This is a genomic window from Candidatus Brocadiaceae bacterium (assembly GCA_012728835.1).
In the GTDB taxonomy this organism is placed as follows: domain Bacteria; phylum Planctomycetota; class Brocadiia; order SM23-32; family SM23-32; genus JAAYEJ01.
Window position 1 is genome coordinate 1 of the sequence record JAAYEJ010000051.1, and the last position, 57,671, is coordinate 57,671.

The 57,671-nt window shown below is 70.4% G+C and carries 47 protein-coding genes, 3 tRNA genes and 1 pseudogene (1 of these 51 running past the window's edge); 23 read left to right on the top strand and 28 right to left on the bottom strand.

Translation table 11 applies throughout. From position 1 onward, the window contains the following. Positions 1-175: 175 nt before the first annotated feature. Positions 176-385 (top strand): hypothetical protein, encoded by a 210-nt coding sequence (locus GXY85_07820; GenBank protein NLW50739.1) that lies wholly within the window; start codon positions 176-178, stop codon positions 383-385. After that, positions 343-480, top strand: coding sequence for a hypothetical protein (locus GXY85_07825; protein NLW50740.1), 138 nt, complete (start codon positions 343-345; stop codon positions 478-480). Before GXY85_07820 ends, GXY85_07825 begins: the two co-directional genes overlap by 43 nt. 4 nt (positions 481-484) lie before the next feature. On the opposite strand, the gene GXY85_07830 is transcribed toward GXY85_07825, so the two are convergent. Continuing rightward, a complete protein-coding gene (locus tag GXY85_07830; GenBank protein ID NLW50741.1) occupies positions 485-2,185 on the bottom strand; it encodes a glutamine--tRNA ligase/YqeY domain fusion protein in 1,701 nt (566 codons plus the stop codon). Positions 2,186-2,373: 188 nt separating this feature from the next. On the opposite strand from GXY85_07830, the gene cysK reads away from it, so the two are divergent. Then, entirely contained in the window at positions 2,374-3,264 is an 891-nt protein-coding gene (cysK, locus tag GXY85_07835) for a cysteine synthase A (GenBank protein ID NLW50742.1), read from the top strand. A gap of 116 nt (positions 3,265-3,380) precedes the next feature. On the opposite strand, the gene GXY85_07840 is transcribed toward cysK, so the two are convergent. The 4 genes from GXY85_07840 to GXY85_07855 all read right to left on the bottom strand — a co-directional run bounded on the left by GXY85_07840 (position 3,381) and on the right by GXY85_07855 (position 7,252). Further along, a tRNA-His gene (locus GXY85_07840) sits at positions 3,381-3,457 on the bottom strand. A gap of 198 nt (positions 3,458-3,655) precedes the next feature. Beyond that, positions 3,656-4,432 (bottom strand): nucleotidyltransferase family protein, encoded by a 777-nt coding sequence (locus GXY85_07845; GenBank protein ID NLW50743.1) that lies wholly within the window; start codon positions 4,430-4,432, stop codon positions 3,656-3,658. Further along, positions 4,429-5,292, bottom strand: a complete 864-nt coding sequence (gene mazG, locus GXY85_07850; GenBank protein ID NLW50744.1) for a nucleoside triphosphate pyrophosphohydrolase — start codon at positions 5,290-5,292, stop codon at positions 4,429-4,431. The genes GXY85_07845 and mazG overlap by 4 nt, the downstream gene beginning before the upstream one ends. Then, a complete protein-coding gene (locus GXY85_07855; GenBank protein NLW50745.1) occupies positions 5,267-7,252 on the bottom strand; it encodes a beta-galactosidase in 1,986 nt (661 codons plus the stop codon). The genes mazG and GXY85_07855 overlap by 26 nt, the downstream gene beginning before the upstream one ends. Positions 7,253-7,537: 285 nt before the next feature. Between GXY85_07855 and GXY85_07860 the strand changes: the two genes are divergently transcribed. From GXY85_07860 to GXY85_07885, 6 genes are all read left to right on the top strand, one after another. Further along, positions 7,538-8,512: a MoxR family ATPase gene (locus GXY85_07860; protein NLW50746.1), complete on the top strand. Its 975-nt coding sequence runs from the start codon at positions 7,538-7,540 to the stop codon at positions 8,510-8,512. Positions 8,513-8,579: 67 nt separating this feature from the next. Next, on the top strand, positions 8,580-9,926 hold the full coding sequence (locus tag GXY85_07865; GenBank protein NLW50747.1) for a DUF58 domain-containing protein: 1,347 nt from the start codon (positions 8,580-8,582) through the stop codon (positions 9,924-9,926). Continuing rightward, positions 9,907-12,210 carry a DUF3488 domain-containing transglutaminase family protein gene (locus tag GXY85_07870; GenBank protein ID NLW50748.1) on the top strand — a complete coding sequence of 768 codons (2,304 nt, stop codon included), beginning with the start codon at positions 9,907-9,909 and terminating at the stop codon, positions 12,208-12,210. The genes GXY85_07865 and GXY85_07870 overlap by 20 nt, the downstream gene beginning before the upstream one ends. Positions 12,211-12,309: 99 nt before the next feature. Next, positions 12,310-14,298: a pilus assembly protein PilM gene (locus GXY85_07875; protein ID NLW50749.1), complete on the top strand. Its 1,989-nt coding sequence runs from the start codon at positions 12,310-12,312 to the stop codon at positions 14,296-14,298. After that, complete coding sequence (locus tag GXY85_07880; protein ID NLW50750.1) at positions 14,295-15,116, top strand: hypothetical protein; 822 nt, start codon at positions 14,295-14,297, stop codon at positions 15,114-15,116. The genes GXY85_07875 and GXY85_07880 overlap by 4 nt, the downstream gene beginning before the upstream one ends. A gap of 12 nt (positions 15,117-15,128) precedes the next feature. Continuing rightward, positions 15,129-15,443 (top strand): hypothetical protein, encoded by a 315-nt coding sequence (locus tag GXY85_07885; protein ID NLW50751.1) that lies wholly within the window; start codon positions 15,129-15,131, stop codon positions 15,441-15,443. 34 nt (positions 15,444-15,477) lie between these two features. Here the strand turns inward: GXY85_07885 and GXY85_07890 are convergent, their stop codons facing one another. The 3 genes from GXY85_07890 to tsaD form a co-directional block, all read right to left on the bottom strand. Further along, a complete protein-coding gene (locus GXY85_07890) occupies positions 15,478-16,401 on the bottom strand; it encodes an NAD(P)H-hydrate dehydratase (GenBank protein ID NLW50752.1) in 924 nt (307 codons plus the stop codon). A 20-nt stretch (positions 16,402-16,421) separates the two neighbouring features. After that, positions 16,422-17,111, bottom strand: coding sequence for a nickel pincer cofactor biosynthesis protein LarB (gene larB / locus GXY85_07895; protein ID NLW50753.1), 690 nt, complete (start codon positions 17,109-17,111; stop codon positions 16,422-16,424). A gap of 94 nt (positions 17,112-17,205) precedes the next feature. Beyond that, positions 17,206-18,219, bottom strand: coding sequence for a tRNA (adenosine(37)-N6)-threonylcarbamoyltransferase complex transferase subunit TsaD (gene tsaD, locus GXY85_07900; GenBank protein ID NLW50754.1), 1,014 nt, complete (start codon positions 18,217-18,219; stop codon positions 17,206-17,208). Positions 18,220-18,372: 153 nt separating this feature from the next. Here tsaD and hisH point away from each other — a divergent pair, with 153 nt between their 5' ends. The 4 genes from hisH (at position 18,373) to GXY85_07920 (ending at position 23,030) form a co-directional block, all read left to right on the top strand. Next, positions 18,373-18,990, top strand: a complete 618-nt coding sequence (gene hisH, locus GXY85_07905) for an imidazole glycerol phosphate synthase subunit HisH (protein NLW50755.1) — start codon at positions 18,373-18,375, stop codon at positions 18,988-18,990. Between the two features lies 1 nt (position 18,991). Beyond that, positions 18,992-19,792: an imidazole glycerol phosphate synthase subunit HisF gene (gene hisF, locus GXY85_07910; protein ID NLW50756.1), complete on the top strand. Its 801-nt coding sequence runs from the start codon at positions 18,992-18,994 to the stop codon at positions 19,790-19,792. Next, on the top strand, positions 19,789-21,306 hold the full coding sequence (locus GXY85_07915; protein ID NLW50757.1) for a DUF1846 domain-containing protein: 1,518 nt from the start codon (positions 19,789-19,791) through the stop codon (positions 21,304-21,306). The genes hisF and GXY85_07915 overlap by 4 nt, the downstream gene beginning before the upstream one ends. 86 nt (positions 21,307-21,392) lie before the next feature. Continuing rightward, on the top strand, positions 21,393-23,030 hold the full coding sequence (locus GXY85_07920) for a CTP synthase (GenBank protein ID NLW50758.1): 1,638 nt from the start codon (positions 21,393-21,395) through the stop codon (positions 23,028-23,030). Here the strand turns inward: GXY85_07920 and GXY85_07925 are convergent. The 3 genes from GXY85_07925 to GXY85_07935 form a co-directional block, all read right to left on the bottom strand. Beyond that, on the bottom strand, positions 23,006-24,472 hold the full coding sequence (locus GXY85_07925) for an aminotransferase class V-fold PLP-dependent enzyme (protein ID NLW50759.1): 1,467 nt from the start codon (positions 24,470-24,472) through the stop codon (positions 23,006-23,008). The two genes, GXY85_07920 and GXY85_07925, sit on opposite strands and share 25 nt — an antisense overlap. A gap of 36 nt (positions 24,473-24,508) precedes the next feature. After that, positions 24,509-25,060 (bottom strand): hypothetical protein, encoded by a 552-nt coding sequence (locus GXY85_07930; protein ID NLW50760.1) that lies wholly within the window; start codon positions 25,058-25,060, stop codon positions 24,509-24,511. Between the two features lie 141 nt (positions 25,061-25,201). Then, a tRNA-Arg gene (locus GXY85_07935) sits at positions 25,202-25,278 on the bottom strand. Positions 25,279-25,493: 215 nt separating this feature from the next. Here GXY85_07935 and GXY85_07940 point away from each other — a divergent pair. Further along, entirely contained in the window at positions 25,494-26,492 is a 999-nt protein-coding gene (locus tag GXY85_07940; GenBank protein ID NLW50761.1) for a Gfo/Idh/MocA family oxidoreductase, read from the top strand. A 10-nt stretch (positions 26,493-26,502) separates the two neighbouring features. Here the strand turns inward: GXY85_07940 and GXY85_07945 are convergent, their stop codons facing one another. The 7 genes from GXY85_07945 to GXY85_07975 all read right to left on the bottom strand — a co-directional run bounded on the left by GXY85_07945 (position 26,503) and on the right by GXY85_07975 (position 35,486). Next, on the bottom strand, positions 26,503-27,735 hold the full coding sequence (locus GXY85_07945; GenBank protein NLW50762.1) for an FAD-dependent oxidoreductase: 1,233 nt from the start codon (positions 27,733-27,735) through the stop codon (positions 26,503-26,505). Between the two features lie 47 nt (positions 27,736-27,782). Beyond that, entirely contained in the window at positions 27,783-30,236 is a 2,454-nt protein-coding gene (lon, locus tag GXY85_07950; GenBank protein NLW50763.1) for an endopeptidase La, read from the bottom strand. Positions 30,237-30,288: 52 nt separating this feature from the next. After that, entirely contained in the window at positions 30,289-30,738 is a 450-nt protein-coding gene (locus GXY85_07955; protein NLW50764.1) for an Hsp20/alpha crystallin family protein, read from the bottom strand. Positions 30,739-30,795: 57 nt separating this feature from the next. Further along, positions 30,796-31,905, bottom strand: a complete 1,110-nt coding sequence (gene dnaJ, locus GXY85_07960) for a molecular chaperone DnaJ (protein ID NLW50765.1) — start codon at positions 31,903-31,905, stop codon at positions 30,796-30,798. A 117-nt stretch (positions 31,906-32,022) separates the two neighbouring features. After that, complete coding sequence (locus GXY85_07965) at positions 32,023-33,417, bottom strand: Trk family potassium uptake protein (GenBank protein NLW50766.1); 1,395 nt, start codon at positions 33,415-33,417, stop codon at positions 32,023-32,025. A 28-nt stretch (positions 33,418-33,445) separates the two neighbouring features. Continuing rightward, positions 33,446-34,498: a peptide chain release factor 2 gene (locus GXY85_07970; protein ID NLW50767.1), complete on the bottom strand. Its 1,053-nt coding sequence runs from the start codon at positions 34,496-34,498 to the stop codon at positions 33,446-33,448. 154 nt (positions 34,499-34,652) lie between these two features. Further along, the gene (locus GXY85_07975) at positions 34,653-35,486 is read right to left on the bottom strand and encodes an RNA methyltransferase (GenBank protein ID NLW50768.1); all 834 of its coding nucleotides are present in this window, start codon (positions 35,484-35,486) and stop codon (positions 34,653-34,655) included. 186 nt (positions 35,487-35,672) lie between these two features. On the opposite strand from GXY85_07975, the gene GXY85_07980 reads away from it, so the two are divergent. The 4 genes from GXY85_07980 (at position 35,673) to GXY85_07995 (ending at position 38,796) form a co-directional block, all read left to right on the top strand. Then, positions 35,673-35,748 (top strand) — tRNA-Arg (locus GXY85_07980). Between the two features lie 29 nt (positions 35,749-35,777). Then, complete coding sequence (locus GXY85_07985) at positions 35,778-36,917, top strand: hypothetical protein (protein ID NLW50769.1); 1,140 nt, start codon at positions 35,778-35,780, stop codon at positions 36,915-36,917. Positions 36,918-37,002: 85 nt separating this feature from the next. Continuing rightward, positions 37,003-38,160: a GNAT family N-acetyltransferase gene (locus tag GXY85_07990; protein NLW50770.1), complete on the top strand. Its 1,158-nt coding sequence runs from the start codon at positions 37,003-37,005 to the stop codon at positions 38,158-38,160. 147 nt (positions 38,161-38,307) lie between these two features. Next, positions 38,308-38,796 (top strand): hypothetical protein, encoded by a 489-nt coding sequence (locus GXY85_07995; protein NLW50771.1) that lies wholly within the window; start codon positions 38,308-38,310, stop codon positions 38,794-38,796. Positions 38,797-38,831: 35 nt separating this feature from the next. On the opposite strand, the gene GXY85_08000 is transcribed toward GXY85_07995, so the two are convergent. Next, positions 38,832-39,389, bottom strand: a complete 558-nt coding sequence (locus GXY85_08000; protein NLW50772.1) for a hypothetical protein — start codon at positions 39,387-39,389, stop codon at positions 38,832-38,834. Positions 39,390-39,604: 215 nt separating this feature from the next. Between GXY85_08000 and GXY85_08005 the strand changes: the two genes are divergently transcribed. The 4 genes from GXY85_08005 to GXY85_08020 all read left to right on the top strand — a co-directional run bounded on the left by GXY85_08005 (position 39,605) and on the right by GXY85_08020 (position 43,573). After that, positions 39,605-40,507 carry a hypothetical protein gene (locus tag GXY85_08005; GenBank protein ID NLW50773.1) on the top strand — a complete coding sequence of 301 codons (903 nt, stop codon included), beginning with the start codon at positions 39,605-39,607 and terminating at the stop codon, positions 40,505-40,507. Positions 40,508-40,628: 121 nt separating this feature from the next. Then, on the top strand, positions 40,629-41,150 hold the full coding sequence (locus GXY85_08010) for a DUF116 domain-containing protein (GenBank protein NLW50774.1): 522 nt from the start codon (positions 40,629-40,631) through the stop codon (positions 41,148-41,150). After that, on the top strand, positions 41,147-42,268 hold the full coding sequence (locus GXY85_08015) for a radical SAM protein (GenBank protein ID NLW50775.1): 1,122 nt from the start codon (positions 41,147-41,149) through the stop codon (positions 42,266-42,268). Before GXY85_08010 ends, GXY85_08015 begins: the two co-directional genes overlap by 4 nt. Before the next feature lie 186 nt (positions 42,269-42,454). Continuing rightward, the gene (locus GXY85_08020) at positions 42,455-43,573 is read left to right on the top strand and encodes a PAS domain S-box protein (protein NLW50776.1); all 1,119 of its coding nucleotides are present in this window, start codon (positions 42,455-42,457) and stop codon (positions 43,571-43,573) included. Between the two features lie 28 nt (positions 43,574-43,601). On the opposite strand, the gene GXY85_08025 is transcribed toward GXY85_08020, so the two are convergent. Genes GXY85_08025 through gcvH form a run of 4 tightly spaced genes read right to left on the bottom strand, consistent with a single transcriptional unit; the run spans position 43,602 to position 47,543 of the window. Continuing rightward, positions 43,602-44,333, bottom strand: coding sequence for a lipoate--protein ligase family protein (locus GXY85_08025; protein ID NLW50777.1), 732 nt, complete (start codon positions 44,331-44,333; stop codon positions 43,602-43,604). Beyond that, positions 44,333-45,805: an aminomethyl-transferring glycine dehydrogenase subunit GcvPB gene (locus GXY85_08030; GenBank protein NLW50778.1), complete on the bottom strand. Its 1,473-nt coding sequence runs from the start codon at positions 45,803-45,805 to the stop codon at positions 44,333-44,335. Before GXY85_08030 ends, GXY85_08025 begins: the two co-directional genes overlap by 1 nt. After that, positions 45,805-47,136, bottom strand: coding sequence for an aminomethyl-transferring glycine dehydrogenase subunit GcvPA (locus GXY85_08035; protein NLW50779.1), 1,332 nt, complete (start codon positions 47,134-47,136; stop codon positions 45,805-45,807). The genes GXY85_08030 and GXY85_08035 overlap by 1 nt, the downstream gene beginning before the upstream one ends. 23 nt (positions 47,137-47,159) lie before the next feature. Next, on the bottom strand, positions 47,160-47,543 hold the full coding sequence (gcvH, locus tag GXY85_08040) for a glycine cleavage system protein GcvH (protein ID NLW50780.1): 384 nt from the start codon (positions 47,541-47,543) through the stop codon (positions 47,160-47,162). Between the two features lie 285 nt (positions 47,544-47,828). On the opposite strand from gcvH, the gene GXY85_08045 reads away from it, so the two are divergent. Then, positions 47,829-49,727: a preprotein translocase subunit SecA gene (locus GXY85_08045; protein ID NLW50781.1), complete on the top strand. Its 1,899-nt coding sequence runs from the start codon at positions 47,829-47,831 to the stop codon at positions 49,725-49,727. 3 nt (positions 49,728-49,730) lie between these two features. On the opposite strand, the gene GXY85_08050 is transcribed toward GXY85_08045, so the two are convergent. From GXY85_08050 to GXY85_08070, 5 genes and pseudogenes are all read right to left on the bottom strand, one after another. Next, positions 49,731-51,911 carry an HlyD family efflux transporter periplasmic adaptor subunit gene (locus GXY85_08050; protein ID NLW50782.1) on the bottom strand — a complete coding sequence of 727 codons (2,181 nt, stop codon included), beginning with the start codon at positions 51,909-51,911 and terminating at the stop codon, positions 49,731-49,733. A 16-nt stretch (positions 51,912-51,927) separates the two neighbouring features. Further along, a complete protein-coding gene (locus GXY85_08055; GenBank protein NLW50783.1) occupies positions 51,928-53,853 on the bottom strand; it encodes an HlyD family efflux transporter periplasmic adaptor subunit in 1,926 nt (641 codons plus the stop codon). Positions 53,854-53,967: 114 nt separating this feature from the next. After that, positions 53,968-54,309, bottom strand: a complete 342-nt coding sequence (locus tag GXY85_08060; protein ID NLW50784.1) for a DUF3467 domain-containing protein — start codon at positions 54,307-54,309, stop codon at positions 53,968-53,970. Between the two features lie 33 nt (positions 54,310-54,342). Continuing rightward, positions 54,343-55,311: an efflux RND transporter periplasmic adaptor subunit gene (locus GXY85_08065; protein NLW50785.1), complete on the bottom strand. Its 969-nt coding sequence runs from the start codon at positions 55,309-55,311 to the stop codon at positions 54,343-54,345. Positions 55,312-56,948: 1,637 nt separating this feature from the next. After that, positions 56,949-57,671: pseudogene (locus tag GXY85_08070) on the bottom strand (S8 family serine peptidase); it runs 564 nt beyond the window's last position.

Here is a 57,671-nt window from a genome sequence, read left to right on the forward strand (position 1 = left end):
CCGGGCAACCGAGCAGAAGGCTTGAAATCCGGGAGGGAAAACGCTCCAATGTCAGTCAACTACCATACATAAACGGGCTGGTTTTGAAGTGACCACCCGTGGCCGGTTTTGAAGTGACCGGTGACAGCTGAACGTTGGAGACCGTCCACAGGATCGTGGGGGCGAAGTCTTCTGCGTGGGGACGGACCTGGGATCATCGCGCCGGTGCGTCGACCTCGCGCGCCGTCATCCTGATTTGGTCCGGGCGGCCGTCGGGATCCACCCCACGGACTGGGCCGCGTGTTCCGGTGACTTCGCGGAGGTCGAGCGCCTGGCCGCACCTATCAGTATCCGGCGACCGGGGTGGGCACGCGCAACGAGCCGGCCTTCCTGCCGGAGACGCTGACCGCGCTGGCCGGCATTCGGGGGGAAAGCGCCGCGGCGCTGGCGGAGTCCACGACCGCGGTTGCCAGGCGCCTCTTCTTCCCCGACGCCCCGTAGGGCGTCAGGTCGACTGCTGCTGCACGCGCGCCCACTTGTCGCGGAGCGTGACGGTCCGGTTGAAGACGAGGCGTTTCCCGGTCGAATCGGGGTCGACGCAGAAGTAGCCGCTGCGCTCGAACTGGTAGCGCGCGCCCGCCGCTGCGCCGGCCAGCGAGGGCTCGACTTTCGCGTTCTGGATGACCTGCAGGGAGTCCGGGTTGAGCCGGGCGGCCGGGTCCGGCTCCTCGTCCTCTTCGTAGGTTTCCGCGTCCAGGATCAGGCGGTCGTACAGGCGCACCTCGGCGTCCAGCGCGTCGGCGGCCGAGACCCAATGCAAGGTCGCCTTCACCTTGCGCCCGTCGGGGGCGTCGCCGCCGCGAGTGGCCGGGTCATACGTGCAGTGCAGTTCGACCACCTCGCCCGTATCCGGGTCCTTGACCACGTCGACGCAGGTGATGAAGTAGGCGTAGCGCAGGCGCACCTCGCGGCCGGGGGCCAGACGGTAGAACTTCCGCGGGGGGGCCTCCATGAAATCCTCGCGCTCGACGTACAGGACGCGCGAGAACGGCACCGGCCGCGTGCCGGCGGCGGGGTCTTCCGGGTTGTTCACCGCCTCGAGTTCCTCGGTCCGCCCCTCCGGATAGTTGACGAGGACGACCTTCAGCGGGTCCAGGACTGCCATCACGCGGGGGGCCACCTTGTTCAGGTGCTCCCGCAGGCAGTGCTCCAGGAGCGCCATGTCGGCCGTGCTCGGGGTCTTGGAGATGCCCGTCCGCTCCAGGAAGTCGTGCAGGGCTTCCGGCGTGTAGCCGCGCCGGCGCAGGCCCTGGATCGTCAGCAGCCGGGGGTCGTCCCACCCGCTCACGAGCCCCTGCCGGATCAGCGGCAGGAGACGGCGCTTGCTGGTGATCGCGCCGGAGACGTTGAAGCGGGCGAATTCGATCTGCTGCGGATGGTGCACGCCCAGGCGCTCCAGGAACCAGTCGTAGAGCGGACGGTGGTTCTCGAACTCGCTCGAGCAGATCGAGTAGGTGACCCCCTCGATCGAGTCCTCCAGCCCGTGCGCCCAGTCGTAGCTCGGGTAGATGCACCAAGCGTCCCCGCGGCGGTAGTGCGTCGCGTGCAGGATGCGGTACATGACGGGGTCGCGCAGGTTCAGGTTCGGATGCGTCATGTCGATCCTGGCGCGCAAGGTGCGGGCGCCGTCGGGGAACTCCCCTGCCTTCATGCGCGCCAGCAGGTCCAGGTTCTCCTCCACCGAACGCCCGCGATAGGGGCTGTCGCGTCCGGGCGACGTGGGCGTGCCGCGGTATTCGCGCACCTCGTCGGCGGTGAGGTCGCATACGTAGGCATCGCCCTGCCGGACGAGCTGCACGGCGTATTCGTACATCTGCTCGAAGTAGTCGGACGCGAAGAACAGCCGGTCCCCCCAGTCGGCGCCCAGCCAGCGCAGGTCTTCGATGATGGCGTCGACGTACTGGGACTCTTCGGTCAGTGGGTTCGTGTCGTCGAAGCGCAGGTTGAACAGGCCGCCGTGCTCGCGCGCCAGGCTGTAGTTCAGCCAGCACGCTTTCGCGTGGCCGATGTGGGCGTAGCCGTTCGGCTCGGGGGGAAACCGGGTATGCACCCGGCCGCCGAAGCGGCCCTGCTCCACCCCGTCCGCCACGATCTGGCGCACGAAGTCCAGGCGACGAGGCTCGGCCTGCCCGCGGTCCGTCCCCATGAGGGGTCCTCCGGTATCGTTCCAGGGAAACGCCCGGCGGCACTCCCCCCGGGCCCCCGCGATGGTATGGGAGCGCCCGGCATGCTGTCAACTGCGGGGCGGCGCTCGGGACTTCGACCGCGCCGTCCGGGCGGGGTATAATGCCGGGTTCTCCTGCTTCTCATCCCGTGGGCCGGAGGGGCCATCTCGTGTTGACGAACAACATACTGGACCTGATCGGGAACACGCCGCTGCTTCAACTGCGCGGCGAACGCGTGTTCGCCAAGGCGGAGTTCCTGAACCCGGGCGGCAGCATCAAGGACCGTGTCGCCCTGGGCATGCTGGAGGGGGCCGAGCGCGATCACAGGCTGACGCCTGAGAGCATCATCGTCGAGCCCACCTCCGGCAACACCGGCATCGGCATGGCCCTCATCGGCCGTCGGAAGGGCTATCCCGTGCGCATCGTCATGCCTGCCGGCATGAGCGAGGAGCGCAAGAAGCTGATTGTCGCCCTGGGGGCCGACCTCGTGCTGACACCCGACAGCGAGGGCATTGCCGGCGCCGTCGAGCGGGTGCGGCAGATGGCCGCCGAGGATCCCCGGGTCTACGTCCCGCAGCAGTTCGAGAACCCCGACAACCCGCGCGTCCACTACGAGCAGACCGCCCCTGAACTCTGGCGTCAGATGGGCGGGCGCGTCGACTGCTTCGTCGCCGGCGTCGGCAGCGGCGGCACGCTCCAGGGCGTCGGCGCGTTCCTCAAGGAGCACAATCCCGACGTGCACCTCGTGGCCGTCGAGCCGAGGAACGTCTCCGCCCTGCTCGGACACGAGCCGGGCCTGCACCAGATCCAGGGCATCGGCGACGGGTTCATACCGGCCGTGCTCGACGTGTCGCTGGTCGACGAGGTCATCGAGGTCAGCGACGACGACGCCATCGAGACGACGCGCGAACTCGGCCGCTCTCACGGCCTGCTGGTGGGCATCTCGTCCGGGGCGAACGTCTGGGCCGCCCGTCGGCTCGCCGAGCGCATGGAGGGCAGGACCATCACGACCGTCCTGCCCGACCGGGCCGAACGCTACTTCAGCACCGCCCTCCTCTGAGGGCCGGCGCCCCCGCGGCGCGCTGCCCGGGGGGCGTGTGCACGCGCTGCCGGGACACACGTGCCCCTGCAGCGAAGGCTCAGACGGCGCACGCGCAGTGTGCAGGCGGGCGGGAGTGGGGTGAGCAACGGGAGTCGAACCCGTAACCCCCAGAGCCACAGTCTGGTGCTCTGACCAATTGAGCTATGCTCACCACGGCGGACCGTATCGTAGCACAGGGCCGGACGGCCTTCAAGTGCGTGGCACACCGCGCGCCGGCGGTGCGGCGCAGATCGGGCGAGGCGTGGGCACAGCCGGGGGCCTGCCCGTCCGTGTGCGTCCGTGTGCGTCCGTGTGCGTCCGTGCACCCCGGGCGGGGACGCCCGGGGCTACCCATTCCGGACGCCCGGGGTTACCCGGGGGTGGGCCGGCCGCCGGGCGGCGCGTCTCCGGGACTGCCGAAGGCCGCGCAGACGGCCCGGTAGCTCTCCAGCGTGCCGACGTCGTAGGTGCCCTCGTCGCGGCGGAGGGCCTCGACCGGGCCGCGGCGCACCCACCAGGCCAGGTAGTGGCCGGGCGCGTCGGCATTGCCGCCTTCGGAGAGGAACTCGGGCAGAGCGTCGATGGCCTCGGCGGTGTAGAGGTAGAACGGCGGGACGCGGAACCGGCCCCGGGGTCGGGCGGGCTTCTCCTCGAAGCTGACGATCCGCCCGTGGGCGTCCAGTTCGGCGACGCCCATGCGGGTCAGCTCGCGCGGGTCGGGCACAAGGCAGGCGAAGACGGCGCTGACGCCGTGCGCGCGCCACGGCCCGAGCAGGTCGCTGACGTCGAAGCGCGGCAGGTTGTCGGTGGCCATCACGTAGGCGGGCTCGCCGTCGAGGCCGCAGTGTTCGACGGCGAACCGGATGTCGGCGACGGCACCCAGGCGGTTCTCGTTCGCGGTCGAGCCGTCGCTGATGACCTCGACCGGGCGCGCGCGGTCCGGGGCGGCGGCCCAGTCGAGGAACTGCGTGCGGAAGCGTTCGTTGCTGACGAGGACCAGGCGGGTGATCTCCGGCACGCGGTCGAGCCGGTCGATCAGGCGGTCGAGGATCGGACGCCCGCCGACCGGCAGGAGCGGCTTGGGCGTGTGCTCGGTCAGCGGGTACAGGCGCGTGCCGTAGCCGGCGGCCAGCAGGATGGCGTTCATCGGGGCTCCTGGCGGCAGGCGGCCAGCAGGCGGGCCTCCAGACCGGCGCGTTCGTCCGGATCCAGGTCGCCCAGGGCGCGGCCTTCACCCTCGATGCGCGCCTCCTCGGCGCGGAACGCGTCCGAGAGCCGCCGGAGCGCCGCCCGAAGGGCGTCCTCGGCGCTCACGCGCACCCGGCCGGCCAGCTCGGCGGCGCAGAGGACCAGGATGCCGGCGGCCGCAGCGGCCGCGGCGGCGGCACCGGCCGCCGTGGCGTCGCCCCGCTCGGCTGCGTCCGCCAGCGCGTCGAGGCTCCGGCGGGCGTCGGCCGCCACGTCGCGTCCGCGCAGCGGGTCGATGCCGGTCTGACGGATCTTCGACAGCGTGCGGGCGGCCTTGACGAGCGCGGGCAACTCGGGGGGGATGCCGTGGAGGGACGAGGGCTTCCTTTCCTCGTTGCGCTTGATGCTCTCCCAGCGGCGCAGGACGTCGGCGGGCGTTGCGGCTTCCTTGTCGGCGAACACGTGGGGATGGCGGCGGATGAGCTTCTCGTTGATCGTGCGCACGACGTCGTCGATGTCGAACCGCCCCGCCTCCTCGGCCAGTTCGGCGTGGAAGACGACCTGCAGGAGCAGGTCACCGAGTTCCTCGCAGAGTTCCTCGAAGCGCTCGTCGTCGAGCGCGTGGAGGACCTCGTAGGTCTCCTCGAGCAGGTAGGGGCGCAGGGACGCGTGGGTCTGGCTGCGGTCCCACGGGCATCCGCTGCGCAGGCGGTGCATCACGTCGACGAGCCGGGTGAACTCCTCTCCTGCCGGCATTGGGGACGACCTCCGGGGAAGGCGGCGCCGGCGGGTTTCAGCCCTGGAGCAGTGCGACGCCATACGGCTGCAGGGACAGATCGGACGTGTGCTCGTGGCCGGTGATCAGGTCGCGGCGCCTCTGCCCCTCGGGCAGCGGCAGCGCGGCGGGTTCGTCGCCGTGGTTCAGAACAAAGGTCAGGGGCGGCTCCCCCCCACGGACCCGCAAGGGCACGACCTCGACCGTCTCGGACGCCCAGGGATGGGCCTCCAGGCGGGCCTCGCCGAGCGCCTCGCCCAGCGCGCGCTCCAGCAGGTCGATCCCGCCGGCGGCGCCGAGCATGTACAGGGCGCCCTCGCCATGCCGCACGCGCGTGAACGCCGGCCGGCCCGCGTAGTGCTCGCCGCCGTAAGACGCCAGGGGTTCGGCGCCGTCCGGATCCAGGATGCAGCAGAGGGGGCCGGCGGACAGGACGGCCTCCGGGAAGACCACCGAGTTGGACCGGCCGGGCGGCAGCAGGTCCCAGTCCGAAACGCGGCAGCCGACCGCCTCGTCGCACGGATTGGGCAAGGTCGGCTCCACGGTGTTGTGGACCGTCCTCTGGCCGGCCGGTGAGGTGACGAACACCGTGCCGCCGGCCTCTGCGAACGCGCGCCAGACGGCGGCGTCCTGCTCGCGCAGGATCACGGGCATCGGCACGACGAGCAGCGAATGGCCCTCGTCGGGCTTCTGGCCGGGCGCCAGCAGGTCGACGGCGATGCCGCGCCGGCGCAGCAGGCGGTACAGTTGCTCGAACTGCGCCATGTAGTCGAGGCCGCCCAGCGCCGGCCCGGCCTGGAGCGCCCAGTACGCCGCCAGGTCCAGCACCATGGCGGCCCGCGCCATGGGGGGCCGCCCCATCCAGCAGTCCGCCGTGGCGGCCAGCTCGGCAGCGGTCGCGGCCACTTCGTCGTAGCGCCGCCCGGGGGGCCCCTCGGGCGTCCACAGGCCGTCGTTGAGCATCTGCTGTCCGACGGCCAGCGTGTGCCAGGGGCCGTAGACGACCATCTCGGCGCCGTGCGCGGCGGTCTGGAAGGACCAGAGCCGGAGCTGCCCGGGGCGCGGCACCGACAACTGCCCGTCCCGGGTGACCGCCCCGGTCTGCTGCCCCAGCACCCAGAAGGGCCGGCCCTTCACGCTGCGCGCGAGGTCCAGCGCCAGGGCGACGCGCGCGGGGTCGCCGACCGGGCCGGGCTCGTTGCTGAGGCCCACGACGTTCAACTGCCCGGCCATCTCGAACCCGTCCACGCGGTCGGCCTCGAGCAGGGGCGGGTCGGTCGTGATGATCGGCTTCTGGTCGCCGGTGTACTGTTCGATCAGCTCGCGCTGCTCGGCCACGAAGTCGCGGCAGGTCGCCGAGACGAAACGGTCGTAATCGAGCGCCAGGGACGGATGGGGGCCTCCGGGCGTGCGCCGGGGGGCGGGGATCTCGTGCCAGTCGTTGAAGTGCTGGCTCCAGGTGCCGGTGCCCCAGAGCCTGTTGACCCGGTCGATGATGCCGTAGCGGCGTTTGAGCCACTCGCGGAATGCTTGCTCGCAGTCGTCGCAGTAGCAGCGGGTGGCCGGGGGCGCGCCGAGGCCGCTGTGGACCTGCCATGCGTAGATGGAGGGGTTGGCGGCGAAGGCGCGGGCGACGTCGCGCATGATGCGGCGCACGTAGCGGCGGTACGGGCGGTTGTTCAGGCACACGTGGCGGCGGCTGCCGCGGCACCAGGGCGTGTCGTCGGCGTCGCGGGGCGGTATGCTGGGGTGGCGCACGAACAGCCAGGGGGGCGGCGCCGCCGTCGGCGTACAGAAGATCACCTTCAGGCCCTGTCCGGACACTGTCTCGATGGCCTTGTCCAGCCACGCAGAGTCGAACTGCGCCCGGCGCGGTTCAAGCCTCCACCAGGCGTACTCGCCCAGCCGGACGAACTCCACGCCCGCTTTGCGCATCAACCGAGCATCTTCGAGCCATCGATCCTCGGACCAGTGTTCCGGGTAGTATGTAACCCCGATCTTCATCTACGCCTCCGACGGCGGCGGGATGCACGGCCGAACGGCGCACACACAGGGGACGGCCGCGCGCGCTGTGTTCGAACCATGCCACGGGAGCATTATCGGGCCTCGGGCGCCGCGAAATCAAGCCATTTGGCCCCCCCCGCCGCCTCCCCGCCGCCGCTTGGCCGGCGGCGGGCGCGCGCGCGGCTCCTTGCGCAGTCCCCGTGGCCGCCATATACTCGATGAGCGCTGGGACTCGCGCCGAGGTGCTTGGAAGCGTTCTTCGCAGCTCAGAGATGAGGAGCGACCATGCGTGAACCTGACCGGCTGCCCGACATGGCGGCACCCGCCGAACTGCTGCGCCGGCTGATCGACGAGATCGAGAAGGTCTACGTGGGCAAGAGGGATCGCGTGGAGCTGGCCCTCGTCGCCCTGCTGGCCGGCGGTCACCTGATCATCGAGGACGTTCCCGGGGTGGGCAAGACGATCCTGGCGCACACGATCGCGCGCGCGCTGGACTGCGAGTTCCGCCGCATCCAGTTCACGCCCGACCTGCTGCCGGCCGACCTTCTGGGCCTGAACATCTACGACGAGAGCCAGTCGCGCTTCGTCTTCAAGCGCGGCCCGCTGTTCGCCAACATCGTCTTGGCCGACGAGATCAACCGCACCACCCCGAAGACCCAGAGCTGCCTCCTGGAGGCCATGGACGAGTACCAGATCACGGTCGACGGCGTGGGGCATCCCCTGCCGGTGCCCTTCTGCGTGCTGGCCACGCAGAACCCGTTCGAGTTCGAGGGCACCTATCCGCTGCCCGAGTCCCAGCTCGACCGGTTCTTCCTGCGCATGAACCTCGGCTACCCGACCACGGAGCAGAGCAAGCGCATCGTCCGGGACCAGAAAGTCAGCCATCCGATCGAAGACGTGGAGCCCGTCATGCGCGGCACCCAGGTGCTGGAGCTTCAGATGCTGGTGCGCCGGATCCGCGTCAGCGACGAGGCCCTGGACTACGTGATCCGCCTGGTGGAGGCGACGCGCCGGCACGAGGGCGTCCTCACGGGCGTCAGCCCCCGGGGCAGCGTGCACCTCTACCGGGCCGCCCAGGCACTGGCCATCGTGCGGGGACGCGACTACGTGACGCCCGACGACGTCAAGGAACTCGCCGTGCCGGTGCTCTCGCACAGGATGCGCTTCCGGCGGGCCTCGCGAGGCGCGGGAGCCAGCAGCTTCGAGGAATCGGCACGGATCGTGCGGGAGATCCTCGGCCAGGTGCCCGTCACGCTGTAGGGCGCCCGGCCCCGGGCGGCGCACGGTGCGCGCGCCTGCCGGCGCGGTTTCGTCGAGGTGCGAGACCATGGCTCCAACGGACAGCAGCCGCAAGCGCCGACTGGTCGAGGCGGCCCGGTCGATCGCCTTCAGCGTGTGGCTGGCCGCCGTGGCCGTCATCCCGCCGGCCCTGCTGCTGCGCAGCTACGACACCGCCCTGCTGGTGGTGATCCTGGCCTTCTTCTGGCAGTTCCTGGCGGTGGTCCTCTCGGCCATGTGGCCGGAGGGCCGCTCCCTGAGCCACACGCGCTTCCGGGCGCGCCTGACCAGTTGGGGCGGCCTCTACTGCGGCATCGCCGTCGTCTGCGCCTTCATGTCGCTGCACTGGGGCATCAACCTGCTCTACCTGACGGCGGCGTTCCTGCTGGCCGCCGCCGTCTGCGCCGCCGCCTGGCCCTGGCTGCTGCTGGCCCACCTGGGCGTTGACTGGGACGTGCCCGAACGGGTGTTCGCCGGGGAGCCGTTCCGCGTCGGCATCCGCCTCCGGAACGCCAAGCGGTTCTTCAGCGCGTTCGCCCTCTCGCTGGGCTTGAACGCCGTCGGGGAGGGCCAGGAGGTCGGATGGCTCGTCGGCCGGCTGCGTCCCGGCCGCTCGGAGGGCGTGCCCCTGCCGCACACCCTGCCGAGGCGCGGCCTGCACCCGCTGCACGCCCTCGCCATCCGCACGAGCTTCCCCTTCGGCGTTCTGGAGGCCACACGCGAGGTCTACCTCCACCGCGACGTGCTCGTGCTCCCCCGACTCGGCCACATCGACACGGACGTCCTGTCCCACTACGGCGGCAGCGAGCCGGAGTGGGCGGTGCCCCTGCGGCGCCGGGACTCCGAGGGGGAGTACCGGGGGCTGCGCGAATACCAGCCGGGCGACAACCCCCGCCTGATCCACTGGCCGACGAGCGCGCGCCTGCACAAGCTCTACATCCGCGAGTTCGAACAGCAGCAGTTCCAGAGCGTGCTGATCCTCCTGGACGCGCACGCGCCCGCCGAGTCGCCGGAACGGACGCGGGCCCGGCAGGAACGCTTCGATCTGGCCGTCAGCTTCGTCGCCACCCTGGCCGACCTGCTGACGCGCCGGAACGTCTTCTACGCGTTTGCCTCCTACTGCCCCGAGCCGGTCGTCCTGCCCTACGACACGGGCCGCGGCCACCTGGACGGCATCCTGGAGGTGCTCGCGCTGGCCGGCATGACGACCGAGCACACCCCGGCCGATCTGGGGCCGGCCCTGGGCGGAGACGGGATGCGCCCCGGCGGCGCCTGCGTGGTGACGCCGGGCCCCCTTCCGAACGCCGTCGGCCGGGCCATGCCGGGTCTCGATGCGTCCGGATCCCTGATCGTGGACGTCAGCCAATCGGAGTTCGATGAGCTATTCCGCCTCTGACAGCGCGTGCAAGCAGCCGGCCGGACTCCGCCAGACCCGGCTGCTGCTCCTGACCACCTACGCGACCATCGTGAGCGGGGCGGCCCTGCTCGGGGTCGCCGAGCACGCGCTGGGCTACGCGGCCGTCGCGGTCGTGCTCTGCGCCGGCCATGGTCTGCTCGTGGGGCCTGCGGGCAAGGCCCTGCTCCCGCCGGCGGCGGGCCAGTTGCTGGCCATCGCAGCCCTGGCGTTCGGGCTCATGCAGGCCGCCTACACGAGCGTCGACGTGAGCTACGGACTCGCGCACTTCCTTGTCCTCGTCCAGTTGATCAAGCTCTACGGCACCCATACGGTCCGCGACCTGCGCCTGATTCACGTCGCCGCCATCTTTGTCATCCTGGTCGCCAGCATCTGGGCCCAGGAACTCCTGTACGTCCCCGCCTTTCTCCTGGCCGCCGGCTCGCTGATGTGGGGGCTGGCCGTCCTGGCCCTGTTCCCGCCCGTCTCGCAGGAGACCGAGGCGAACCGCAGGGCGCGGACCTGGGCGACCGGGCGGCACATGGCGAGCGCCCTGCTCCTGCCCGCCGTCGTCGTGCTCCTCGGCACGGCGGTCTTCTTCGTGCTGCTGCCCAGGTTGTTCCCGTCGCGCAGCCACCACAGGCGGTTCGCCCGGCAGATGGTCGGGTTCTCCGAGAACGTCTCGCTGCGAGAGGTCGGCCCGGTTGGCCAGAGCGACCGGGTGGTGATGCGCGTTCAGTTCCGGGCGCTCGAGGACGGACGGGAGACGGCGGCGACCCCACGCAGGATGCTCATGCGCGGACAGAGCCTGGCCGGGTATCACGCCGGCCGCTGGTCGAGCGTTGCGCCGCCGGAGTCGGCCCCCGCCCAGCTCTCGGCGGGCCGGGGCACCACCGGGGAACTCATTTCGAAGGACGTGTATCTCCTGCGCAGCAAGCCGGTTGCGCGACGCAGCGTGTTGCAGAGCGTTGCGATGGAGGGACGGCCGTCGAACGTGCTGTTCGCCCTCTACCGCCTGACGTGGGCCGACATGGGCGGGAGCGGAATCGAGCGCCTGGCCATGCCGGAACACACGGTCACCCTCCGGGAGCCCCTGCGCCCGGGCGACTCCTACAACGCCATCTCCCTGGTTCCCCAGTTCGCCGCCGCCGACCTTCGCCGGGTGGGCACGCCGCCGCCCGATGCCAACTCGTGGATCTACTGGCAACTGCCTCCCTCGATCCGCCCGACACTTCAGGCGGTCGCCGACGATGTGCTCCGCACCTACCCGGCGCAGACGGACTACGACCGGGTGCTGGCCGTGCAACGCTACCTGAAGGACGCCGGGCGGTTCCGCTACACGCTGGACCTGCCCCCCTTCGGATCGCTGGACCCGATCGAGGCATTCCTGACCGAGACGCGGGCGGGCAGTTGCGAGCAGTTCGCCACGGCCATGGCCCTGATCCTGCGCGTCTGGGGCATCCCCACCCGCCTGGCGACGGGCTTCAAGGGCGGCGACTACGAGCCGGCCTCGCAGGCACACGTCTTCCGGGACAAGCACGCGCACGCCTGGGTCGAGGTCTGCTTCCGGGACCGCGGCTGGGTGGAATTCGATCCCACGCCCGACACGCCCGACCTGTACGAGGAAGCCTCCGAGACCGGCGCGGTGGGCGGCCTTCTGAGCGGCCTCCAGTCGCTCGCAACGGGCATCTTCCGTCGCATCCGCAGGCACTGGGAGAGCAGCATCCTCGGCTTCAGCCGCGCCAAGCAGCGCCGTGTGTTCGAAGAGCTGTCCGCCGTGACCTCCAGCCTGGCGGAACGAGCCGGCGGGATCGTCGGGCCCCTGATGCCCGGACTCCCGGGCTCCGGGCTGGTGCAGGTCGCCTCGCTGGTCGTCCTGCTGACGGTCGGCGGGATGGGGTTCTACCTGGCGGCCCGCTGGACGCTGGCCCGGTTGGGGCACGGGACGCCGGGAGGATCGGCGGTGCCGCCCGTGTGGTTCTACCGGGACATGGTCGTCATTCTGAACCGCAAGGGGATCCGCCGCCCGCCGCATCTGACCCCCCGGGAGTTCGTCCCGATGGCCGCCGCGCAACTGGCCGGCCCGCCCGCCGGCGGCGGCCCGTCGCCCCGCGCGGCCCTGGACCTGGTGACCGACCTGTTCTACCAGGTGCGCTTCGGAGGCCGCGAGCCCGCGCCGGAGCAGTCCGGGCCCCTCCGGGCGGCGCTGGACAGCCTGCGGAAGGCCGCACGAGTCGCCCCGGGCGTTCCCGCCGCTCCGGGCCCCGGCCCGGACAGCCCTCCGTAGCGCCGGAACCGCCGCGGCCGTTGGCAGCGCTCCCCCTCTTCTGCTACCATGGAGTCGGCAAGCTGGGAATCGGGTAAGTTCCGGCCAGGGGTCAACCATATGCTCAAGAAGCGGGTTTGGGGACTCGACCTGGGTCGGTCGGCCGTAAAGGGTGTTCTGATCGATGCTTCGGACGAAGGCATCCAGATCATCCGGGCCGATTCGGTGCCCCTGGAGGGCCCCCCTCCCGATCCCGCCCAGGACCCGACGCGCGACGGCCGCCTGTGGCGGGCGCTGCACGAGTTCCGCAACCGGCATCCCCTGCACAAGGCGCCCGTCTGCGTCGCCATCCCCGCCCAGAACACCTTCGTCCGCGACCTGACCCTGCCCAGCGTGGGCAGCCGGAAGATCGACGAGATGGTGCGCTATGAGGCCGCCAACGAGATCCCGTTCGTCCTGGACGAAGTGGCGTGGGACTACCTCCTGTTCGACGAACGGCCCGGGGAACCCACGCGCCACGGCCTGCTGCTGGCCGTCAAACGCAACGTGATCGAGACCTACGTCGGCCTCTTCTCCCAGTTGGAGATCGGGCACGTCGACATCATCACGCTGGCCCCCCTGGCCCTGGTCGACTTCCTCCGCCTGGAGTGCGGAGACACGGGGCGCACGCTCGTCCTGGACATCGGGGGCGAGAACACGAACATGCTCCTGATGTCCGACGGCCGCTTCTGGCTCCGCAGCATGCTGACGGGCGGCAACCGCATCACCGCGCAGTTGCAGGAGGAGTTCGAGCTGTCGCATGAGGACGCCGAGCGCGCCAAGCGGAACATCGCGCGCTCGCGCATCGGCCCGCAGATTGCCGGCACGATGCGCCCCACCCTGCACGAGCTGGTGCGCAACGTCAAGGCCAACATGACCTACATCGAGCGCATGGGGGGCCCGACGGAGCTGGACGCCGCCCTCGTCGTGGGCGGCACGAGCCATCTGCCCGGCGTTCGAACGGTGCTCGGCAAAGCCCTGCGCCACCCCGTCGGCGGCATCGACGAACTCAAGCACATCGTGGTCTCGCCCGACGCGGACGCGCAGTTCATCGGCGCCCACCTGGACGAGCTGGCCGTCGCGATCGGCGCGGCGCTCTGCGCGGCCGACCGGGATACGGTCGGGGTCTCCTTCCTGCCCAAGAAGGGCGTGCGGGTTGGCCGCATCTCCCGCGCCAAGGGGCTCCTCCTGGCCGCCGCCCTGGTGCTCTGGGGCGTGATGCTGACGTTCTACGTCCTGAGCCGCATGGCAACGGCCGCCATCCGCGAGCCGCTGGACGACTACCGCATGCTGGCCACGATCGCCACGCAGAACCAGCAGGAGCTGGCCCGGGCAATGGCCAGGGAGCCGGAGGAGAAGGAGCTGAGACGCCTCCTCTCGCTCTCGCGCGGGCGCACGCAGTCGGTGCAGATTCTCATGGAAATCGTCGACGCACTCGCGCAGGCCGGGCGGGAGTCGCAGCACACGTTCCTGCTGTCCGACTACCGCTGCCGCGACACGGCGGCGCTCAAGGAGCTGGAGGCGGCCCGGGCCGGGGCGGCCCCGGCCATGCGGCGCGATCATTCCATGCTCGACGTCGCCTCCGAGCCGGAGCCGGAACCCACCGAGGACCAGGGCCCGCCGATGCTCGTCGGGAGCCTGAACGGCATCATCCGCATGCCGCGGCGCGGCAACCCGCGCGACGCCTACAGCACGTTCGTACGCGTGCTGCTGCCCCGCCTGCAGGGGCTGGCCTCGCTGCGAAAGGCGTCGGCCCGGGGGACGTTCGTCAAGGGCAGCAAGACGGTCGAACTGGACGAGGGCGCCTGGTTCGCGACGGTCGCCCCGGGCGACCTCGTGCGTGTGCTCCCGGCAGGACAGTGGCAGGAGGTGGAGGAGGTCGCGTCCGAAACCCGCATCGTTCTGGCCGAACCGTTTCCCGAGGAGGACGGCGAGGGGCTGTGCGTCTTCTCGGCCGTGGCGCCGACCGCGTTCGACGACGAGACGCTGGAGTTCGGCGTACGCTTCGCCGTGCCGAAGACGCCGCCCGCCGGACTGCCCGTGCTGAGTCCCGGAGGATCCCGGCCTTGAGAGGCGTCAACACCAGTTCGGCACGGCGCCGCAGATACCTGTTCAACGCCGTCCTCGGGCTCGTCGGCCTCGGGATCCCCGTGTTCGCCGCCCTCGGGCTCTATCCGGCCATGGCGGACTGGCGCGACCGCTCGCGGGAGCTGGCCGAGGCGGAGGAGTCGCTTGCCCGGTGGCTGCGCACCGCGGCGCTGCCGACACAGACGCAGATCGACGCCGAACGGCGTTTCACGGCGGCCCTGGCGGAGGAGATCGAGCGGACGCGCGGCTTCTACCGGAGCCGCGACCGCATGCTGGAACGGAACATCCTGGACAGCCTCTCCGGCGACGCCATGGCGGTGAAGCTCAAGTACGTCGATCTGCGGGCCGCGCTGGCCGCCCGGGCGCGCTGCCCGAATCCCAGGAAGTTCCTCCCCGTCTACCCCTGGGAGGCCCCCCGGCAGGTGCCTCCGCGCTCCGACTTCAAGAGCATCGAGAAGCGGGCCTGCATCGTCGACGTCCTGGTGTCGCTGCTGGCGCCGGTGGGCTCCTGCGCCGTGGACCAGATCGTCGTGGGCGACCCCGTGCGGCCGGCCCCGGAGCAGGCGGCCTTCAGCGAGGGATGGCAGGAGCCGGGCGACGATGATGCCGTGGACTACGCGTACTGGCCCGTCGACCTCCAGGCATCCGTGTCCTTCCCGTTTGCCGGAGCGGCCCTGGCCGCACTGGCCACGCCGGACGGCCGCTCTCCCCTGCTGCTCATCCACTCGCTGCGCGTGACCGGAGCCGACGGCGACACCGTAACGCTCCAGGTGGGCCTGCGCGTGCTGGACTTCGACTGACGGAGAACCGCAATGCTGGGCAGATACGTGGGCCTGATACTGATGACCCTGCTGGTCGGCCTGTGGCTGGCGGGCGGCGTGTTCGGCGTCCTGCGCCTGTCCGCGACCCGGGATACGGCGGCCAAGGTCCGCGCGGGCGTCCAGACGGTGCGCACGAACCTGGAGAGCCGGGAGGACGAGGACATCGCGCGGGTTCCGTTCCCCGAAGGCGAGATCGCACGCATGGTTCAGTCGAGTTGGAGCACGGGCCTCCCGGCCGTCGGCTTCCCCCGCGGCCTCTCCGCCGCGCCGACCTCGCCCTCCCCGCAGGGCGGCACAGTGCACTGACGCCGGGAGCGCCTGCGCCTCGATTCGGCCCCGCCTACTGCCCCGGCGCCATCGCGGCCGAGGCGGCCGCATCGGCATCCATCCCCTGGCCGTGCTCCCTGTAGAGGCAGAAGGCCTGCGGAAGGCACTCCAGCAGGTCCTCGGCCATCAGGGACAGCTCGCCCAGGCGCCGTGCGGCCAGGTCGCCGGCCAGGCCGTGCACGAACACGGCCACCTGGAGCGCCTCGAACGGCTCGATGCCCTGCGCCAGCAGGCCGGCCGCCATGCCGGTCAGGACGTCGCCCGAGCCGCCGGTGGCCATGCCGGGATTGCCGGTGGGGTTCACGTAAACGCGGGCGCCGTCGGTCACCACGGTGCCGGCCCCCTTCAGGGCCACCAGCACGCTGTGCTCCCTGGCGAAGCCGACGGCGGCCGCCCGGCGGTCCGCCTGCACCTCGGCGGTCGCGCAGCCCAGAAGGCGGGCCATCTCCCCCGGATGCGGCGTCAGCAGGCGCGCGGCGGGCGCGTGCCGGAGGACGCGGCCCGGCCCCTCGGCCAGCGCGTTCAGCGCGTCCGCGTCGACAACCGCAGGCAGCGCCAGGGACGCCGCCAGGGTGCGCATGGCCTGGCCGGTCGGGCCGGCCCGGCCCACGCCCGGCCCGATCGCCGCCACGTCGAACGCCTCCGCCCCCTGCAGGATGGACCGGGCCGCATCGGGCCCCAGGATCGGCCCGTCGGGGTCCGGAAGCGGGCGGGACATCGCGCTGGTCAGCTTAACCTCCGCGATGAAGTTCAGAGCGGCCGGCAGCGCCAGCGTGACCAGCCCTGCACCCGCCCGTTGCGCGGCGATCGCCGCCATGCAGCCGGCGCCCGTCATGCCCGGCGAACCGGCCACGATGAGCACCCTCCCGAACTGGCCCTTGTGGGCGTCGGGCCGCCGACCCGGCATCCGGGGCAACCTGTAGACGTCCTCGGCCAACGCCCTTCCCCTCCCGGCCCTCAGGCGTCCGGTTCGCTCCGGACGCTCAGGGCGTTGATCAAGGCGGCCATGTAGCCGGCGCCGAAGCCGTTGTCGATGTTGACGACGGCGACCCCGGCCGCACAACTGTTCAGCATGGTCAGGAGCGGGGCCACCCCGCCGAAGCTGGCCCCGTAGCCGACGCTGGTGGGCACGCCGATGACCGGCCGCGCCACCAGGCCGGCGACGACGCTGGCCAGTGCGCCCTCCATGCCCGCGACCACGACGAGCACGCGCGCCCTCTGCAGGTCCGCATGGTATGCCAGGAGCCGGTGCAGGCCGGCCACTCCGACGTCGCCGATCACGCGGGCGCGCGCGCCGAGCGCCTCGGCCGTGGTGGCGGCCTCTTCGGCAACGGGCAGGTCGCTGGTGCCGCCGGTCACGACGAGCACGTCGCCCTCGAGCACCGCCGGCTCGTGGCGAGCCAGGATGCAGCCGGCAACGGGCCGGTACTGCGCCTCGGGCCACACCCGGCGCACGGCCTCGTAGTGCTCGGCGCCGGCGTGCGTCGCCAGCAGGTCGCTGCCGGCATCGCGCAGCCGCGCCGCGATGGCGGCCACCTGCTCGGGCGCCTTGCTGCGGCAGAAGATGACCTCCGGCACCCCGCACCGGAGTGCCCGGTGATGGTCGATCTTGGCGAAGCCGATGTCCTCAAAGGGCAGCCGACGCATGGCCTCGAGGGCCTCGTCCGGCCCCAGGGTCCCGGCGGCGACGTCTCCCAGCAGCTTTCTGATGGCCGACTCTCTCACGATCGTCCGATACCTCTCAGGGAACGGCTTCCACCGTCAACGGGGCGGTGCGACCGGCCCGCAACATCGGACAGGCCACGCCCGCGATCATGGCGGCATTATCGGTGCAGAGCCGCCGGGGGGCAAGGCGCAGGGCCAGCCCCAGGGCGTCCGCCTCGGCCGCCAGACGCTCGCGCAGGCGCCCATTGGCCGCCACCCCGCCGCCGACGATCAGCGTGCGCACGCCCTCCTGCCGGGCCGCCGCGCAGGCCTTGGCCGCCAGCACGTCCACCACCGCCTCCTGGAAGGCCGCCGCCACGTCGGCCACGAACGAGGGCTCGTAGACGGCGCCCTCGATGTCCTCCCGCGATGCGTTGGGGCCGACGCAGTGGTAGAGCACGGCCGTCTTCAGGCCGCTGAAGCTGAAGTTGGCATTGCCGGACCTCAGCATGCTCCGGGGAAAGGACACGGCGTCGGGCCGGCCGCCGGCGGCCGCCCGCTCGATGGCCGGCCCGCCCGGATAGCCCAGCCCAAGGATGTGTGCCACCTTGTCGAAAGCCTCCCCCGCCGCGTCGTCCACGGTGCTCCCGAGCAGGGAGTGCTCGATCGGGCCGTCGGTACGGAACAGGCTCGTATGCCCCCCGCTCACGACCAGGGTGACGGCGGGGAGTTCCGGCGGCTCGTCCGACAGCCACGCGGCGTAGGCATGCGCGTGGAGGTGGTTCACGGCCACCAGGGGCACGTCCAGCGCCCAACTGAGCGACTTGGCCGCCGTCACGCCCACCAGCAGCGCGCCGATGAGTCCCGGCGTGGTGGTCACGGCCACGGCGTCGATCCGGTCGATCGGGACGGCGGCGACCTCCAGGGCCCTGCGTATGACCGGCAGGACGGCCTCCACGTGCGCACGGCAGGCGACCTCCGGAACCACGCCCCCGAACTGCTCATGCACCTCCTGCTGGGACGCCACGATGCTGGACAACACGCGCGTTCCGGCCTCCACAACGGCCGCCGCCGTCTCGTCGCACGATGTCTCGATGCCCAGTATGCGCATGGCGTGCCCGTCAATGCCCAGGTGCGATACAGGCCCTCCATTCTACCGCGGGCGCCGCCGGCCGGAAAGGCGCCCGGCCTCGCGTTGCCAGTCCGGCCCGACTATGCTACCCTGCTGGCGTCGGATTGCAGGCCCGCCTTCGGGGACAGAGACATGACGGAGACGGTCACCATTGTGGACTACGACGCCGGCAACCTCACGAGCGTCCGGCTGGCCCTGCAGCGGCTCGGGCGCGACGTGCGGGTCACCGGCGACCCGGACGAGGTGCGGGCGGCATCGCGGCTGGTCTTCCCGGGAGTCGGCGCGGCCGGCGCGGCCATGGCCACGGTGCGGTCGCTCGGCCTGGCCGAGGCGATGCACGACTACTGCCGCACCGGGCGCCCGCTGCTGGGCATCTGCCTCGGCGCCCAGATCATCCTGGATCACAGCGCCGAGAACGACACCGCCTGCCTGGGGTTGATCGCGGGCCGAACCCGCCGGCTGGACGTGCCGCCGGATGCCAAGATCCCGCACATGGGATGGAACACCGTCCGGCAGGTGCGCCCGCACCCGATCTGGCGCGGCATCGGCGACGACTCGCACTTCTACTTCGTGCACAGCTTCGCCCCCGAGCCCGCCGACCCGGAGGCCGCCATCGGCACGACGGATTACTGCCGGCCGTTCGTCAGCGCACTGGCACGCGACGGCATCGTGGCCTGCCAGTTCCATCCGGAACGGAGCGGGCGCGCGGGGATGGCGCTGCTGAACAACTTCCTGGACTGGAATCCCTGACATGCTCAGCAAGCGCATCATCGTCTGTCTGGACGTGCGGGACGGCAAGACGACCAAGGGCGTCCGCTTCCAGGGCAACGTGGACGTGGGCGACCCCGTGGCCATGGCCGGCGACTACTACGAGCACGGAGTCGACGAACTGGTCTTCTACGACATCGGCGCCTCGCCCAGCCATGCCGACATCATGATCGACGTCGTGCGGGAGGTCGCCGGCCGGATCGCCATCCCGTTCTCGGTCGGGGGCGGCCTCCGGTCGGTCGACGACATGCGGCGCGTCCTTCTGGCCGGAGCCGACAAGGTGAGCATCGACACGGCGGCCGTTCGGAACCCGGCGCTCATCGGCGAGGGCGCCGCGCGCTTCGGCAGCCAGTGCATCGTGGTCGGCATGCAGGTCAGGCGCGTCGGCCCCTCCGTCCCCAGCGGCTACGAGGTCTACATCGAGGGCGCGCGCACGCCCACGGGGCTGGATGCACTGGAGTGGGCGCGCCGCGTGCAGGACCTGGGCGCCGGGGAGGTCTGTGTGAACTCCATCGACGCCGACGGCACGAAGGCCGGCTACGACGTCGAGATCACGCGCCGGATCAGCGACGCCCTGCACATCCCCGTCATCGCCAGCGGCGGGGCCGGCGAGCCCGCGCACCTGGCCCGCGTGTTGACGGAAGGCAGGGCCGACGCGGCGCTGATCGCGTCCATGGTCCACTTCGGCACGCACACGATCGGGGACATCAAGGCGTTCCTGGCCGCCCGCGGCATACCGGTCCGCCCGGCGTGGTCGCAGGCCGGCATCGAGAGGACAACGTGAACGCGACCATCGGATTCGACAACGAACGGTACCTGGAGGAGCAGGCCCGCGCGATCCTGAGCCGGGTGGAGCGATTCGACCGCAAGCTCTACCTGGAGTTCGGCGGCAAGCTCCTCTTCGACTACCACGCTTCGCGCGTCCTGCCGGGCATCGACCCGAACGTGAAGATGCGCCTGCTGGGGCAGTTGCGCGAGAAGGCCGAGATCCTGCTCTGCGTGCACGCCGGCGCCATCGAACGGCGCAAGATCCGGGCGGACTTCGGCATCACGTACGACGCCGACGCGATGAAGTTGATCGACGAACTGCGGGAACGCGCCATCGAACTCCGCGCCGTCGTGATCACGCGCTACGCCGGCGAGCCGGGAGCGCGCGTCTTCAGGAACCGGCTCGAGCGCGCGGGCGTGCCCGTCTGCGTGCACGGCGCCACCCGGGGCTATCCGAGCGACGTGGACCGCATCGTCAGCGCCGAAGGTTACGGGGCGAACGAGTACATCTCCACCTCCAGGCCGCTGATCGTCGTGACCGGCCCCGGCCCCGGCAGCGGCAAGCTGGCCACCTGCCTGAGCCAGATGTATCACGACCATCTGCACGGAATCCGCTCGGGATTCGCCAAGTTCGAGACGTTCCCGATCTGGGACCTGCCCCTGAACCACCCGGTCAACGTGGCCTACGAGGCGGCCACGGCCGAACTGGCCGACGTGAACATGATCGACCCGTTCCACCTGGAGGCCTACGGAAAGACCGCCGTCAACTACAACCGCGACGTCGACGCGTTCCCCGTCCTGCGCAGCATCCTGGAACGCATCACCGGCGGCGACCCCCTCTACCGCTCCCCCACGGACATGGGCGTCAACATGGCGTCCCGCGGCATCGTGGACGGCGCGGTCGTGGCCGAGGCCGCCCGCCAGGAGGTCATCCGGCGCTACTTCCGCTACTCCGCCGAGTACGTCATGGGGCTGGTCGACCAGCCCGCCGTGGAACGCACCCGGCGCCTGATGCAGGCCCTGAGCCTGCGTCCGGAAGACCGCACAACCGTCGAACCGGCCCGGCAGGCGGCCCGCGACGCCCAGGCGACCGCAAAAGGCGATGCCGGCATCTGGTGCGGCGCGGCCATCGAGCTGAAGGACGGGGCGATCGTGACCGGCAAGAACTCCCCCATCATGCACGCAGCCTCCAGCCTGGTGCTCAACGCCGTCAAGCACCTCGCCCGCGTGCCCGACGAGATCCACCTGCTGGCGCCGGCCCTGATGGAGGCCGTCGGCCGGCTCAAGATCGACGTGCTGGGCCAGGCCAGCGTCAGCCTGGACGTGGAGGAGACGCTGACCGCCCTGGGCATCAGCGCCGCCACCAGCCACGTGGCGCAGGTCTGCGTCGAGCAACTGAAGAACCTCAGGGGCTGCGACGTGCACCTGACGCACATACCGACGCCGGGCGACGCCGCCGGACTGCGCCGCCTCGGCGTGTACGTGACCAGCGGCGCCGCCTTCGCCTCCAGGGGCCTTTTCGTCCCGTGATTCCCTCTTGCGCGGTGCTTGCGCAGGGCGGGCCGCTTGCGTAGAATCCCGCCATTCGGTTCCCCGGCCGCATTCGGATGGGCGCAATGACAAAGCACATATTCGTGACCGGCGGTGTTTGTTCCTCCCTCGGCAAGGGCCTGAACGCCGCGAGCATCGGGCTCCTGCTGGAGCGACGCGGCCTGCGCGTCCGCCTCCAGAAGCTGGACCCCTACGTGAACGTGGACCCGGGCACGATGAACCCCTACGAGCACGGCGAGGTCTACGTGACCGACGACGGCGCCGAGACGGATTTGGACCTGGGCCATTACACGCGCTTCACCGATGCACCGCTGAACCGCGACTCCAACGTCACCACGGGAAGCGTCTACCAGGCCGTGATCGGGAAGGAACGACGCGGCGAGTTCCTCGGCAAGACCGTCCAGACGATCCCCCACGTCACGGCGGAGATCAAGTCGCGCATCCGTCGGCTCGACGGCCCTGACGTCGACGTCGCCATCAGTGAGATCGGGGGCACCGTGGGCGACATCGAGGGGCTGGCATTCCTGGAAGCCATCCGGCAGTTCGGGCACGAGTGCGGCCACGGCAACGTGCTGTACGTGCACCTCACGCTGCTCGTCTACGTGCGCGCGGCCCAGGAGCTGAAGACGAAGCCCACGCAGCACAGCGTCGGCACGCTGCGCCAGATCGGCATCTTCCCGGACGTGCTTGTCTGCCGCACCGAAGTGCCCATGGAGCCGGACCACCGGGAGAAGGTGGCGCTGTTCTGCAACGTCGAGCCGGAGTGCGTCATCGAGGAACTGGACGCGAAGCCGAACATCTACCAGATCCCGCTGATGCTCAGGAAGCAGGGGCTGGACGCGCTCATCTGCGACAGGCTGGGCCTGCCGCCGGGCCGCAGCAACCTGCAGGCGTGGCGGCGCATGCTCAAGGCACTCGACGAGCCCGCGGCGTCGGTCGAGGTCGCCGTCGTGGGCAAGTACATCAGCCGCCAGTCCGCCTACGAATCCGTCTACGAGGCGCTCCGGCATGGCGGGATCGCCCATCGGGCCCGCGTGGACGTGCGACGGGTCGAATCGGAGGACGTGGAGGCCCGCGGGGCCGAGGCCTGCCTGGACGGCGTGCACGGCGTGCTGGTGCCCGGCGGCTTCGGCGTCCGGGGCATGGAGGGCAAGATCCGGGCCGTGCGCCATGCCCGCGAGCACGGGATCCCGTACTTCGGCATCTGCCTGGGGATGCAGTGCGCCGTGATCGAGTTCGCCCGGAACGCCTGCGGACTGGCCGACGCCGACTCGGCCGAGTCCCGCCCCGACACGCCGTGCCCCGTCGTCAGCCTGATGGAGGAGCAGAAGAAGGTCTCCGGCCTGGGCGGCACGATGCGCCTGGGCGCTCAGCCCTGCGTTCTGACGCGGGGTTCGCGGGCGCGGCGGCACTACGGGCGCCGCGAGATTCGCGAACGCCACCGGCACCGGTATGAGTTCAACAACGCCTACCGCGACGCGCTGACGTCCCGCGGGCTCCGCTGCACGGGGCTGTATGCCGAGCACGACCTGGTCGAGATCGTGGAGCTGGAGGGCCACCCCTGGTTCGTGGGGGTGCAGTTCCACCCGGAGTTCCTGAGCAAGCCGACGGCGCCGCACCCGCTGTTTGCGGGGTTCATCGGGGCCGCACTCGCACACGCCGGCGCGGCCGGTGGCCGTCAGGAGCCGCTCAACGGCAGGTAGGCGTCGTAGTTGATGTCGCAGCCGCTGGGCACGTAGTCGTGGTGCTGGGGGTGAAGCACGTACTCGGTCCGCGGACCGTCCCGGAGGATCGCCCGCAGGGCCTCGACGAACCGGTCGATCTCCTCCTCCGTGTTGTAGACGCCCAGGCTGGCCCGGACGAGCCCCGGAACGCTGGAGTGATCGCCCTGCACGAGGCGCAGGACGGCGGCCTGCTCCTCGCCCGGGGAGACGTTCAGCAGCTCGCGCACGTACGGCTGGGCGCAGAAGCAACCGTTGCGCACGCCGATCCCCCACTCGTAGCCGAGCACCGCCGCCAGCAGGCCGTGGCTGTAGCCCTCGGCCTCCAGGGCGAAGACCCCCAAACGGTCGACGGCCAGGTCCGGATCGGTCCTGCCGAACACGCGGAGGCCGTCGACGGACAGCAGGCCCGCAAGGAGCCGTCGCGTCAACGTCCGCTCGTGCTCCGCCACCTCGTCCATGCCCACCTGCCGGAACACCTGGACGGCCCGGGCCAGCGCGAGCACGCCGAGCAGGTTCGGCGTCCCGGCCTCCTCCCTCTCGGGAAGGCCCAGCCAGAACACGTTCTCGTCCGTCACCGCGTGCACGGCCCCGCCGCCGACGACGTCCGGATGGGTGTCGCCGAAGACGTCGCACCGTCCGGCCAGCACGCCGCAGCCGAACGGGGCGTGCATCTTGTGCCCGCTGAAGACGACGAAGTCCACGCACTCAGGGTCATACGGATCGCCCAGCTCGAAGGCCCGATGCGGGACCAGTTGCGTGGCGTCGAGCGCGAAGAGCGCCCCGTGGGCATGCGCGATGCGTGCCGCCTGGCGGAAGGGCGGCAGGTTGCCCGTCACGTTGGAGGCGCCGCTGCAGGTCACCAGGCGCACACGGCCGGCGTGCTTGCGCACGCGCGCCTCCAGGTCCGCCATGTCGAGCGTGCCGTCGGAACGGTTGATCCTCGCCACCTCGATCCGGCAGCCGCTGCATCGCCACGGAAGCAGGTTCGAGTGGTGCTCCATATGCGTCGTGACCACGACGTCGTCCGGCTGCAGGCGCAGACGGGAGGCGAGCTTGTTGAGCGAGTGCGTGGCGTTCTGCGTGAACACGAGGCACTGCTCGCTGGCGCGGGCGCCGATGAAGTCCGCCACAATGTGCCGGCAGACGTCGTAGACGCGGGTGGACAGCAGGGACTTGAACCCCGTCCCGCGGTGGATGCTCGAGTAGTACTGCTGGTACTGCTCGACGCAGTCGACGACCGGCGCGAACGCCGGCGTGGTGGCCGCGTTGTCGAGGTTGACGTAAGGCACCGAGGAGCCGTCATAGAGCGGCACCACGGCATCCACACCGGCCACAAGTGCGCGCAGCCCCGCCGCGCTGCACACGGCCGCAGGCGACGCATCGCCCAGGCCGCACCGCGCAATCAGTTCGCCTTCGGCCACGCTTCGACTCCAGCAGAAAGCCGGTGCCGCCGGCGGTCAGACGCCGGCGGTCTCGACTTCCGAGCGCACGTCATCGCCCGAGAGGTCGAACGTCGTGAACCCCAGGATGAGGTCGGGCAACTGACCGAACTTGCAGTTGAGCGTGAAGCCCAGCCAGCCGAAATGGAACATCTTGGGGCAGTTGACCCGTTGCCTGGCCGGCGGCCTCGGCCCGAGTGCCAGCCCGAGCGGGCCCACCCTCCACGCATCGGGCGTCCCGGGGTCGTCCGGAGCGAACTCCTCCCCGTAACCGAAGCGCTCCTTCCCCCACAGAAGCACGCCGCAGGCGCGCTGGCGCACGGGCACGGCGCCCGTCCGGCCGCCGCCCATCCCGTGCAGCGTGCCCTCCACGTTGGCGTAGCCCACGGGCAGGACGTTCAGAAAGCCTACGTAGAACGCAAAGGCCGGTTTCGACGTGGTGGTGACGCCGACGTCGAAGAAGTCCTTCACGTCATTGCGCCGATTCGCCCAGTAGTTGCCGCAACCGGTCGAGGACGCCATGATGCCCAGAAGCCCCAGCAACGCCCACGTACGAACACTTGCCTTCATCAGCATGCCCCTGAGGAAAGTAAGAGGCCAACCCTCCAGGTCGGATTCGATCTTGCAGCCACCACACTGCAGGCGCGCCCGACCCATCCGGCGACTGATGGGCTGGACGCGTCCCGAACAGATCGGAGTCAGACGGACGAATGGTACGCCCGGAGGGATTCGAACCCCCAACCTATGATTCCGTAGACCATTGCTCTATCCAATTGAGCTACGGGCGCACCGGATCGGCTGTTCGTCGTCCACTCGATCACTCTACCCGCACCGGCCCCGTCTGTCAACGGACAACGGCCCCTCGCCTGTGGCATGATGGCCATGTGCGCGGTTCCCTTCTTCCGGCTGCGGTCAGCGCGAGCGCCCCGGCCGCCGCTTGCCCTGCGAGGGCGCCGGGCATACACTGTTCCGGAGAGCACAGAACCCGAATCGGAGGCTCACGATGGCCACGGCCCCGGGCGTCGGCGTGATCGGAATCGGCGTCTTCGGCAGGCTCCATGCCCGCGTCTGTGCCGAATCGGACCGTTTGCGTCTGGCCGCCGCCTGCAGCCGACGCGAGGCCAGTGTGGCCCCCCTGGCGGAGCGCTACGGGGTCTGGACCACCACGGACTACAGGGAGCTTGTTGCGCGGCCGGATGTGGACATCGTCATCGTCTGTTCGCCCGACGGGCTGCACTGCCGTCATGGCGTCGCCGCGCTCGAGGCGGGCAAGCACGTGTTCGTCGAGAAGCCGATGGCCGTCACCGTCCCGGAGTGCGACCGCATGATCGAGGCGGCCGAGCGCAGCGACGTGCGCCTGACCGTCGGGCAGATCCTGCGGTTCGTGCCGCGGTATGCGGCCGCGCGCGAGCGCATCGCGGCGGGCGAGATCGGCCGGATCATCCATATGTACGCCCGCCGCAACAACACCCTGGCGGCGGCCCGGCACACCCTGGGCACCACGACGCCCGTCTTCCGGCTCGGGTCGCACGACCTCGATTTCATGCTCTGGTGCGCCCACTGCCCCGTCGTCTCGGTCTACGCCCGGCAGGTGAATCGACTCCTGAAGCCCGAGGAAGGGCCGGACTGCGTGCTGTCCCTCCTGACCTTCGCCGACGGCGCCATCGCCGCCCTGGAGACCAGCCACGCCCTGCCCGAAGGCTCCCCCTCGGTGATGAGCGCCCTGTTCGAGGCCGTCGGCACCGAAGGGAGCCTCGAGATCGACGGCGCCTGGGACGGGATGGAGATCGTGGCCGACGGCCGCCTGCAGATGGGGTCCGCCAGGCCGGTGCGCGGCCGCATCGTGGGCCCGATCGTGGACGAGATCGCCGACTTCGCCCGGTGCGTGCGCGAAGGCACCCCACCCGCCGTGACGCCTGAAGAAGCCCGAGAGGTCGTCCGCGTCGTCTGCGCGATCCACGAGTCCGCGCGTTCGGACCGGCCCGTGGAACTGCCCGTCTGAGGGCCGGTCATCAAGGACTCCCTTCGCCTCCGTTCGCCGTCGCCCGCCTTGGGATTGTGCGCATCAGGTCGCGGATCAGTGCCTGGCGCATGCGCCCGTCCCACGAGCGCAGTGCGCACATGAAGTAGTGCAGCACGCCGGGCAGCCGACCGCACACGGGGCGGCCGAGGACCTCCCCCGCCGCACGGCCGGGGGCGAGCGGGACGACGTAACCGGGATCGGACGGCGCAAAGGCAAGCAGGTCGCGGTCGGTCAGACTCCGGACCGCGTTCTCGGCGGCGCAGCGCCCGCCGGCAATCGCGAACGGCACCGACATGCGCAGAGGGGCCCGGCCGCCGGGGAGGAAGGCCCCGGCCACGTCGCCGGCTGCGAAGACGCGCTCCGCACCCGACAGTCGCAGGTACCTGTCGACGGCCAGGCGGCCTCCGGCCGTCCGCTCGCCGTCCCACCCGGCCACCGCCGGCCCGGGCGCCACGCCGGCGCACCAGACGGCGGCGGCCTCGTCGAACACCGTGCCGTCCGAGAGGCGCACGGCGGCGCCCACGCCCCAGGACTCGACCCACGTCCGCGTGCGCACGTCGACGCCGAGGCCGCCAATCAGGTCCAATGCCCATCCTCGAATCTCGGGGGCGCAGGCTCGCAGCACCTCGGCAGACCTCTCGACGAGCACGATCGGGCAGCGGCGGCCCAGATCCGCGTATCCGCATCCGAGCGTCCGCGTGGCCAGCACCGCGAGCTGCCCGGCCAGCTCGAAACCCGTGTAGCCTCCTCCGACCACGATCAACGCCCTGCGTGCCGACGTCTCCGCCCGCAGCAGCGCGAGCGTCCTGGCGCGCACATCGCGGCCGTCGCGCAGGTCCTTCAGCCCGGGAACCCGCACGCGGGCCTCCGTATCGCCGAAGTAGTTCGTCTCGCATCCGAGCGCGAGGACCAGGGCGTCCCCGCGGACGGTGCCCTCCTCGGTATGGACCCGGCAGCCGCCCGGATCGACGCCCCGGACGGTTGTGCGGCGGTATTCGACGCCGAGTCGGCGGCAGTGCTCGGCCAGGGGATGGGCGAGCGCGCGTTCGCGCACGCGCCCGCCGACCAGATCGGGCAGCAGGGGCGAGAAGACGGCCCGGGCACGGCGGTCCATGAGCCGGATCGTCCACCCCGCCCCGTGGCGCCGCAGCGTGCGCGACAGCCTCTCGGCCGCCGCCAGCCCGGCGAAGCCGCCTCCGAGCACCAGTATGCGTCGCTGCATCGGCCCCCCCCGGCGTGTGCGGGCGCCCAACCGGCCGGCGGACCCGCTCAGGAACCGGCGGCCTCCGGGCTCGGCACCAGGTCCGTTTCGAGCGAGAGCGGCAGGATGTCCTGCACGCGTTCGACGGTGTGGATCCGGAGCGTGTCGCGCGCGTAGGCCGGCAGGTCGGCCAGGTCCTTCTCGTTCTGCTGGGGCACCAGCACGGTGTCAATGCCGGCCCGGCGCGCGGCCAGCAGCTTCTCCTTGATCCCGCCGACGGGCAGGACCTTGCCGCGCAGGGTGATCTCGCCCGTCATGGCGACGTTGTGCCGCACCTTGCGGCGGGAGCAGAGCGAGGTCAGCGCCACGGCCATCGTGACGCCGGCGGACGGCCCGTCCTTCGGGATTGCGCCGGCCGGCACGTGGATGTGGAAGTCGTGCTTTGCGAACAGCCCGGGGTCCACACCGAACTCGTCCGCGTGCGCGCGCACGTAGGTAAGCGCAGCCTGCGCGCTCTCCTTCATGACGTTGCCCAACATGCCGGTCAGCGTCAGCTTGCCGTCGCCCGGGGTCATGGTGCTCTCGATGAAGATGATGTCGCCGCCGGTGGGCGTCCAGGCCAGTCCGGCCGCCACGCCGGGCTCATCCAGGCGCTGAGCGGTCTCGCGCATGAAGCGAGGGGGGCCGAGGAGTTCGCCGACACCGTCGCGGTCCACCGTGCGGGCCTGCAGCCCTTCCAGGGCGATCGCCTTGCCGACCTTTCGGCAGACGGAGGCGATCTGGCGCTCCAGGTTCCGCACGCCGGCCTCGCGGGTGTATTCGCTGATGAGGCGTTCGACGGCGTCGTCTGTGAGCGTCAACTGCTCGGGGTTCAGGCCGTTCTCATCGAGCTGGTGCGGCAGCAGGTAGCGCAGTGCGATCTGGAGCTTCTCCTCCTCGGTGTAGCCGGGGAACTCGAGCACCTCCATGCGGTCCTTCAGGGCCGGCGGGACGGGGTCCAGGAAGTTGGCCGTGCAGATGAAGAGGACCTTGGAGAGGTCGAACGGGACCTCGAGGTAATGGTCCGTGTAGGAGTTGTTCTGTTCGGGGTCCAGGACCTCGAGCAGCGCGCTGGCGGGGTCGCCGCGGAAGTCCATCCCCAGCTTGTCCACCTCGTCGAGCATGAACACGGGGTTGTTGCTGCCGGCCTTTCGCAGGGCGCTGATGATCCGGCCGGGCAGGGACCCGATGTAGGTGCGGCGGTGGCCGCGGATCTCGGCCTCGTCACGCGTGCCGCCCAGGGCGACGCGGATGTACTTCCTCCCGAGCGCCCGGGCGATGGACTTGCCGATGGACGTCTTCCCCGTGCCCGGCGGCCCGACGAAGCAGAGGATGGACCCGCGCATGTCGCCCCGCAGCTTGCGCACGGCCAGGAACTCCAGCACGCGCTCCTTGATGTCGTCCAGCCCGAAGTGATCCTCGTCCAGGATCCGCCGCGCGTCCTCCAGGTCCAGGTTGTCGGCGGTGCTCTCGTTCCACGGCAGCGCCACGATCCAGTCCAGGTAGGTGCGCGCCACGGAGTACTCCGGGCTGGCCGGGTTGATGCGGGCCAGGCGTTCCAGCTCGCGCTCGGCTTCCTTGCGGGCCTCCTCGGGCAGGGCCTTTTCGTCGATCTGCCGGCGCAGGTCCTCGACCTCGGCCACCTGGGGGTCGTCCTCTCCCAGTTCCTGCTGGATTGTCTTCAACTGCTGGCGCAGGTAGTATTCTCGCTGGCTCTTGTCGATCTCGCTGCGCGCCTCGCTCTGGATGCGCTGGGCGACCTCGACGACCTCCATCTCCCGGGCGAGCAGCCGGGTGACGGCATGCAGCCGGTCCTTGACGTCGAGGGTTTCCAGAACCTGCTGCTTCTCGGCCACGTCCAGGTTCAGGCGCGAGGCCACCAGATCGCAGAGCGGCCCGGGCTCGTCCATGTTGGCCAGAAGGACCTTGACCGCGTCCCCGGCGTCCGGAAGCATGTTGACGAGGTTCATGAACTGCTCGCGGAGGTTCCGGAACAGCGCGGTGGACTCCAGGTCTTCGGTGAGGCGGTCGGGAAGGTGTTCGACCTCGGCCTCCAGTTGCGGGGCGGTCCGGGCATAGTGCAGGATCCGCGACCGGCTCAACCCCTGGGCCAGGAAGCGCATCGAGCCGTCGGGCATGCGGATCATCTGCAGGACGATGCAGGCCGTCCCGAACTGGTACAGGTCCGACGGACCGATCTCTGCGTCCGCGTCGGGCTTGTGGCGGGCAGCCACGGCCAGGAACAGCTTGTTGCCCAGGATCACCTGCTCGAGCATGCGGACGCGCGCTTCGTTGTGCAGGTGGAAGGGCACGACCATGCCCGGAAACGCGACGTTGTCCGGCAGCGGCAGCACGGGCAGCGAGGTGGCCAGCGCCTCGCGCTCCGTCGATTCGTCCGGGGCCCCGGGCTCGGGCACGCCCTCCTCCGGAAGGCCCTCGGCATGCTTCCCGCCCGTCTGATCCCGCTCCTGCTCTTCGTCCATGGCTTCGCTGTGCCCTCCGATGCGCATCGGTTGCCCTGCTCGACAAGCGCCCCTACAGCCGGATCTTCACGGACAGGATGTGCACGACCGGCTGCCCCACCTTGGGCAGCATCACCGAGAGGAACCCGTCCTCATAGCGCCATCGTGCCGCGTGCGGGTCATAGGCCCTCTGCACGACGACCCGCCGCTCGAAGTAGCCGTTGCGGATCTCCATCTGGTGATAGGCCCGCACGTTCCTCAGGTCGGCCGGCCGGCGCACGCCGCAGATGGTGACCGCCTCGCCGTTGAAATGAACGGCGACCTGGCTGGCGCGGATGCCCGGCAGGCACATCTTGATCACGACGTCCCGCTCGGTCTCGTACACGTCCGTCGGCGGATGCCAGACGTCGGCGTGCGGACTCCGCATGCTCCGGACGATGCTCTCCAGGTCATGCAGCAGTCGCGGGACATTCCGGTCGTCGCGGGATCCGGCCCTCACGGCACCGCCTGACTTCGTCTGCATTGCCGCGCTCCTGTGGCGCTGCCCGTCGCTGCCCCGCGCTGCGGCCGGTCCGCTCCGTCAGGACCGTGCCGGGCTCGGCGTACGGCGCAGCCTCTCAAGCAGCTTCCTCTGTTCCTCTGTCAGCTCCTTCGGAATGCGCACCTGCAGCTCGACGTAGTGGTCGCCCTCGCGGCCGTCCGAGGTGCGCAGGCCGTGCCCGGGAATCCGCATCTTCTGCCCCGGCTGCACGCCCGGCGGCACCTTCAGGGCGACCAGCCCGTGCATCGTGCGCACGTCGACCTCGGTGCCCAGTGCGGCGTCCACCATGTCCAGGGCCAGCCCGCTGTACAGGTCGCGTCCCTTGCGCGTGAACTTCTTGTGGGGCTGCACGCGCACCTCCAGCAGCAGGTCCCCCGCCCGGCCATGGGCCGTGCCCGGCTCGCCGAGGCCGGCCAGCCGAATCTGCCGGCCGTCCTCGATGCCGGCCGGTATCTTCACCTCCACGGTGCTCTGCTTCTCGTAGACTCCGGCGCCCCGGCACTGCCCGCACGGCTGCTGGACGATCTTGCCGCGCCCGAAACAGGCCGGACAGGGCCGCGACACGCTGAAGGCCCCCTGCCCCGTCAGAATCTGCCCGCTGCCGCGGCACTGCGGGCACGTGTCCACACGACTGCCTGGCGCGGCCCCCGTGCCCCTGCACGCGGCGCACTCCACCTGCCGCGGTATCCGCACCGACATCTTGCCGCCCTGCGCGGCCGTCTCGAACGGCACCGATATGGTGCTGACCACGTCGTTGCCGCGCTGGGGAGGCGCCGTCTCCGCGTGGCTCCGCCCGCCGCCGAAGATGCGGCTGAACAGGTCGCCGAGACCTCCGAAACCCTCGAACTCGACCCCACCGGCCCGGCCGCGGCCGGCCCCCTGCGCCCCGCCGAACATCTCCTCGAACCCGCCGAACGCCCCCCCGTGCATCCCCGCCTGGCGCAGTTGGTCATACTGGGCGCGCTTCTTCGGGTCCCCGAGCACGCTGTAGGCGCCGGTGATCTCCTTGAACCGCTCCTCGGCCGCCTTGCTCCCCTTCTGGCGGTCGGGATGGTGCTCCTTGGCCAGCCGCCGATATGCCTTGCGGATGTCCTCGTGCGAGGCATCCGGCGACACGCCCAATACGTCGTAGTAGTCCTTTTCGGGCATGAATCGGGACTATCTGCAGAGGATCACCTGAGCCCCACGTCGGTAATCGACGGACAAAACCAGGCATGAGCCCATTGTACACGGCCCCTGCTCCAATGCAAGGCAGCACGGAGCGGGTCACCCCACCAGGATCTGCCCCTCCGGGTACCGGTAGGTGGCCCGGTCCTTCCGCTGCGCCATGCTCAGGACCAGGGTGATCGGCCCCAGCCGGCCGGCGAACATGAGCAGCGTGATGATGAGCTTCCCCCCCGTCGTGATGTGCGCATCCGGCCCCGTCAGACCGGCGCTGAGCCCCACCGTGCCGAACGCGCTGACGGAATCGAACGCCACCTCCAGGAAGGACGCATCCTCGGTGATCAGCAGAAGGAAGATGCTGCCGGACACCAGGGCCATCGAGAGCAGGATGATGCTGGCGACGCGATGCACCACCTCGGCCGGCACGGAGTGGTGGAACACCTCGGCCGTCGAACGGCCCCGCAGCGTCGCGACGATGCTGGCGATCATCACCCCGAGGGTCGTCGTCTTGATGCCGCCCGCCGTCCCGCTGGGGCTGCCGCCGATGTACATCAGCGCCATGAGGACGAACGCCATGGCCGGCGCCAGCCGGGTGATGTCCACGGTGTTGAAGCCCGCCGTGCGCGCCGTCACGGACTGGAACCCCGACATCAGGATCCGCGACTTGACGGAGACCCCCGCCATCGTCCCGCCGAATTCGAGCAGGAACACGGCGACGAACCCGGTGACCAGCAGGATGCCCGTCATCGTGAGGGCCAGCTTCGAATGCGTGCTCAGGTGCACGCGCCGCCCCCGCCGGGAGAACAGCCGCCAGCGTGCCGCGCGCAGAAGGTCGCGCACGACCGGAAAGCCCAGCCCGCCGACGACGATGAGGCCGCAGACGGTCAGGTTCACGCCGGTTGAATCCCCGAAACGCACCAGGCTGTCGTCGTTCAGGCTGAAGCCCGCGTTGCAGAACGCCGAGATCGAGTGGAACACGCTGTGGTAGACGCACAGCGCGCTGCCGTGGAACGCGTTCCGCCAGGAGACGTAGAGGACAACCGCCCCCAGGAGTTCCACCACGGCGGTCAGCAGGCACATGAACCGGAGGAGTTCCCAGATGCTGTCCGCGCCGCCCGTCTCGACGATATCCTCCAGCACGACCTCCACTCGCATCGAGACCCGGCGCTGGAACGTGCGGTAGAGGACAGCCCCCATGGTCATGATGCCCAGCCCGCCGACCTGGATCATGGCCAGGATGGCCAGTTGCCCGAACAGCGACCAGTGCTCCGGCGTGCTCTTGACCAGCAGCCCCGTGACGCACACGGCGCTGGTGGCCGTGAAGAGGGCGTCGGCCGGCCCCGTCCACCCCCGCGACCGGCTGCTGATGGGCAGCGTGAGCACGATGGCACCCAGCAGGATGACCAGCGCGAAGCTGCTCACGGCCGCCCGCGGCGCACCCCGGCGGAACGCCAGGGCAAGCAGCATCCGGCCCTTCTCAGTCAAGGCGCTCTTCATCCGTAGGCTCCGCCCCGGCGACGGCGCGCTACTCGCCGTCCGCCGTCCGGGTCTGCTGCGCCATGCGGTAACGCAGGTAGGCGTCCATGAACGGCATCAGGTCCCCGTCCAGTACGGCCTCGGGATTGCCGGTCTTGTGGTCCGTGCGCGTGTCCTTGACCATCTGGTAGGGCTGGAGCACGTAGGAGCGGATCTGGTTGCCCCAGGCGATGTCGCCCTTCTCGTCGTAGAGGCGCTCCATCTCCTTCTCGCGCTTCTGCTTCTCGTGCTGGAACAGCTTGGCCTGCAGGAGCTTGCGGGCCGTGGCACGGTTCTTGTGCTGGGACCGTTCGTTCTGGCAGAAGACGACGATCCCGGTCGGGATGTGCGTGAGCCGCACGGCCGACGACGTCTTGTTGACGTGCTGGCCGCCCGGCCCGCTCGAACGGGCGAACTCCATCTCGATGTCGGCGTCGTTGAGTTCGACGTCGATGTCGTCGTCCAGGTCGGGCGCCACGTCCACCGCTGCAAAGGACGTGTGCCGCCGCGCACTGGCGTCGAACGGCGAGATGCGCACCAGCCGGTGCACGCCGATCTCGCCCTTCAGGTAGCCGAACGCCCAGTCGCCGATGACCCGGATCGTCGCGCTGCGGATGCCCGCCTCCTCGCCCGGATGCAGGTCGATCTGCTCGGCCTTGTAGCCCTCGCGTTCGGCCCAGCGCAGGTACATGCGCAGGAGCATCTGGGCCCAGTCGCAGCTCTCGGTGCCGCCGGCGCCGGCATGCACGCTCAGGAAGGCGCCGTTGAGGTCCTCGCGATCGCCCATCATGCTCTTGAACTCGAGCCGGTCGAGGTTCTCGGCCAGTTCGGCCGCCCGCGCCTCGACCTCCCGCAGGGTGGCTTCGTCGTCTTCCTCTTCGGCCAGATCGGCCAGCACGCTCAGGTCGTCGAGCGCAAGCTCGAGTTCGCGCACGGGGTCGGTCAGTCCCCGGATGAACTTGACGCGCCGGATCACCTTCTGGGCCGCTTCCTGGTCGGCCCAGAAGTCCGGCGCCCTCATCCGCTCCTCGGCGTCCTTCAGTTCGGCTTCCCTGGTCGCCAGGTCAAAGAGAGTCCCGCAGGTTTGTTAAGCGGGCCCCCAGGTCGTCAGTAACGGTTGACATGGGCGAATGCCCCCGATCGGACGGTCAAAGCGGCGGGCCGCCCCGACGGCGCCCGCACGGCCAGCCCATTGTATCGAGCAGGCACCGACGGCGTCAATCTGCGGGACGCGGTCGAGCGCCCGCCCGCATCTGCCGTGCGCGCTCGTACAGCAGGACCCCGGCGGCGACCGTCACGTTGAACGAGCCCGCCCCGCCCCGCATCGGGATGGCCACCACAGCGTCGCACGCGGCCTGCAGGTTGTCGGACAGCCCCTCGGTCTCGTTCCCGACCAGCAGCGCACACCGGCCCGTGAGGTCCGTCTCCCAGCAGGCCGCCGCGGCGTGCGCGGAAGCCCCGATCACGCGGATCGACTGCGCACGCAGACCGCGCACACGGTCCGCCAGGTCGCCGGGCAGTTCCACCGGCACCCGGAAGATGGAACCGGTGCTGGACCGCACGGCCGCCCGCGTCCACGGGTCCGCCGAATCCCCGCTGAAGACCACGTGCGGCTGCGGCCAGGCGTCGGCCGTGCGGACCAGAACGCCCACGTTGCGGGGGTCCTGGATCCGCTCCCCCAGCAGGATCGTCGCCCCGTCGCCGGCCGGAGGGACGGGGCGCCCGGTCGGACGCCGAATGACGGCCAGCACCTGCACGGACGTCTCGTAGCCGAGGCCGAGCACGCGGAAAAAGACGCCGCGCCTCACGCGGGACGACGCCAGCCCGTGCGCACGCGCCGCCTGCAGCAGGCGCACGGCCTCCCGGCCCTCCACCGGGTCCAGGAAGAACAGGTGCTCGATGCCCGCCCCTCCCTCGATCGCCTGCCGGACCAGACGGCACCCGTCGGCCAGGAAGGCGGCCGGCGGCGCCCCCCGGACGGGCCGCAGCAGCCGACGCGCCTCCACAACGGCCGGGTGCTTCAGACTGTCGATCACGTCGCCGCCGCACATGGACATGGACTCCGTTCGCGCCGGGGGAACGCCGGTCGCCGGGCATCATAGGCGGCCCGGACGGCGCAGTCAAAGGAGGCGCCTGCTGAGTCGTGCGTTCCGCGGCAGGCCGCCGTTTCCTTCCCGGGCAGCTTGACTTCGGCGCCCGGACTGGGTATACCGTGTCGCCAACCCGTCGTATGTCGCGCGCCCGTAGCTCAACGGATAGAGCATCGGTCTTCGGAATCGAGGGTTGGGGGTTCGAATCCCTCCGGGCGTGCCAAGACATCCCCTGCGAGATGGGTCATCCCGATGCTGCCCCGTGAACGCCTGCTGGCCGCCCTCCGGCGTCTGCCGGTCGACTACGTCCCCTGTTCCCCGTCCTTCAGCCACCTGACCGAGGTGCAGCGGCACGGGCAGCCCTGGAACTACCCCTGGCGCCCCGACGAATCCCCGTACCGCTACATGCTGGACGTCCTGGGCGTCGATCCGGTCGTCTCGATGCTGTTCTGGGACGGCACCTACTGCCCCGCCGACGAGGTCACCTCGCGCACCTGGCGCGAGGGCGAGGTGCTGCACAAGGTGTTTGAGACCCCGTCCGGCGAGTTGCACGCCGCCGTCGAGGTCAACGAACTCTGGCCCTTCGGCGATGACATCCCGCTCTACCACGACTTCGTCGCCCACTACCGCGAGCCCTGGCTCCAGACCGAGGCCGACCTGGAGTGCATGCGCCACGTCGTCCTGCCCCCGCACACCGACGCACAGGTCGACGCCATGCGCGCGACCATCGTGCGGCAGAAGGCCGTCGCCGACTCCCTGGGCCTGGCCACCAAGGCCAGCATCGGCCTGGGGCTGACGGGCGCCCTGATGGCGTGTGGCGCCGAGGCGATCTGCACCATGGTCATCGAGAGCCCCGACCTGGTCGACGGCTTCCTGGAGCTGGAGCACCGCGCCAGCCTGCGGATGATGGAGATCGCGGTCGAGGCGGGCGTCGACATCATCCGGCGCAACGGGTTCTACGAGACCTGCGACTTCTACAGCCCGGTCATGCTGGAGCGCTTCCTCGGCCGGCGCCTTCGGGCCGAGGTCGAGGCCGTCCACGCCGGCGGCGCGCTGGCCGCCTACACCGTGCATAGCGGCATCATGCCCATGCTCGACTACCTGGCGGGCATCGATTTCGACTGCATCTGTGACCTGGACACCGGGTTCGCAAACATGGACGCAGCCGGCGTCCACTCGAAGCTCGGGGATCGGAAGAGCTTCTGGACCGGCCCGAGCAGCACGTTCCACATGTACGCGAAGGACCCCGAGGTCGTGCGGCAGGCCGTCCGGGATGCCTTCACGGCGTTCGGCAAGACCGGCCTCGTCATCGCGACCGTCTCCTCCACGCATCCCATGATGCCCTGGGAGAACACGCTGGCGATGATCGACGAGTGGCGCGCGCTCCGATAGCGCGCAGGCAGGCGGCACAGGGGGATCCGCACGGACCCTCCTCCGGACGGTCGCCCTCCCGACGCAGAGTCTGACAGAGGTCACCATGGAAGGCCCCAAACCCGCACAAGGGCAGGAGATCCATTCGGCCGCCGAACTGGCCCGCCGCGTCTTCCACCCCGACACCCCCGCCCCCGTCCGCCCCGCTCTGCCGGGGGACGCCGTGCGCCCGAACCTGCGCGTCTTCAGCGACCGGGGACGCGTGACGGCGGCCGTGACGATGAACCACCGCCCCGTCGTCCTCGGCGGCACGCGGCACCTGGCGTGCACGTTCGGCGGCGTCTGCACGGACCCCGAATACCGCGGGCAGGGGCTGGCGACGCAGCTCCTGGAGGACTGCCGGCGCAAGGCCCTGGCAGACGGCGCGGACCTGGTGCTGATCTCCGGCAGCCGGGGCCTCTACCGCCATTCGGGCTACGCGCCCGTGGGGCACTTCGAGGTCTCCCGGATCCCCCGCGCCGGCCTGACCGCCGCGGCAGCGCTGAGCGAGCGTTACGATCTGCGCCCGGCCCTCTCGGACGACCTCCCCGCGCTGATGCGCATGCAGGTGGAGGAGCCGGTGCGGTTCGTCCGCAGCCCGGAGGAGATGCTCCGACTGGTCGGCCAGACCAGCATCGTCAACGGCCGCGGCCGGACGTTCGTGGTCTGCCGTAACGGCGCCGGCCCCGTCGCCTGGATGACCTGCCAGATCGGCGGCCGCTACGGCGAGGACATGCCGCCGAACTCGACCCGCGTCGTCGAGGTCGGGGGCTCGCGGTGGGCGGTCCTCTGCGCGCTGCCGGTCCTGATGGACAGGCAGAAGGTCGACGAGGTCGAGCTCTTCTACGGCGGTTGGGACCGCGATTTCGCCCGCATGGCCGCCGACCTCGGGTGGCCGTCCGAGCCGCGCAGCTTCCGGGGCACCGTGGGCATCATCGCGCCGCAGCGGTTCTGGGATGCATCGGTCGCCCTGTTCCGCGAACGGCTGGGACCGGAGCGGTTCGAAACGCTGCGGTTCGAGGTCCGCCCGGACGCGATCGAGATCGCGTCCGGCACCGAGCGCCTGCTGCTGAAGGACTGGACCGCCCTGACCGAACTCGTGTTCATGCATCCGGCCCAACGAACGGAACGGCCGCTGGACCTGCCCCGCGACTCGGACCTCGCGACCGCCCTCGACGAGATCTTCCCCATGCCGCTCGTCAACTACGGCCTGAACTACTTCTGACACCCCGGCCTCGTTGCCGTTGCCGGCTGCCGCAGGACGATCGGCAGCCGCGCAGGTTCCGTTTGCGATGCCGGCGGCTCCTGCGATATCATAGTCGATTCGAGCAGCGGTTGGCGCAGCCGCATGACTCAGGGCCGAGAGGCAGATATGGACGCATCCGAGAAGTCCCGGCGCAACGGCGGTTCCGAGGCGGAACAGCCTTCACAGGAACTGAGCGAACGGCTCCGAGTCACCGAGTACTTCTGGGCCCGGTTCGCCGAGGAGGTCCGCCGGGCGGAGCGTTACGGCCGTTTCCTCACGGTGGTGTTCGTCCACTGCGACAACGTCGGCGCGCGGCACGTCTTCAACAGCATGCGCCCACTCATGCGCAGCACCGACATCGTGGAGGTCGTCTGCAGCCGGCGGCCCGCCGACGCCGCGGCCGGAGCGCACGATGCCGGCCGGGACCACGTGGTGATGATCCTGCCCGAGACCGGCCGGAACGGGGGACGGATGATCGTGGATCGGCTGCGGACCCATCTGGCGGACCTGGGCGCGCCGGGCATCGGGATCGCCCACTACCCCGACGACTCCACCCAGCCCAACACGCTGTTCTCCATCGCCCGGGAGCGGGCGGAGGCGTGCGCGCAGCCCTGACAGCCCGTAGAAGAAGTGCGGCACGGGCCGCCCTCTCACACCGACGCGCTCCAGCCGGGCAGCCAGGGGCGGTGGACGGGATCGCTCGCGCGGCCCTCGCGCACCCTGCGCACGTGTTCCCCGTAGGCCCGAAGGAAGTTGCCCTGGTGCAGTTCGTCGATCATCTGCGCCTGGAGTGACAGCGACAGCTCGGCCGGCCTGGCCAGGCCGATGCGGTCGATCACCACACGATGTCGCCTCTCCCATCCGCTGCCCGGCTCGCCCGGGCCGGTCTCGGTGTGGGATTCGCAGACCGAGACGTAGAGCCCGCACTCTCCGGCCGGGCCTTCGGCCGCGCAGACGGCGTACTCGGTCACCCGGCCTTCGGCGGCCTCGATGGCGAACGCAAACCGGCCGGCATGGGCCTGGTAGTGGCCGCAGCCGTCCGGACCCCAGTCCCGGGCGTCCTCGGCGTAGTGCGAGGCGCGGAACGGGACGCCCAGTTCCCGGATGGCCCGGTCCAGCGGCCCGACGGCCTCGGCAATCAACCCGCCGGCGTCGCGGGGCAGGCGACGCAGCGCGTCCAGGGGATCCTCTGCAGTCTGCGCGCTCATCGGCACCTCTCGGCCAGATGCCTTGCGAATCCGGCCGATGGCCCGAAGCGGGCCACGGGGGCGGCCGGACGATGTCACTGAGATGATAGACCTCCACCGGTCACTACTCAAGTGCAGGCGTTGACGTTCGGCACCGCGGCCCGTATCCTATCCCCCGGAGGGCTGTCCGGCGCCGGCGCCCTCCCGCCCCTTGCCCCTGCTGAGGTGCAGCCGCCATGCTCGCGTCACTGCCCGAAGGATACGGCCTGGCCGCCGAGTACCCCCGCGACCGGGGCGTCGAGCGGCACTCCGCCGTCGTATTCGCCGACGGCTTTGAGCGCTACCAGCCCGGGCCGCTGCCCGGAGGCTTCCGGAAGGCGCAGGAGAAGCTCTGGGACTCCTCCGGCGGCGCCTGTCGCGTCGCGGACGCGCCCGACGACGTGCACGGAGACGGCCAGGCGCTGGAGATGCGCATCCCGCGCCCCGGCGACGCCCCCGGCGGCGCCCACGTGCAGAAGTTCTTCGACCCGGGGTTCGACGCCCTGTTCCTGCGCTACTACGCCATGTTCGACGCGTCCAACGACCTCCACCACGGCGGCGCGCACAACGGCGGCGGCATCGCCGCCCGGGCGCCGGGCGTGCCGCAGGCCTGCCCGGGCATCCGGGCGGATGGTTCTGCCAAGTTCACGGTCGTCCTGGACACGTGGCGCAGCCGCCCCGAGGTCCCTTCGCCCGGCCCGCTGGTCACCTACGTCTACCACATGGATCAGGGCGGCCGCTGGGGCGACCAGTTCTTCCCGTCCGGCCGCGTCGTCCCCTCGCGCGCCCCCATCTTCGGGGAGCACTTCGTCCCCCGGCCGGACTTCATCCCCGAGCAGGGGCGCTGGCACTGCTACGAGCTGATGGTGCACGCCAACGTGCCGGGCCGGCGCGACGGCCGCATCGCCTTCTGGGTGGACGGCCGACTGCTGGCCGACTTCCCCAACCTGCGTCTCCGCAACGTCTCATCCCTGAAGGCAAACCGCATCGACCTGGGTGTCTACACGCACAACTCCCGCACGGTCAGGGACGTTGTCATGCGCTTCGACGACGTCGTGGCGGCCACCGCCTACATCGGCCCGCAGGCCGACGTGCGGTAGCGGCCGCCGGGCGCGCTCGGGCGCCGTCCGTTGCGGCTTGCGGCGGGGACGCGGTATCATGCGTCTTTCAGCGAGTCCGGCGCTGTCGGCCGGAGCGCGCGCCCTGCCGGAGTATGAACCGATGAACAAACCACCGTCCGAAGTGGAGGCACTGGTTGCACGGCTGACCTCGGCGAACGGCCGGGACGAGGACATGGCCGAGACCCTGACCGCCATCGTGGCCGAGAAGAACCGGCGCTACTCCATGCGCTACCTGCGCACGCCCTATGCCGACCGACTGGTTCTGCTGCCGCAGTGCCTGCGCTCCACGGAGCACTGCCAGGCGACCGAGCACAGCAGCGACTACGTATGCGCGCGGTGCCGGGCGTGCAGGGTGGACGAGATACTGACCATCGCCGGTAGCCTGGGCTACAAGGGCGTGCGGCTGCTCAAGGGCGGAAGCGCCGTGATGCGGGTGATCGAGGAGACCCGCCCGAAGGCGCTGCTGGCCGTCTGCTGCCCGATCGAGGCGGTGATGGGCGTCGTCGTGTGCGAGCGGCTCGGGGTGCCCGCCTTCTGCGTACCCCTGCTGCGGGCCGGGTGCTCGGACACCGACGTGGACATGAACGATCTGCGTAGCGTCATGGAGGCCATAGTCACGTGAACGACCGCTTCTTCCTCTGCTACTTCGAGACGACGCGCCGCTGCAATCTGCAATGCGCCTACTGCATGGCCCGCCCGGAGACGCCGCCCGAGGGGCGCGAGCTGACCACCGAGGAGGCCAAGACCCTGGTTCTGGACGAACTGGCCAAGGTCTCGTCCAACGTCGCGGTCGCCTTCTCCGGCGGGGAACACCTTCTGCGCCCGGACGCCTACGAGCTGCTCGCCTACGCTGCGCAGCTCGGTATCTGGAGCTTCGTCAACACGAACGGGAAGGTGCTCGTTGAAACGGACGCGATCCGCCGGTCCGTCGAGGCGACCGGCGGGAAGGTCGTCTTCGCCCTGCCCCTGAACTCGCTGGACGTGGACACGAACCGGGCCACCCGCGACGACGGCCCGTCCACCGTGCTGGAGGCCGCCGAGCGGTGCCGTGAGGAAGGGGCGGACTACTTTGCGCTGGTCACCGTCTCGCGACAGAACCTGGACAGCCTGGACCGCACCATGCGCTTCCTGAAGCTGGCCGGGGTGCCCGTGCTTCGGGCTCCCTTCGTGCCCAGGGGGGCCGGCGCGCAGTTCCGCGAGCTGCTCTTCGACTCGGACGACATGCGCGGCGTCATCCACCCCGCCCTGACGGACAACCCCCTGGCCTACATCTCCTTCACCCCGTTCTTCGCCGCCCCGGAATCGCTGGAGGACCACTGGGCGAGGTCCAACGTGCGAATCTCGGGCCTTGGCTGCCAGGCCGGGCGGAGCTTCGCCGCCGTCGGCGCGGAAGGCGGGGTGGCCCCCTGTGTCCAACTGCTCGACAGCGGCGCCGTGTGCGGCAACGTGCGCCAGGCTCCGCTGGCCGAGACCATCCTCTCCTCGCCGACCTTCACAGCCCTGCGGGACAGAGGCAACCTGAAGGGGAAATGCGGCCGATGCCGCTACCGGGATGCCTGCGGAGGCTGCCGCGCACTCGCCTACTACCACAACGGCGACATCCTGGCGGAAGACCCCACGTGCTTCTTCGAACCGCAGGATGAGCAGACGCGCTGCGACCTCGAGGAGTACCAGACGGCGCAGGTTGCGCAGTTCGTCCAGTCGCTGCGCCGCCTCGAACCGTGGAAATCGATGTTCTGACCCGCCGTGCACGCGCGCCCGGTTGCCCGCCCATGGGCCGAGGGTGTCATGCACGGTCCCTCAATTGCCCCCTTGACGGTGCCGCCCGACGGCGGTATCGTCAAGGAGGATGCAACGGGAGCACGCGGGGGCTCGCGCCGTTCTGCGGCCCGCCCTTTCAGACTGCGCGGTCAGGGACGGAGCGCCATGCAGTATGTATGGCCGGAAGAGCCGGAGGAAGGGCTGGCCGCGCACGACGTGCGCGATCTGATCGTCGCGGGCGTCATGCTCGTAGCGCTGGCGGCCACGGAGCTGCACAGCTACCTGCTCTTCCACGGCCTGGCCGAGACGTTCAGCATCGTCATCGCCTGCGCGATCTTCATCGTCGCCTGGAACACGCGGCGCTTCACGCCCAACAGCTACTTCCTCCTCCTGGGCATCGCCTACGTGTTCGTGGCGCTTCTGGATGCCCTCCACATGCTCATCTACGAGGGCATGGGCGTCCTGGCGACCCCCAACGCGGACTACCCGGTGCAGTTGTGGATCGGCGCGCGGTTCATGCAGAGCGTCTCGCTGCTGCTCTTCGTCGCCTTCCTGGACATGCGGGTGCGGGCCAACGTCGTGGTGCCGCTGTATGCGCTCACCACGGCGGTGTTCCTTCTGTCCGTCTTCTACTGGGACGTCTTCCCCGACTGCTACGTGGCCGGGCAGGGCCTGACGCGGTTCAAGCGGTTCGCCGAGTATGCCATCTGCGTGCTCCTGCTGGCGTCCATGGTCTGGCTGTATCGCCGGCGTCGGCACCTGGACCGCCGGGTGATGCAGTTGCTGCTGCTGTCGATCGGCGCAACGGTCCTCTCGGAACTATCGTTCGCCCACTACCACCACCTCTACGGCTGGCAGAACAAGCTGGGGCACCTCCTGAAGATCGTGTCCTTCTACCTGGCCTACAAGGCGGTGATCGAACGGACGCTGGTGGCGCCCTACGCCACGCTGTTCCGGGATCTGCGCAGCACGCAGGAGTCGTTGCGCGTCAGCGGCGTGCGCTTTCGCCGGCTGGTCGAGGAGGTGGGCGCGGGCATCCTGGTGATCGGCCGCACCGGCGAGGTGCGCTACATCAACCCGGCTGCCGAAGCCCTTCTGGGCATGAAGGCGAGCGAGGTCCAGGACAGACCGTTCGTCTTCCCCGCCGTCGCCGGCCGAACCGCCGAGATCCGCGTCGAGCGGGCCGACAGGCCGCCGGTTACCGCACGGATGCGGACCGTGCAGACGTCGTGGGAGGGCGAGCCCTGCCGGCTCGTGTCGCTGCACCGCGTCGAGGAGGACTGAGGCGCGGGGACGGCGCGCCGGCGCTCGCCTACCGGCGCAGGGTCCACTCGTCGTTCCGGTACCGGGCCTCGGCCAGGGACTCGACCTCGCGCCGCATGTCCCCCCGGACCTCGAACGGCGGCTGCGCCCGAGCCGCCTCGAAGGCGACCGCCAGGGCCGCACACAGAGCGGCCGCGCCGCAGGGCAGGTTGGCCACGAAGGCGCCGTGCGGGCGGCCCCCCCGGTACTCCGGCCGGGCCTCCGGCTCCCGAAGGTACCGCGACAGGTCGGCGATCCGCAGGCCGTAGAGCAGTGTCCCGTGGTGCAGGACGAAGCGACGGCCGCGCTTCTGGGCGCTGCCGCCGACCTTCCGCCCGTCCACGGCCAGGTCCGACAGCCCCGCCCGGCCACAGCGGGGGCACTGCGGTGCCAGGGCGGCCGCCAGACGCCCCACAATCCAGTCGTAGGAGGCGTGCACGCCCCGGAGGGCGGGCCGTGCCTCGGTGTCGAGCGTCACGGAGTAGTTCAGGCAGCCCGGGCCGATCAGGACGGTGCCGCCGCCGGAAGCGCGCCGGAGGACCGGCACGCCGTCGCGCCGGCACGCGTCCGTGTGCACGTCGCGCACGCAGCGCGAGGAGACGCCCAGGACCACGGCGGGCCGATGGACCTCGTAAACGCGCAGGCACTCGCCGAGGCGGCCGGATTCGGCCCACCGGAGCGTCATCTCGTCGCAGGCCAGGTGGCCGGCGGGATCGTCGGCATCGAACCGCAGGGGGAGCATCAGCCGCCGTTCTCGGCCGGAACGGGGGGCACGTAGCAGAGGTCCGGCTTCCGGGCGGCCGCCACCTCATCGAGCCGTCCCACGGGCGTTGTCGTCGGGCACCGGTGCAGGCTGTCCGGATCGCGCCGGGCCGTCTCGGCGATCTCGATCATGGCATCGGCGAAGGCGTCGAGCGTCTCACGGCTCTCGCACTCGGTGGGCTCGATCATCAGCGCCTCGGGCACGGTCAGCGGGAAGTAGACCGTTGGGGCATGGAATCCCCTGTCCAGAAGGGCCTTGGCCACGTCGAGCGCCCGGACCCCGCCGGCGGCCTGCCGCGACGCGCTGAGCACGAACTCGTGCATGCACGTGCGGTCGAAGGGCAGATCGTAGTGCGCGCGCAGGCGGGTGCGCAGGTAGTTGGCGTTCAGGACGGCGTTCTCGGCGACGCGGGCCAGCCCCTCGCCGCCGAGTGCGAGGATGTAGGCGTATGCGCGCAGCACGACGCCGAAGTTGCCGTAGAACGGCGCGAGTTGACCGATCGAGTCCGGCCGGTCGACCGCCAGCGCGAACGTGCCGTCCGGGCGCCTCTCCACGGCGGGCGTGGGCAGGAAGCGCCGCAGGCGCTCCACAACGCCGACCGGCCCGGCGCCCGGCCCGCCGCCGCCGTGCGGCGTGCCGAACGTCTTGTGCAGGTTCAGGTGCACGAGGTCGAAGCCCACGTCGCCCGGCCGCACGCGCCCCAGGATGGCGTTCAGGTTGGCGCCGTCGTAGTAGACGAGGCCGTCCACCGCATGGACGGCGTCGGCGATCCGCCGCACGTTCGGGTTGAACAGGCCCAGGGTGTTGGGGCAGGTCAGCATGAGGGCGGCCGTCTCGTCGTCGACGAGTTCGCGCACCCCGTCCGCATCGAGCACGCCGCTGTCGTCGGTCGGCGCAACGACGACGTCGAAGCCGGCCAGGGCGGCGCTGGCGGGGTTCGTGCCGTGCGCCGAGTCCGGGATCAGCACCTTCGTCTTCCGGTTGCCGCGCGCCCGGTGGTAGGCGGCGACGATCATCGCGCCGGTCAGTTCGCCGTGAGCGCCCGCCATCGGCTGCATGGTGAACTCGGCCATGCCGGTGATCTCGCAGAGCAGCTCCCCTGCGTCGTGAAGGACCTGCAGCGCGCCCTGCGTGCGGGACTCGCCGCCGGGCAGTTGGGCCAGCAGGGGATGCAGTTGCGCGAACCCGTCCAGCCGCGCCACGTCTTCCAGGATGCGCGGGTTGTACTTCATCGTGCACGAGCCGAGCGGGTAGAAGTTCGTGTCCACGCAGAAGTTGCGCTGAGAAAGCCGCGTGAAATGCCGCACGGCGTCCAGCTCGGAGACCTCCGCCAGGGCGGCGTCCTCTGCGCGGAGGCACCCGGGGGGCAGTGCGGCCTCCTCGGGCACGTCTCGGGACGGCAGTCGGTGGGCGCGACGTCCGGCGACGCTCTGCTCGTAGATCAGCCTCATCACAGCACCTCCTCGAACGCCTGCGCAAGGGAGTCGATCTGGCGTTTGCTGCGCCGTTCGGTCACCGCAACCAGCAGGAGGCGTTCCATGCCGTCGTAGTAGCGTCCGAGCGGCAGCCCGGCCGCGCAGCCGGCCTCCAGCATCCGGCCGGCGACCTCGGCGGCGTTCTCGGGCAGTTCGCAGACGAACTCGTTGAACGTGGGGCCGCCGGCGACGACGCGCAGCCCGGGCACGCCGTCGAGCCGCCGGCGGGCGTAGGCCGCCTTGTCGGCGCAGAGCCGGGCGAGGTCCTTGAGCCCCTGTCGGCCCATCAGTGTCAGGTAGATCAGCGACCCCAGCGCGCAGAGGGCCTCGTTCGTGCAGATGTTGCTGGTTGCCCGCTCGCGCCGGATGTGCTGCTCGCGCGTCTGCAGGGTCAGGACGAACCCGCGCCGCCCGCGCGAGTCGGCCGTCCGGCCCACGAGCCGGCCCGGCATCTGGCGCACGTGCCGCTGCCGCGTGGCCATGAAACCGAGGTACGGGCCGCCGAAGGAGAGCGGCAGGCCCAGGCTCTGCCCTTCGCCCGTGACGATGTCCGCACCCATCTCGCCGGGCGTCTTCAGAAGGCCCAGGGACACGGGGTAGCAGCCCATGAGCGCCAGGGCGCCGCACTCGTGGGCTGCCTCCACGACGTCGGACAGGTCGTCGACGCCGCCGAAGAAGTCGGGGTTCTGCAGGACCACGGCGGCCGTCTCGCCGTCCAGTCGGGCGCGCACGGCGGCGCGGTCGGTCGGCCCCGGGTGCGGCGGCAGGTCCACCAGATCGACCGGCAGGTTGCGGGTGTAGGCGGCGAGCATGCGGCGGTAGATGGGGTTGACGCCGCCGGCCAGGACGACGCGGCTGCGGCCCGTCGTGCGCAACGCCATCATGACGGCCTCGCAGAGCGCCGTGCCGCCGTCGTAGAGGCTGGCGTTGGCCACCTCCATGCCGGTCAGGCGGCAGATGGCCGTCTGGTACTCGTAGATGGCCTGGAGCGTCCCCTGGGACACCTCGGGCTGGTAGGGCGTGTAGGGGGTGTAGAGTTCCCCGCGCCGCAGCAGCGCGTCGACGGCGGCCGGCACGTAGTGGTCGTAGAACCCGCCGCCCAGGAAGACGGCCAGGCCGGTGTCGTTCTGCTCGGCCAGGTCGCGCAGGTGCGCACGCACGTCCATCTCCGAACGCCCGGCGGGCAGGCGGAAGCTGCGGGCGCGCAGTTCGGAGGGGATGTCCGCAAAGAGGTCCTCCATGCTCTCGACGTCGATGGCGGCGAGCATCCTCCGCCGGTCCTCGTCCGTGTTGCTGATGTAGGGCATGACGATGGGCGCCCGTGGGCGCCCTACTCCTCCTCACTCAGGAAGGCCTCGTACTCGGCGGCCGTGAGCAGCCCCTCGGCCTGGGCCGGATCGGCGACCGACACGCGGATCAGCCATCCGTTGCCGAAGGGATCGGCGTTGACGAGTTCGGGCTCGGACTCGAGTGCGTCATTGGCCGCGACCACCTCGCCGTCGAGCGGGGCGTTCAGATCGCTGACGGCCTTGACGGACTCGATCGACCCGAACGGCTGTCCGGACCGGAGCTTCTGCCCCGGGACGGGCAGTTCCACGAACGTCACGTCGCCGAGCTGCTCGGCCGCATGCTCCGTGATGCCGACCAGCGCGTCGTGTCCCTCGATCCTGATCCATTCATGGCTGCGCGTGTAACGACGGTCGTCGGGTGCCATCTTGCCTCCTTCTGCCTGGTTGTCGGGTCGGTCCCACGAAGACACCTGCGCCGAGAGGCGGGCGGGTGCGGCATGCGGGGGACACGGCGGACGCCTCCTATTTGTAAACAAAGGGCTGCGTGCTGTCAAGCAAGCGCCGGCGCACGCACGCGCGGTTGCGCCCGGCCCGGCCCTCTGCTATAAAGGTCCCTGCGGACGAACCGCCCGGGGTGCACGCCGGAGGCCGCGTGCCGCTTCCGTTCCGCGCGGCGCGCATCCGCCGCCCGACGCCCTGCATCGGTAGCCATGTGGATCGCTGATCTCCCATACGCAGTCGCCGGTCGAATCAGGCGGCGGGCCATCCGGCCCGCGCTCGAACAGGTGAACGCCCTGGAGGCCGAGGTCGGCCGCCGGTCCGATGCCGATCTGAAGGGGGCTGCGGCCCGGCTCCGCCAGCGCCTGAGTCTGGGAGCCACCCAGGACGAACTTCTGCCGGAGGCGTTCGCCCTGGTGCGCGAGGCAGCCCGGCGCACGGTCGGCCAGCGTCATTACGACGTGCAGGTGCTGGGCGCCGCCGCGATCCACCGGGGCTGGGTGGCCGAGATGCAGACCGGCGAGGGCAAGACGCTCGTGGCCACCATGCCCGCCTTCCTGAACGCCCTGCCCGGACGCGGCGTGCACGTGGTGACGACCAACGACTACCTGGCCGGGCGCGACGCCGAATGGATGGGCGGCATCTACCGCGCGCTGGGCCTGACGGTCGGCTGCGTTGTCCATGGCATGTCCGACGGCGACCGGGTGAAGGCCTACCAGGCGGACATCACCTACGGAACCAACAAGGAGTTCGCGTTCGATTACCTGCGCGACCAACTGCGTCAGGATGCCGCACGACGCCATCGCCGGGGCGGGATCCTCGAGTCGAGCGCCAACGCCGGACCGCAGCGCGTGCAGCGCTCGCACCACTTCGCCATCGTCGACGAGGTGGACAGCATCCTGATCGACGAGGCCCGCGTGCCGCTGATCATCGCCGAGCGCGAGGAGGCGGAATCGCCCTACGCGGCCGCCTATCGCGCGGCGCGCGCGCTGGCCCTGCAGCTCCGGGCGGGCCGCGACTACACGCTGGACATGGCGCGGCGCAACGTCGAGCTGACGACGTCCGGCATCGCCCAGGCCCGCCGGACGCCGGCGCCCGCCCTGCCGCCGAACCGCCCGTTCGAGCATCTGGTGCGCCAGGCCCTGCAGGCCGAGCACATGTTCGAGCGGGATCGCGACTACCTCTTGGTCGACGGCAAGGTGTCCATCGTCGACGAGTTCACGGGCCGCATGCTGGCGGACCGGTCGTGGTCGCTCGGTCTGCACCAGTCGGTCGAGACCAAGGAAGACGTCGCGGTCACCGACGAGAACCGGACGCTGGCGTCGGTCACGTTCCAGCGCTACTTTCGCCTGTACAAGAAGCTGGCCGGCATGACGGGCACCGCGCGCGAGTCGCGGGGCGAGCTGCGCCGGGTCTTCAACCTCCCCGTGCTGGCCGTCCCCACGAACAGGCCGCTGATCCGCCGCGCCCATCCCTGCCGCGTGTTCAGCACATGGGACCGGAAGTACGCGGCCATCCTGGAGCGTATCCGCGAACTGCACGCGCAGGGGCGCCCGGTGCTGGTGGGCACCCGGTCCGTCTACCGCAGCGAGGTCATCAGCCGGATGCTGACCGACTGCGGCATCGACCACAGCGTCCTGAACGCCCGGCACCACGCCGAGGAGGCCGCCATCGTCGCGGAGGCCGGCGGGCCCGGCCGGGTGACGATCGCCACGAACATGGCGGGCCGCGGCGTGGACATCATGCTCGGGGCCGGCGTCGAGGCGCTGGGCGGCCTGCACGTCCTGGGCACCGAGCTGCACGAGGCCGCACGCATCGACCGGCAACTCGGCGGGCGCGCCGCCCGCCAGGGCGACCCGGGCAGCTTCGAGTTCTTCGTGTCGCTGGAAGACGAACTCCTGGTCCGCTGGAACCGTGCGGTGGCCGCCTGGCTGCGGCGTCGGGCCGCGCGGCGCAAGGGGCGCCCGCCGGGCCGTCACTGGATCCTGGTCTTCGAGCTGGCTCAGCGCAGGATCGAGGCCCGCCACCTGCGCATCCGCCTGGACCTGCTGGAGCGGGACAAGAAGCTCGAGGAGATGAAGGGCACGCTGGGCGTTCCCTCCTGGGGCTGACCGTCAGATCAGGAACCGCCGGTGCAGCACGCGCCGGAGCCGCAGCCAGAACTGCTCGCCCAGCGGCTGGCGCCCGACCAGGAAGCGCGCGGTGCCCGTCACCCCCACGGGCGGCGCCTCGGAGCCCTGGTCCAGCACCACGTCGACCCGGTACCAGGGCAGCAGCGTCCGGTCCCGATCGGGCGCCTCCGGATCCATCAGCACATCTCCCCCGCCGACGTTCGTCAGCGAGATGGGCGGTGCCGTGGTGGTGGCCGCGGGGCGCACACGCTCGATGATGCCTTCGAACACGCGGTCGGGCGTGCTGCGGAACTTGATGCGCACGGGGGCGTCCAGCGCACTGCGGATCACCGGCACGTCGGCGCCGTCCACGACGGCGATCACCCGCAGCTTGCCCAGCGACGCCACGGTGAATATCTGATCGCCCCGCTGCAGGAACAGCCCGCCGACGCGCTCCAGTTCCGGCGCGATGACCTGCCCGTCGAAGGGCGCCCGGATCGTCAGCGACTCCTTGTGCTCCCTGAGCTGCGCCAGGTCCTTCTCCAGCATCTCCAGGCGGTACGCGACGGCCTGGGCCGCTGCGGGGTCGCTGCCGACCAGCCGCTGGTAGCGGGCCCGGGCGCCGGCGATCGTCTTCTGCAGCCGCAGGATGCTGAAGTCGAGCTGCTCGTTGCTCATGACGGCCAGCGTCTGGCCGGCAGTCACGTGCTGCCCGTCGCACACGAACACCCTGTCCAGGAACCCCGGCCAGTCGGCGCGGAGCACCTGCAGTTCATGCGGCTCCATGGCACAGGGCACGCGCACACTGCTGGCGACCGGCTGCACGCCCAGCAGCACGAAGAGCGCGGCGGCGGTCGCCCCGGTCACCAGCACGGCCCGGGCGCGCACCGGCCGGGTCTCCTTCGCGAAGAAGACGTACTTCAGCACCTTCACCAGCGGGGTGAGCACCCACAGGACGGCCACGCCGACCGCCAGGGCGACCCCGATGAAGAACAGCTTCGAGGCGATGAACAGGATGATCCCCGTGACGATGACGCAGCGATACAGGGTCGAGAGCACTCCGTAGCCCACGAACCACGCCTTCTCGCGCGGCGAGTCCGTTGATGCGGGCAGCCGCTGGCCGATGACGTAGCGCTTGACCAGGTAGAGGAGGTACTCGCTGGAGCGCTGGCGCAGGTTGGCGATCTCCAGGTAGTCCGCCAGGATGTAATAGGCGTCGTAGCGCAGCAGCGGGTTGCCGTTGAACAGGATCGTCGAGACGCTGGCGATGAAGATCATGTTGTACAGGATCGTGCGCAGGAGGCTCGGTTCGAGCGACAACCATGCGAACAGCGCCAGGGCGGCGATGAACAACTCCGTCATCATGCCGCCGCAGCCCACGAGCACCTTGTGCCACTTGCCCGGGAACGCCCAGACGGGCGTCGTGTCCACGTAGAGCAGCGGCATGAAGATGAGGAACATCACCCCCATCCGATGCACCTCGGCACCCTGGTTCTTCGCGGCGTAGGCATGCCCCAGCTCGTGGCAGCCCTTGATGAGCATGAAGGACACGTAGAGCAGGACGAGGTTGCCGGGGGCCAGGATGCCGTTGGCCGGCCGCATGAGTTCGGCGGCGTTGTAGAAGAACGCCACGATCGCCGCCCCGATCGTCAGAAGCCAGACCAGGAGGAACCCCCGCGAGAACACCCACCGCACGTAGGGCATCGTGGCGTTCAGGAAGCGCTCCGGGTCCACCAGCGGGATCGTCACGTACATGAAGCTGGCGAACTTCTGCTTCCTGCGGTCGCGCCGCTTCTTCATGGCGCGCTCAACGCCCCAGCGCGACTCCTCCCCCGGGTCGGGCACGGTCAGGTTCGCGTGGCGCAGCATGAGCGCGAACTGGGCCAGCTCGCGGAAGGAGGGCGCGTCGTTGCCGTGCTTCTTGCGCAGGCGGTCGTAGACCGTGCCGAGCGTCGTCTGGCCGTCCATCTGGGCCAGGATCTCGCGCTCCACCAGGCCGATGCGGTAGTACTGCAGGCTGACGGGGTCCTGCAGCACGAAGCAGCGCGCGCCGCGGAACGTCTGGGGCACCACGTCCGTGTCCGGCCGCAGCCGCGGCTTCTGCTCGCGCAACTGGGGGGCGTACTCCTCGAACTCCAGCTCGCTGGACAGGTCGAAGTCCGGCTTCCTCGGCCCGAAGAGCATCACGCACCTCCCCCCTCTACCACCACAGGCGCATGCGGACCCAGTTGAGGAGCTTGCGCGTCCACACCCAGGTCACGTTGCGCCGGTCCACCCGCACCTTGGCGGCGCCCTCCATCCCCGGCCGGAGCCAGCCGTCGTCGTTGCGCACGAGGGCCTCGGCGACGTAGACGCTGGCCCCCCCGCGCACCTCCGGCATGGGGCGCACGTTGCCCACGGTGAACTCGATGGCCTGGTCGGGCTTCGCCTTCGTCGTGAAGCGGCCCGCCTGGCCCCGGGAGAGGTAGTGCACGTCTCCCTGGCTGACCTGCACCTCCAGGACCATCTCCTCCAGGGGGGCCACCTCGATCAACTGCTCCCCCTGCTTGACCGGCCGCCCGACGCTGTGCGTCAGGTCGCCGGCCGTCACGATGCCCGCGAACTCCGCCCTCAGCTCCACCCGCGCCAGGTAGCTCTCCAGAAGGTCGATCTCCGCCCGGAGCATCTCCCCTTCGGCCTTCGCCTCTTCGTACTCGGACACCTTCTGTTCGCCCAGCAGCGTGCCCATCCGCTTGCGGACGCCGGTCAGCTTGCTCCGTGCCTCGCGCAGGCGCATGTCCAGCTCCTCACGGTCGAACCCGACCAGCACGTCCCCCGGCGCCACCGTGTCGCCGGGACGCACCGGCGCGCGCCGCATGGTCGTGTCGAACGGGGCGGCATAGACCTGCCGGTAGTACGGCTCCAGCGTACAGCTTCCCTTGAGGTTGAACTCCACCCGCCCGAACACGGCGAAGGCGACCAGGGCGGCTGCGGCCAGGGCGCCGGCCTTGCGCCAGGGATGCTCCTTGCCGAACGTCCAGGCGGCCGCCGCCTTCAGGGCGTCGCGCGTGCGCGCGACCGGCCCGCGCGAGTTCTGACGGGCCAGGTTCATCACGGGGCCGATCTGCCCGGCGGCGATGTCGATGACCTGGCGCAGCTCGTCCGTCAGTGGCGTCGAGCCGAACTCCAGCGTCCAGGCGCCGATCACCTCGCCTTCGCGCCGCATCGGGACCGTGTAGACGGTCTGCATGCCCCGTCCGGTGGCCAGGAGTTCGTGCTGGGGGTTGCGCACGGTCTGCTCGGCCCGCGCCTCGCCGGCGGCCGCTGCCTCGTAGAGCCCCGCTTCGGCCGAGACGAGGACCTCCGTCTGCGTGGCGGCGACCTGGCGCACCATGTTGCTGCGCGGGTCCAGGATGTCCTCGCCCGAGATGGCCGCCACGGCGATCTTCTGGCCCTTCACGAACCCGACCGACGCGCGCTCCGCCCCGAAGGCGACCCGCGAGCGGTCGGCCAGCACCTGCGCCATCTCGTCGTCGCGGGTGAACGCCAGCGTCTCCCCCACCAGTTCCCAGGCGGCCGAGAGCAGGTCGTAGAATCGCTGGTAGCGCGCCGACGACTTCACGGCGCCATAGAGCATCCCGAAGTCCGCCAGGAGGCGCAGCATCGCGATGCCGGCGTCGGTCAGGACGGGGCTGCGCTGGGGCACCACGACGGTGACGCAGCCCTCGGTCTGCTCGTCGCCCCGGACCGGGAAGCCCAGGGCCATGTGCTTTTCGCCCGTCAGCAGTTCGCCGTCCGCCTCGCCGACGGCCTGGTAGCGGATGATGGTCTGGCGTATGACGCCGGCCGCCATCTCGCCGAGGGTCCGGCCCCACGCCCGGGCGCCCTGCTCGGACACCTTCGGGGCGAGTTCGGCCACGGCGTCCAGCACGCCCCGTTCCGCATCCACACGCCAGTAGGCGCCGTAGATGGCGTCCGAGAGCGAGACGAGACCTCGCAGCACCTCCTCGATGAACGTCTCCGGAGGGGTGCCGGGGCGACAGACCTGCTGGACCGAGTCGATCAGCGCCAGGATCGGCAGGCGCGCATCGGCCCGGTCCTGCGCCGTCTGTTCAGCGGGGCCCTGGTGCGTCTCTGAGGTGCTCACTGACCGAGCCGCCCTTCCATGCTGGGACATCCGATCCCGCCGCAGGCCGCAGAGCGCGCTCCCGTCGCGCGGGCCGACGGACCCGGCCGCCGGCCGGGCGGACCGAGCCTGCGCTTACGTGTTGGGCTCGGCGTCGGCGCCGGGCACCGGAGCCACCTGGGGGGTGGTCTCAATCAGGCCGTGGCGTGCTTCATAGCGCTTGATCAGGTTGCCCAGCGTCATCGCCAGACGCTTGGCGGACGGGTAGGTCATGATGATGCGGTTGGATATCTCGGCGTTGACCTCGCGCTGAGCCGTCGGCGGCGTGATGTTCGTGCCGAAGTTCAGGACGACCTCCTCCGGGGTGCTCGTCAACACCGCGATGTTCGCATAGGCGGTCGCCGTGTTCTCGTAACGGAGGTTCAGCGTGCCGCGCTGCTGCTCGTCCGACGCCTGATCGCTTCTCTCTTTGGCCATAGCCGCACTCGCCTTCCTGGTTGAATCGCTTGACTACTCGCTGAGTTCAAACCGAAGCGGTCCCCGCGCGCCCGCCGCCACGGACCCGTCGGGGTTCGGCAGTGTCAGCTTCACACGGTACGTCTCGCTGCCGACATTGGCAACCCTGTCCACCACAACGACTTCGCACTCGAGTTCGCGCTCCAGATACGGGATGGACAGGCGCGCCGTCATGCCCGGGTGGATGCGTCCGAATGTCTCGATCGGCGCGTTCGCGACCACATACAGCGGGTCCAGACAGACCATCTGCAGCATCGGATTGTGGATTTCCACGGCCTCGCCCGGGCGCTTGGCAATCCGCAGTATCCGCCCGTCGATCGGCGCACGCACGATCGTCTGTGCCAGCCGTTCGTCCTCCAGTATGTTGGCGGCCTCACTGGCGGTCAGCGTCGCCTCGGCCGCACGCACCCGCCACTCGGCCAGGTCCCGATCGAGCCGGGCCTTCACGCACTCCACCTCCGGAATCACCTTCTGCGCAAACAGGTCGGCCGAACGCTCATACTCGGCCGTGATGACCTCGCAGTTGGTCTGCTCAGCCTTCAGTTGCACCTCGGCCGCCTCCGTCTGGGCCTGCTGCCACCGGCGCCGCGCCTCCACCACGCCGGCCGCAAACCGCACCAGCACCTGTCCCCTGGTGACCCGATCGCCTTCCTCCACATCCACGGCACCGATCACACCGCCGATCTCGGCAGCGATCTCCAGGTCGCGAAACGGCAGCGTGATGGCGTCGCACACCACCACGGAGACGCCATCGTCCGCGGAGGGCGCGGCCGGGGATTCCTCCGGCGTGAAGGGCCGCTCGGGCTCCTGCCGGGCCGACACCGTCGGCCGCATGGCGGCGTGGGCGACCGCCCCGATCGCGGGAGGATCGACGGGGGGTGTTCCGGCCGGCTGCATGGGGCCGCCGCGCGGGACGCACAGGGCCAGGGCGCCCAGAAGAGCGACGCCGAGCATGACCGCCATGTGCCTTCGTGCACTGGACTGCGCCATTCCGTCCGTACCCCGCTCCTTACCGCAACGGCCCGTGCTGTCTGGAACCCGACGCGCTGCCCGGCAGCCCCGCCCCATCAGGCTGCTGCAGCACCGGCCGCCACACCCAGAGGGGGAACGCACACCACACCGGGCAAGGACATCCGCCGCCCCGGCACGGCACCCGACAATCCGCCATCAAAGGCTCACGCAGCCGCTCACAGGACGGTGTAGTAGACGGGCAGCGCCGGACCGAAGAACATCCTCCTCTGGATCCGGCTGATCCCTCCGACCTTCAGCGATCCGAACGTGTAGGCGCCGATGCCCGGTCCGTCGATCTGCCCGGCGATGTCCACCTTGCCGATGGACCCGAGCAGGAAGCCCGCGTATGCCTCGGCGTACGCGAGGTTCAGCTCTCCCATCACGGGGGTCGCTCCGGCGGCGATCAGCGAGTTCGTCACGCTCCCCACGCCGCCGTACAGGCCGAATGAGTGCTTGACGCGGAAACTGCCGATACTGGCGGGCCGGTAGGTGTCCGCATCGGCGCCGAGCCCTCCGACCTGAAGGTCCGCACCCAGCTCGGCGCCGGCCAGCATGCGGAGGCCGGAGACCGTTCCGCCCACGTCCACCTTCCCGATCGAGAAGCCGGCCAGCACCTGAACACCCAACATGTTGACGCCCCCTTCAGAGACGTCGAATCCCATGATCGAGGCGCTCCGGAGCGCTCCCAGCGTGCCGCCCATCACGATGTGGGAACCGAACCAGATCGCGCCGCCGACACGGATGTCGGCCGCCGAACCACCGATGTCGATGGTGCTGACCAGGTTGCTGTCCCAGTAACCCTCCATCGCGCCCCCAATGGACAGCTTCCCGGAGTTCCCGCCGACGCGGATCGGCATCCACTGACTGCCGCCGATGTCGATCTGCGAGCTGGAGCCGGCGACCGTGATCGCGCCGATGGCGGTCCCCGCCATGGAGATCTTCCCGGAGTTCCCGTCCACCACGGTGTCGCCCAGAACCGAGCCCTTGACCTTCAACTGGCCCAGGCCGCCGAAGTAGAGGTCCGCCGGGACAAACCGGGGGATGTCGACCTTGCCGGCCTGCCCGTCGATGTAGATCCCGGTGAAATCGCTCGTCACGCCGTCGCCGTCGATGTCATCCGGCAGTATCTGCCCGTCGAGCACGGCCCCGTTCAGGTTTGCGCCGGTGACGCCGGACCTCAGCTTGATGCTCCCGACCGGGCTGTTGGAGACGACGTATGTGATGTTCGCCATGCCGGCGCGGTTGTCCTGGATCTTCTTCACGAACGACGCACCGGAGATCACCACGCCCACGCCGTCCTGCCCGGGGCCGCCACCGAACGTGACGCTCTTGATCTGCTGGCCGCCTCCGAACCGCACGTCGACCGCCAGCGGGTCGACGTTCACGAACCCCTGGGTGTCGTAGATCGTCACCGAGACCGGAGCGCTCACGAACGCGGCCACCGGGATGTTGATCGGGTCGTCGAACATCACCCGCTGGACCGTCGCCAGCGCGTTGACCCGCCCGCCGGTGGCAACCAGTCCGTCCAGCCACGGCATGTACTCCGCCCCGGCCAGGATGGCGTCGCGCACCTGTTCCATCGAGGCGGCCGGATTGGCCGACCAGGCCAGCACGGCGATGCCGGCGACGACCGGCGTCGCCATGCTTGTGCCACTCAGGAAGCTGGCATACGTGCCCGCCAGCCACGTGCTGTAGATGCCGTGCCCCGGCGCGGCCACGTCGACCGACCGCACGCCGTAGTTGCTGAAGCTGGCCAGCCGGTCGTTGTGGTCCGTGGCGGCGACGGAGATGATGTTCGGCAGATCGTAGCTGGAGGGATAATGCGGCAACAGGTCGTTCTCCATCCCCTCGTTGCCCGCCGCGGCGATGAACAGGCCGCCCACCGCGCCGTAGGCGGCGATGGCCGTCTGCAGGTCCGGCTCGAATCCGCCGCCTCCCCAGCTGTTGTTCGTGACCAGCACGTTGGCGCCGGGGTTGCCGTCGCCGTCGCCGTTGTCGAACTCCGCCTTCATCATCGTGGCGTAGTTGATGGCCGCAATGGCCCCGGAGGTCAGTCCGCCCTCAGGGCCAAGGAAACGCAGGGCCATGATGCTCACGTCCCATGCCACGCCCGTCACGCCCATCGCGTTGTTGCCCGCGGCCCCGATGGTGCCGGCCACGTGTGTTCCGTGCCCGTTCTCGTCCATCGGGTCCGCATCGTCCGCAAAGAAGTCCCAGCCGTAGACGTCGTCGATGAACCCGTTCCCGTCGTCATCCACACCGGGGGTGCCGCCCAGTTCGAGCTGGTTCACCCAGATGTTGTCGACCAGGTC

Excerpts from the sequence above, each read along its gene's own strand:
- GXY85_07875 (NLW50749.1), top strand. The coding sequence starts at position 12,310 with ATGCTCAAGAAGCGGGTTTGGGGACTCGACCTGGGTCGGTCGGCCGTA.
- GXY85_07985 (NLW50769.1), top strand. The coding sequence starts at position 35,778 with ATGCTGCCCCGTGAACGCCTGCTGGCCGCCCTCCGGCGTCTGCCGGTC.
- GXY85_08060 (NLW50784.1), bottom strand. The coding sequence starts at position 54,309 with ATGGCCAAAGAGAGAAGCGATCAGGCGTCGGACGAGCAGCAGCGCGGC.
- GXY85_07885 (NLW50751.1), top strand. The coding sequence starts at position 15,129 with ATGCTGGGCAGATACGTGGGCCTGATACTGATGACCCTGCTGGTCGGC.
- mazG (NLW50744.1), bottom strand. The coding sequence starts at position 5,292 with ATGGCGTCGCACTGCTCCAGGGCTGAAACCCGCCGGCGCCGCCTTCCC.
- GXY85_08020 (NLW50776.1), top strand. The coding sequence starts at position 42,455 with ATGCAGTATGTATGGCCGGAAGAGCCGGAGGAAGGGCTGGCCGCGCAC.
- GXY85_08065 (NLW50785.1), bottom strand. The coding sequence starts at position 55,311 with ATGGCGGTCATGCTCGGCGTCGCTCTTCTGGGCGCCCTGGCCCTGTGC.
- gcvH (NLW50780.1), bottom strand. The coding sequence starts at position 47,543 with ATGGCACCCGACGACCGTCGTTACACGCGCAGCCATGAATGGATCAGG.
- tsaD (NLW50754.1), bottom strand. The coding sequence starts at position 18,219 with ATGCGCATACTGGGCATCGAGACATCGTGCGACGAGACGGCGGCGGCC.
- GXY85_07855 (NLW50745.1), bottom strand. The coding sequence starts at position 7,252 with ATGAAGATCGGGGTTACATACTACCCGGAACACTGGTCCGAGGATCGA.
- GXY85_08050 (NLW50782.1), bottom strand. The coding sequence starts at position 51,911 with ATGCTCTTCGGGCCGAGGAAGCCGGACTTCGACCTGTCCAGCGAGCTG.
- GXY85_07995 (NLW50771.1), top strand. The coding sequence starts at position 38,308 with ATGGACGCATCCGAGAAGTCCCGGCGCAACGGCGGTTCCGAGGCGGAA.
- GXY85_07965 (NLW50766.1), bottom strand. The coding sequence starts at position 33,417 with ATGAAGAGCGCCTTGACTGAGAAGGGCCGGATGCTGCTTGCCCTGGCG.
- GXY85_07940 (NLW50761.1), top strand. The coding sequence starts at position 25,494 with ATGGCCACGGCCCCGGGCGTCGGCGTGATCGGAATCGGCGTCTTCGGC.
- GXY85_07860 (NLW50746.1), top strand. The coding sequence starts at position 7,538 with ATGCGTGAACCTGACCGGCTGCCCGACATGGCGGCACCCGCCGAACTG.
- GXY85_08000 (NLW50772.1), bottom strand. The coding sequence starts at position 39,389 with ATGAGCGCGCAGACTGCAGAGGATCCCCTGGACGCGCTGCGTCGCCTG.
- hisF (NLW50756.1), top strand. The coding sequence starts at position 18,992 with ATGCTCAGCAAGCGCATCATCGTCTGTCTGGACGTGCGGGACGGCAAG.
- GXY85_08045 (NLW50781.1), top strand. The coding sequence starts at position 47,829 with ATGTGGATCGCTGATCTCCCATACGCAGTCGCCGGTCGAATCAGGCGG.
- GXY85_07930 (NLW50760.1), bottom strand. The coding sequence starts at position 25,060 with ATGAAGGCAAGTGTTCGTACGTGGGCGTTGCTGGGGCTTCTGGGCATC.
- GXY85_07845 (NLW50743.1), bottom strand. The coding sequence starts at position 4,432 with ATGAACGCCATCCTGCTGGCCGCCGGCTACGGCACGCGCCTGTACCCG.
- GXY85_07870 (NLW50748.1), top strand. The coding sequence starts at position 9,907 with ATGAGCTATTCCGCCTCTGACAGCGCGTGCAAGCAGCCGGCCGGACTC.
- GXY85_08010 (NLW50774.1), top strand. The coding sequence starts at position 40,629 with ATGAACAAACCACCGTCCGAAGTGGAGGCACTGGTTGCACGGCTGACC.
- GXY85_07975 (NLW50768.1), bottom strand. The coding sequence starts at position 35,486 with ATGTGCGGCGGCGACGTGATCGACAGTCTGAAGCACCCGGCCGTTGTG.
- GXY85_08025 (NLW50777.1), bottom strand. The coding sequence starts at position 44,333 with ATGCTCCCCCTGCGGTTCGATGCCGACGATCCCGCCGGCCACCTGGCC.
- GXY85_07955 (NLW50764.1), bottom strand. The coding sequence starts at position 30,738 with ATGCAGACGAAGTCAGGCGGTGCCGTGAGGGCCGGATCCCGCGACGAC.
- lon (NLW50763.1), bottom strand. The coding sequence starts at position 30,236 with ATGGACGAAGAGCAGGAGCGGGATCAGACGGGCGGGAAGCATGCCGAG.
- GXY85_08005 (NLW50773.1), top strand. The coding sequence starts at position 39,605 with ATGCTCGCGTCACTGCCCGAAGGATACGGCCTGGCCGCCGAGTACCCC.
- larB (NLW50753.1), bottom strand. The coding sequence starts at position 17,111 with ATGCGTCGGCTGCCCTTTGAGGACATCGGCTTCGCCAAGATCGACCAT.
- GXY85_08035 (NLW50779.1), bottom strand. The coding sequence starts at position 47,136 with ATGCCCTACATCAGCAACACGGACGAGGACCGGCGGAGGATGCTCGCC.
- GXY85_07920 (NLW50758.1), top strand. The coding sequence starts at position 21,393 with ATGACAAAGCACATATTCGTGACCGGCGGTGTTTGTTCCTCCCTCGGC.
- hisH (NLW50755.1), top strand. The coding sequence starts at position 18,373 with ATGACGGAGACGGTCACCATTGTGGACTACGACGCCGGCAACCTCACG.
- GXY85_07990 (NLW50770.1), top strand. The coding sequence starts at position 37,003 with ATGGAAGGCCCCAAACCCGCACAAGGGCAGGAGATCCATTCGGCCGCC.
- GXY85_07865 (NLW50747.1), top strand. The coding sequence starts at position 8,580 with ATGGCTCCAACGGACAGCAGCCGCAAGCGCCGACTGGTCGAGGCGGCC.
- GXY85_08030 (NLW50778.1), bottom strand. The coding sequence starts at position 45,805 with ATGAGGCTGATCTACGAGCAGAGCGTCGCCGGACGTCGCGCCCACCGA.
- GXY85_07945 (NLW50762.1), bottom strand. The coding sequence starts at position 27,735 with ATGCAGCGACGCATACTGGTGCTCGGAGGCGGCTTCGCCGGGCTGGCG.
- dnaJ (NLW50765.1), bottom strand. The coding sequence starts at position 31,905 with ATGCCCGAAAAGGACTACTACGACGTATTGGGCGTGTCGCCGGATGCC.
- GXY85_07830 (NLW50741.1), bottom strand. The coding sequence starts at position 2,185 with ATGGGGACGGACCGCGGGCAGGCCGAGCCTCGTCGCCTGGACTTCGTG.